46 protein-coding genes, 5 tRNA genes and 2 pseudogenes (1 of these 53 running past the window's edge) are annotated in these 57,671 nt (G+C 47.4%); 9 read left to right on the top strand and 44 right to left on the bottom strand.

Annotated features, from left to right (window positions below; translation table 11 throughout):
* The 7 genes from ACFQ2I_RS21135 to ACFQ2I_RS21105 all read right to left on the bottom strand — a co-directional run.
* A protein-coding gene (locus tag ACFQ2I_RS21135) for a hypothetical protein (RefSeq protein ID WP_377567805.1) crosses the window boundary here: on the bottom strand, positions 1-1,197 show its 5' portion. It extends 147 nt beyond the left edge of the window; 1,197 of the gene's 1,344 nt are visible here — the first part of the coding sequence; it begins with the start codon at positions 1,195-1,197; its stop codon lies off the left edge, out of view.
* Positions 1,198-1,295: 98 nt separating this feature from the next.
* Positions 1,296-1,378 (bottom strand) — tRNA-Leu (locus tag ACFQ2I_RS21130).
* A 59-nt stretch (positions 1,379-1,437) separates the two neighbouring features.
* Positions 1,438-1,513 (bottom strand) — tRNA-Lys (locus ACFQ2I_RS21125).
* A gap of 50 nt (positions 1,514-1,563) precedes the next feature.
* Positions 1,564-1,638 (bottom strand) — tRNA-Glu (locus tag ACFQ2I_RS21120).
* Positions 1,639-1,834: 196 nt separating this feature from the next.
* Positions 1,835-1,925 (bottom strand) — tRNA-Ser (locus ACFQ2I_RS21115).
* Positions 1,926-1,931: 6 nt separating this feature from the next.
* Positions 1,932-2,007, bottom strand: a tRNA-Asn gene (locus tag ACFQ2I_RS21110).
* 28 nt (positions 2,008-2,035) lie between these two features.
* On the bottom strand, positions 2,036-2,515 hold the full coding sequence (locus ACFQ2I_RS21105; protein ID WP_377567803.1) for a SprT family protein: 480 nt from the start codon (positions 2,513-2,515) through the stop codon (positions 2,036-2,038).
* A 108-nt stretch (positions 2,516-2,623) separates the two neighbouring features.
* Between ACFQ2I_RS21105 and ACFQ2I_RS21100 the strand changes: the two genes are divergently transcribed.
* Positions 2,624-2,992, top strand: a complete 369-nt coding sequence (locus tag ACFQ2I_RS21100; RefSeq protein WP_377567801.1) for a hydrolase/acyltransferase — start codon at positions 2,624-2,626, stop codon at positions 2,990-2,992.
* 164 nt (positions 2,993-3,156) lie between these two features.
* Complete coding sequence (cmpA, locus tag ACFQ2I_RS21095) at positions 3,157-3,297, top strand: cortex morphogenetic protein CmpA (protein ID WP_262677051.1); 141 nt, start codon at positions 3,157-3,159, stop codon at positions 3,295-3,297.
* A 372-nt stretch (positions 3,298-3,669) separates the two neighbouring features.
* On the opposite strand, the gene ACFQ2I_RS21090 is transcribed toward cmpA, so the two are convergent.
* The 5 genes from ACFQ2I_RS21090 to ACFQ2I_RS21070 form a co-directional block, all read right to left on the bottom strand.
* Positions 3,670-4,332: a nitroreductase family protein gene (locus ACFQ2I_RS21090; protein ID WP_377567799.1), complete on the bottom strand. Its 663-nt coding sequence runs from the start codon at positions 4,330-4,332 to the stop codon at positions 3,670-3,672.
* Positions 4,333-4,530: 198 nt separating this feature from the next.
* Positions 4,531-6,675, bottom strand: coding sequence for a Tex family protein (locus ACFQ2I_RS21085; RefSeq protein ID WP_377567809.1), 2,145 nt, complete (start codon positions 6,673-6,675; stop codon positions 4,531-4,533).
* A 163-nt stretch (positions 6,676-6,838) separates the two neighbouring features.
* Positions 6,839-7,486 (bottom strand): MBL fold metallo-hydrolase, encoded by a 648-nt coding sequence (locus ACFQ2I_RS21080; protein WP_377567797.1) that lies wholly within the window; start codon positions 7,484-7,486, stop codon positions 6,839-6,841.
* A 3-nt stretch (positions 7,487-7,489) separates the two neighbouring features.
* The gene (locus tag ACFQ2I_RS21075; protein WP_377567795.1) at positions 7,490-8,056 is read right to left on the bottom strand and encodes a thioredoxin family protein; all 567 of its coding nucleotides are present in this window, start codon (positions 8,054-8,056) and stop codon (positions 7,490-7,492) included.
* Between the two features lie 41 nt (positions 8,057-8,097).
* Positions 8,098-8,706, bottom strand: a complete 609-nt coding sequence (locus ACFQ2I_RS21070) for a DedA family protein (RefSeq protein WP_377567793.1) — start codon at positions 8,704-8,706, stop codon at positions 8,098-8,100.
* 166 nt (positions 8,707-8,872) lie between these two features.
* Between ACFQ2I_RS21070 and ACFQ2I_RS21065 the strand changes: the two genes are divergently transcribed.
* Positions 8,873-9,184 carry a dehydrogenase gene (locus tag ACFQ2I_RS21065; RefSeq protein WP_377567791.1) on the top strand — a complete coding sequence of 104 codons (312 nt, stop codon included), beginning with the start codon at positions 8,873-8,875 and terminating at the stop codon, positions 9,182-9,184.
* Between the two features lie 87 nt (positions 9,185-9,271).
* Here the strand turns inward: ACFQ2I_RS21065 and ACFQ2I_RS21060 are convergent, their stop codons facing one another.
* The 19 genes and pseudogenes from ACFQ2I_RS21060 to ACFQ2I_RS20970 form a co-directional block, all read right to left on the bottom strand.
* Positions 9,272-9,457, bottom strand: a complete 186-nt coding sequence (locus ACFQ2I_RS21060) for an H-type small acid-soluble spore protein (RefSeq protein WP_377567789.1) — start codon at positions 9,455-9,457, stop codon at positions 9,272-9,274.
* Positions 9,458-9,471: 14 nt separating this feature from the next.
* Positions 9,472-9,657 (bottom strand): hypothetical protein, encoded by a 186-nt coding sequence (locus tag ACFQ2I_RS21055; RefSeq protein ID WP_377567814.1) that lies wholly within the window; start codon positions 9,655-9,657, stop codon positions 9,472-9,474.
* Between the two features lie 76 nt (positions 9,658-9,733).
* Entirely contained in the window at positions 9,734-11,170 is a 1,437-nt protein-coding gene (gene cls, locus ACFQ2I_RS21050; protein WP_377567787.1) for a cardiolipin synthase, read from the bottom strand.
* Positions 11,171-11,310: 140 nt separating this feature from the next.
* Positions 11,311-12,312, bottom strand: a complete 1,002-nt coding sequence (locus ACFQ2I_RS21045) for a glycosyltransferase family 2 protein (RefSeq protein ID WP_377567785.1) — start codon at positions 12,310-12,312, stop codon at positions 11,311-11,313.
* On the bottom strand, positions 12,302-13,708 hold the full coding sequence (locus tag ACFQ2I_RS21040; protein WP_377567783.1) for an undecaprenyl-phosphate glucose phosphotransferase: 1,407 nt from the start codon (positions 13,706-13,708) through the stop codon (positions 12,302-12,304). The genes ACFQ2I_RS21045 and ACFQ2I_RS21040 overlap by 11 nt, the downstream gene beginning before the upstream one ends.
* 90 nt (positions 13,709-13,798) lie before the next feature.
* On the bottom strand, positions 13,799-14,734 hold the full coding sequence (locus tag ACFQ2I_RS21035; protein ID WP_377567781.1) for a glycosyltransferase family 2 protein: 936 nt from the start codon (positions 14,732-14,734) through the stop codon (positions 13,799-13,801).
* A gap of 13 nt (positions 14,735-14,747) precedes the next feature.
* The gene (rfbD, locus tag ACFQ2I_RS21030) at positions 14,748-15,605 is read right to left on the bottom strand and encodes a dTDP-4-dehydrorhamnose reductase (protein ID WP_377567779.1); all 858 of its coding nucleotides are present in this window, start codon (positions 15,603-15,605) and stop codon (positions 14,748-14,750) included.
* Between the two features lie 61 nt (positions 15,606-15,666).
* Entirely contained in the window at positions 15,667-16,653 is a 987-nt protein-coding gene (gene rfbB, locus ACFQ2I_RS21025; RefSeq protein WP_377567777.1) for a dTDP-glucose 4,6-dehydratase, read from the bottom strand.
* A gap of 2 nt (positions 16,654-16,655) precedes the next feature.
* The gene (gene rfbC, locus ACFQ2I_RS21020; RefSeq protein ID WP_377567775.1) at positions 16,656-17,219 is read right to left on the bottom strand and encodes a dTDP-4-dehydrorhamnose 3,5-epimerase; all 564 of its coding nucleotides are present in this window, start codon (positions 17,217-17,219) and stop codon (positions 16,656-16,658) included.
* Positions 17,220-17,234: 15 nt separating this feature from the next.
* Complete coding sequence (locus ACFQ2I_RS21015) at positions 17,235-17,978, bottom strand: sugar phosphate nucleotidyltransferase (RefSeq protein WP_377567773.1); 744 nt, start codon at positions 17,976-17,978, stop codon at positions 17,235-17,237.
* A gap of 15 nt (positions 17,979-17,993) precedes the next feature.
* Positions 17,994-18,701: pseudogene (locus ACFQ2I_RS21010) on the bottom strand (DUF6270 domain-containing protein).
* A gap of 25 nt (positions 18,702-18,726) precedes the next feature.
* Complete coding sequence (locus ACFQ2I_RS21005; RefSeq protein WP_377567771.1) at positions 18,727-21,168, bottom strand: heparinase II/III domain-containing protein; 2,442 nt, start codon at positions 21,166-21,168, stop codon at positions 18,727-18,729.
* A 93-nt stretch (positions 21,169-21,261) separates the two neighbouring features.
* Positions 21,262-24,573 carry a glycosyltransferase family protein gene (locus ACFQ2I_RS21000; RefSeq protein WP_377567769.1) on the bottom strand — a complete coding sequence of 1,104 codons (3,312 nt, stop codon included), beginning with the start codon at positions 24,571-24,573 and terminating at the stop codon, positions 21,262-21,264.
* Positions 24,574-24,597: 24 nt separating this feature from the next.
* A complete protein-coding gene (locus ACFQ2I_RS20995) occupies positions 24,598-25,800 on the bottom strand; it encodes an FkbM family methyltransferase (protein ID WP_377567767.1) in 1,203 nt (400 codons plus the stop codon).
* Between the two features lie 47 nt (positions 25,801-25,847).
* Complete coding sequence (locus ACFQ2I_RS20990) at positions 25,848-27,137, bottom strand: nucleotide sugar dehydrogenase (protein WP_377567765.1); 1,290 nt, start codon at positions 27,135-27,137, stop codon at positions 25,848-25,850.
* Positions 27,138-27,151: 14 nt separating this feature from the next.
* Positions 27,152-27,886 carry an ABC transporter ATP-binding protein gene (locus ACFQ2I_RS20985; RefSeq protein ID WP_377567763.1) on the bottom strand — a complete coding sequence of 245 codons (735 nt, stop codon included), beginning with the start codon at positions 27,884-27,886 and terminating at the stop codon, positions 27,152-27,154.
* Positions 27,887-27,904: 18 nt separating this feature from the next.
* Positions 27,905-28,681 carry an ABC transporter permease gene (locus ACFQ2I_RS20980; RefSeq protein ID WP_377567761.1) on the bottom strand — a complete coding sequence of 259 codons (777 nt, stop codon included), beginning with the start codon at positions 28,679-28,681 and terminating at the stop codon, positions 27,905-27,907.
* A 13-nt stretch (positions 28,682-28,694) separates the two neighbouring features.
* Positions 28,695-29,810, bottom strand: coding sequence for a glycosyltransferase (locus ACFQ2I_RS20975; RefSeq protein WP_377567759.1), 1,116 nt, complete (start codon positions 29,808-29,810; stop codon positions 28,695-28,697).
* Positions 29,779-30,903: a glycosyltransferase gene (locus ACFQ2I_RS20970; protein WP_377567807.1), complete on the bottom strand. Its 1,125-nt coding sequence runs from the start codon at positions 30,901-30,903 to the stop codon at positions 29,779-29,781. Before ACFQ2I_RS20970 ends, ACFQ2I_RS20975 begins: the two co-directional genes overlap by 32 nt.
* 401 nt (positions 30,904-31,304) lie before the next feature.
* Here ACFQ2I_RS20970 and ACFQ2I_RS20965 point away from each other — a divergent pair, with 401 nt between their 5' ends.
* From ACFQ2I_RS20965 to ACFQ2I_RS20955, 3 genes are all read left to right on the top strand, one after another.
* The gene (locus ACFQ2I_RS20965; RefSeq protein ID WP_377567757.1) at positions 31,305-33,560 is read left to right on the top strand and encodes an O-antigen ligase family protein; all 2,256 of its coding nucleotides are present in this window, start codon (positions 31,305-31,307) and stop codon (positions 33,558-33,560) included.
* An 88-nt stretch (positions 33,561-33,648) separates the two neighbouring features.
* On the top strand, positions 33,649-34,698 hold the full coding sequence (locus ACFQ2I_RS20960; protein WP_377567755.1) for a peptidoglycan DD-metalloendopeptidase family protein: 1,050 nt from the start codon (positions 33,649-33,651) through the stop codon (positions 34,696-34,698).
* 66 nt (positions 34,699-34,764) lie between these two features.
* Complete coding sequence (locus tag ACFQ2I_RS20955) at positions 34,765-35,220, top strand: bactofilin family protein (protein ID WP_377567753.1); 456 nt, start codon at positions 34,765-34,767, stop codon at positions 35,218-35,220.
* A gap of 76 nt (positions 35,221-35,296) precedes the next feature.
* Here the strand turns inward: ACFQ2I_RS20955 and ACFQ2I_RS20950 are convergent, their stop codons facing one another.
* The 4 genes from ACFQ2I_RS20950 to gltB form a co-directional block, all read right to left on the bottom strand.
* Entirely contained in the window at positions 35,297-36,100 is an 804-nt protein-coding gene (locus tag ACFQ2I_RS20950) for an ABC transporter permease (RefSeq protein ID WP_377567751.1), read from the bottom strand.
* Positions 36,084-37,004 (bottom strand): ABC transporter ATP-binding protein, encoded by a 921-nt coding sequence (locus ACFQ2I_RS20945; protein ID WP_377567749.1) that lies wholly within the window; start codon positions 37,002-37,004, stop codon positions 36,084-36,086. Before ACFQ2I_RS20945 ends, ACFQ2I_RS20950 begins: the two co-directional genes overlap by 17 nt.
* A gap of 88 nt (positions 37,005-37,092) precedes the next feature.
* Positions 37,093-37,917 (bottom strand): sugar phosphate nucleotidyltransferase, encoded by an 825-nt coding sequence (locus tag ACFQ2I_RS20940; RefSeq protein ID WP_377567747.1) that lies wholly within the window; start codon positions 37,915-37,917, stop codon positions 37,093-37,095.
* Positions 37,918-38,622: 705 nt separating this feature from the next.
* A complete protein-coding gene (gene gltB / locus ACFQ2I_RS20935) occupies positions 38,623-43,227 on the bottom strand; it encodes a glutamate synthase large subunit (protein ID WP_377567745.1) in 4,605 nt (1,534 codons plus the stop codon).
* A 317-nt stretch (positions 43,228-43,544) separates the two neighbouring features.
* Here gltB and ACFQ2I_RS20930 point away from each other — a divergent pair, with 317 nt between their 5' ends.
* The gene (locus tag ACFQ2I_RS20930; RefSeq protein WP_377567743.1) at positions 43,545-44,870 is read left to right on the top strand and encodes a stalk domain-containing protein; all 1,326 of its coding nucleotides are present in this window, start codon (positions 43,545-43,547) and stop codon (positions 44,868-44,870) included.
* 12 nt (positions 44,871-44,882) lie between these two features.
* Here the strand turns inward: ACFQ2I_RS20930 and kapB are convergent, their stop codons facing one another.
* Entirely contained in the window at positions 44,883-45,272 is a 390-nt protein-coding gene (gene kapB / locus ACFQ2I_RS20925) for a sporulation phosphorelay system protein KapB (protein ID WP_377567741.1), read from the bottom strand.
* A 179-nt stretch (positions 45,273-45,451) separates the two neighbouring features.
* Here kapB and ACFQ2I_RS20920 point away from each other — a divergent pair, with 179 nt between their 5' ends.
* Complete coding sequence (locus ACFQ2I_RS20920) at positions 45,452-46,567, top strand: MGDG synthase family glycosyltransferase (RefSeq protein WP_377567739.1); 1,116 nt, start codon at positions 45,452-45,454, stop codon at positions 46,565-46,567.
* An 88-nt stretch (positions 46,568-46,655) separates the two neighbouring features.
* A complete protein-coding gene (locus ACFQ2I_RS20915; protein WP_377567737.1) occupies positions 46,656-48,071 on the top strand; it encodes an NAD-dependent malic enzyme in 1,416 nt (471 codons plus the stop codon).
* A gap of 641 nt (positions 48,072-48,712) precedes the next feature.
* Here ACFQ2I_RS20915 and ACFQ2I_RS20910 read toward each other — a convergent pair.
* The 8 genes and pseudogenes from ACFQ2I_RS20910 to ACFQ2I_RS23880 form a co-directional block, all read right to left on the bottom strand.
* Positions 48,713-50,029 carry an MFS transporter gene (locus ACFQ2I_RS20910; RefSeq protein ID WP_377567735.1) on the bottom strand — a complete coding sequence of 439 codons (1,317 nt, stop codon included), beginning with the start codon at positions 50,027-50,029 and terminating at the stop codon, positions 48,713-48,715.
* A 531-nt stretch (positions 50,030-50,560) separates the two neighbouring features.
* Positions 50,561-51,664, bottom strand: a complete 1,104-nt coding sequence (locus ACFQ2I_RS20905; RefSeq protein WP_377567733.1) for a Gfo/Idh/MocA family protein — start codon at positions 51,662-51,664, stop codon at positions 50,561-50,563.
* 16 nt (positions 51,665-51,680) lie between these two features.
* A complete protein-coding gene (locus ACFQ2I_RS20900) occupies positions 51,681-52,607 on the bottom strand; it encodes a helix-turn-helix domain-containing protein (RefSeq protein ID WP_377567731.1) in 927 nt (308 codons plus the stop codon).
* A 32-nt stretch (positions 52,608-52,639) separates the two neighbouring features.
* Positions 52,640-53,491, bottom strand: a complete 852-nt coding sequence (locus ACFQ2I_RS20895) for a sugar phosphate isomerase/epimerase family protein (RefSeq protein WP_377567729.1) — start codon at positions 53,489-53,491, stop codon at positions 52,640-52,642.
* Positions 53,488-54,687: an N-acetylglucosamine-6-phosphate deacetylase gene (locus ACFQ2I_RS20890; protein ID WP_377567727.1), complete on the bottom strand. Its 1,200-nt coding sequence runs from the start codon at positions 54,685-54,687 to the stop codon at positions 53,488-53,490. Before ACFQ2I_RS20890 ends, ACFQ2I_RS20895 begins: the two co-directional genes overlap by 4 nt.
* Positions 54,677-56,437 (bottom strand): Gfo/Idh/MocA family protein, encoded by a 1,761-nt coding sequence (locus ACFQ2I_RS20885; protein WP_377567725.1) that lies wholly within the window; start codon positions 56,435-56,437, stop codon positions 54,677-54,679. The genes ACFQ2I_RS20890 and ACFQ2I_RS20885 overlap by 11 nt, the downstream gene beginning before the upstream one ends.
* Positions 56,438-56,439: 2 nt before the next feature.
* On the bottom strand, positions 56,440-57,261 hold the full coding sequence (locus tag ACFQ2I_RS20880) for a sugar phosphate isomerase/epimerase family protein (RefSeq protein WP_377567723.1): 822 nt from the start codon (positions 57,259-57,261) through the stop codon (positions 56,440-56,442).
* A 144-nt stretch (positions 57,262-57,405) separates the two neighbouring features.
* A pseudogene (locus ACFQ2I_RS23880) lies at positions 57,406-57,498 on the bottom strand (hypothetical protein); the annotation flags it as partial.
* Positions 57,499-57,671: the final 173 nt, after the last annotated feature.

The raw sequence follows: 57,671 nt of genomic DNA, 5'->3' as shown, positions 1-57,671 counted from the left end.
CGCTATATTTGAACCACCGATGTCTTTGATCGTGACTGAAGAACTGTAAAATGAGAATGTCCTTATATCAGTCCCTTTCATGAAATCGCATATCTTTTCCAGCGTATCAAGTAGATCGCCCGTCAGTGGATTGTATAACTTTCCGTCTCCGCTACGCGGGAACACTCCAGCTTCTATTGCTGCCGGATTATATGACTGCCAGTTGATTCCGCTAGAAGAAAAATCGAATCCGCTTGACTCATCATCCATTTCCTTAAATATCATAAGGCCTGTTGCGGTTGATTCACTCATCATACGACCCTGATAGACAATCATAGAGTATAAATCACCGTTCGGGGCAATGTGAGCGCCCTCGGACTCTATTCGATCGCATGGATACCCCGCGTCTTCTATCGCACTAAGCATAAGCTTCGGGTTAATCAATCCCGAGTCTCTAAGTGTACCATCAGAATTAAGTATCATAATGCCATTGTATGACAACGGGATTGGTGTTGTCCCTTTCTCGTAATAGCCTCCTGTCTTTTGCACAATATAACCATCAGCTAGGGCTAACCCTTGCCTTTTGGGGACGTAGTCAGAGTAATCACCTTCGAAAAGACCACCAATGGAGGGATCAATCGTTAATGTCCCAATCCTGGAAAAGGTATCATCGAAAAGTGTGAAATTACTTCGCCTTATAGTAGCTCCTAGCGGGGCTCCAGTCTGCTCAACTAGCCACTTACCATTACGGTAACTGAAGTTAAGATTAAGCCCAACTTCTGCGATCGATGTCGCAGAAAGTGTAGTTAGGTTCGAAGGTAGCGTGTTGATTAGATATTTCCCGAGTGACGTTCCCGATGATTTAACATATAGATATCTGTCAGCACCCTCCATCTTAACGACAATGCCCTCGCCTCCTGCGTCTCCCGCATGGAAACAACTAATGTAGTCTCCAGAATTAAGGTCAAACACTACAATCCAGCGTTTGGTCCAAACAGAATCAGGGGAGTATACGATAAAAATCTGATAGTTATCCCAATCAATCGTGAATGACTGTGGATAGATGTACGTAACGCCCTCGTTGCTGACAATTGTATCGTAGTCAGGGAATCGAAGAGGTAATATCTTAAATACACTTTTCTTGAATAACTTATTCTTGATATCCCGCTTGTTTATCTCTGCTTTGTTAGCCGCAATCTCTTCCGTAGTTTCCGCCAACTGTTCAATAATTATTTAATGCACTAGTAACCAAATTCACGCTTAGTAACTTTGAACAAAACAAAAAAGCCCTTGCTTCGCAAGGACTTTTCCATGTATGCGGTAGAGAGGACTCGAACCTCCACGGGCATACGCCCACTACCCCCTCAAGATAGCGTGTCTGCCATTCCACCACTACCGCACGTTAAGGGTTATTGCCATCCTTCATTCATTCCGGCTCTCTTCACGAAAGAAGAAAACTGGTGAGCCATGAAGGACTCGAACCTTCGACACCCTGATTAAAAGTCAGGTGCTCTACCAACTGAGCTAATGGCTCTCATGATGATTGAAACGAACTCACAAGAGCTGCTTCACTTTAAGAATGGTTGGTGACCCGTAGGGGATTCGAACCCCTGTTACCTCCGTGAAAGGGAGGTGTCTTAACCCCTTGACCAACGGGCCGTATGTTACCTTTACACATCATTCGCTCTTGAGCGACAAGAATTATTATAACAACCTGTCCTCAATTTTGCAATCTTTTTTTGTCTTATTTCTCTTCCATCACCTGGCATTATGTCCACTCAATAAGCTTGAACGAAATAAAAAAGACCGTTGAACGGTCTTGCCGTCAATCCTGATGTCTTGTAAAGAAATAATGTGGCGGAGAAGGAGGGATTCGAACCCTCGCACCACTTACGCAGTCTAACCCCTTAGCAGAGGGTCCCCTTGAGCCACTTGGGTACTTCTCCAGAGAATGGCTCCCCGAACAGGACTCGAACCTGTGACAACACGGTTAACAGCCGTGTGCTCTACCAACTGAGCTATCAGGGAACAATCAAAGCGAACAATTAATAATTTATCACGCCTTCCCCTTATTGTCAAGCATAAGTAGCATTAATTTCCCACGGCATTTGCCGCACGCATAGCGTGCAGGATTCATTCTTCGCTTGCGCAAATACTCCATGCCGCAGCTTTCGCACTTTAACTTGTATTTATAAGCACTAACCTTGCTCTGAGACCTCTCGGGGAGGGTCTGACAATATCGGGATCCGCCTACATGCGCCAACAATTGCTTGAAGTCTTGATCGCGATGCCTGTATCCTCTGTTCAATATATGGAGATGATAATGACACAACTCGTGCTTGATGATTTTCTCCGTCTCCTCCGCCCCGAAGGCTTGCAACTGATGCGGACTGATCTCAATATGATGCGAGCCCGTAAAATAACGTCCCCCGGTCGCCTTTAGACGTGCATTAAATGTTGCCTTATGGAGAAACGGCCGACCGAAGCAAGCTATCGACACCCGCTCCACCCATTGTTGCAGTTGTTCATTATCCATTGTTATACTCCCCCAAACTACTTGAATTGTAACGCTGCTATAGGCTACACTGTCAAGTAGGAATTAGGATGCGAAAGCAATTCATGTAAAGGGGAGAGCTATACGATTATGGCAACGATGCGCTACGTACTTATGAGACAACAAAACGAGGTCAGCTTCGTGGAGATGCCGCAGTCACACGCCTACCAGCTTAGTGCGCTGAACTTGCGTCTTCATAAAGAAATCGATAAATTGACTGCGGAAGGTGTACCCGCTTTACCTTTTGCCATCGCGGAATGCGACAACGTCGATCTGCATGACAAGAACATTAATATCCACCACGGACTAATCTATATGAATGAACTGGAGCAGAGCTTCGCTTCCATCCAGGAGAAGTCCTACCCTCTTATCTCCTTGCTTACCGAGATCCGCGCTCTCCAAGCGCAGTTGGAGCAATGGTACGAGGAGATGGAGGAAGAGGAGCAGGCAGGGCTTTAAGTTTGATGCGAAGATTATAGAAATGTCGGCTTCGTGAAGTGAACAATAAGCTATGTTTGAGATGGAGTTATTCACCGTTATTTGCAACAGACATGCACAGAAGCCCTCCCTTGCCCATATGGTAATAGAACAACAGGTTAAGGCGCGGGAGGTGGACGATGCGCATGCCACAATGGCTTTGCAATCAACTGATGCGGGCATTCCTGCAGAAGGATCGGCGGCAGATCAAGCTGCTGAACGATTGCTGGTATTTCTACCGGACGAAGCAGACTCCAAAGAAACAGAGTGAAACGTTCATACCATGAGCAATGCTTGTATCGATGCTTGTGGAAGATGTGTGTGAGCATGAATTGAAGCAGCTCCATAACGAAAATTCAAATCCATTAAAAAAGTCGGGCTCCTTCATACAAGAAGGAGCCCGACTTATGTCTATATTAGTTGAACCATTGAATGAACCATGATAACAACGCAGACAACAGAGGGCTAAACGTGACCGGTAACTGGAAAAGCTACAGTTCATTGCGCTAGATTCGCTTGTTTTTCCAGATCTAACTGGAAAAGCTACAGTTGTTTTAGCCATTTCGGCTAGAAAACTCAGAAAAAGCGAAATCTACCTGTACTTTTTCCAGTTAATCGTTCCCCTGACGTATCATGCGAAGATGAGTGATAATGCCCGCTCACATTCCGTTAAAGAACGTAATGTCCTCTACCGCCAGACGTGTCGTAGGATGTCCCGGAGCGGCAGCTTTACCGATCGGCAGCATCAATGTCGGTAAGTAGCGATCCGGGATGCTGAACATGGCTCTCACAGCGTCACGGTCATAGCCGCCCATCGGCACGGAGTCGTAGCCTTTGGCACGGGCTGCAAGCATAAGCTGCATAGCGACCAATCCTGTGTCGAAGACGACAATTTCCTTCAGACGTTCAACCGGAAGACCTTTGTACAGATTTGTGGAGTTAGTAATCATCGTGTTCTTTATTTCTTCTGTCATATAGCCTGCTGCAGCCGCCGAGCTGTAAATATCCTCGGCTCTCTCATACATCTCCAAGTCGGCCATCACAATGACGATGGCGGAAGCTTCGACAACTTGCTGCTGATTCCACGCGATCGGAAGCAGCTTCTGCTTCAGCTCAGCATCCGTCACGACAAGAAAACGCCAAGGCTGCATGTTGGATGAAGACGGCGCCTTCGTCGCCGTTGCCAACAGCTCGCGAATCTCCTCTTCCGGAATCACATAGCTGCTATCATATTTACGAACGGAACGACGGCCTTCCAGCACATCGATAAACGCCGCCTCTTGTTCATTTATTTGTTGTTTCGAATCTACTAATGTTGTCAATTTTGAATCCTCCTCGAAGCTATTATTGTTTGGCATGCTAACTGTAACTTTCACCTTTACAGTATAATCACCCTTCAGAGGAATGTCAATTAACTAACTAAATGATATTAAGTAACAAATTTTTGAAATGAACAATATCGCGCTGAGTTTCTTCAACAGGACGAGGTGAAGGCTACACTTGCCCCGACTATAGACAATTTAGCCCTGAGACTTCTTCATCGTCAAGCTGACGCGGCCTTTCTTCACATCTGCGCTGAGCACCCATACCGTCACATTGTCGCCGACGGACACGACGTCCATAGGATGCTTGACGTATCGGTCGCTGAGCTGGGAGATATGGACGAGCCCGTCATTTTTAATGCCGATGTCGACGAATGCACCGAAGTCAATAACATTGCGCACCGTGCCCTGCAGCTCCATTCCAGGCGTAAGATCCTCAATATTCAACACATCGGTATGGAATATCGGCGGAGGCAGCTCCTCACGCGGATCGCGTCCCGGCTTCAGCAAGCTGTCGATAATGTCCCGCAGCGTAGGCACACCCACGCCGAGGTCGGCTGCCTTTGTCTCCACTTCGATTGCCGTCAGCTGCTCCCGCACACTGTCCGACCGCAGATCGGTCAGCTTCAGTCCTAGCTGCTTGAACAGCTCGTCGACGACTGTGTACGATTCCGGGTGAATCGGCGTATGATCCAGCGGGTTAGCCGCTTCCGGAATGCGCAGGAAGCCGATGCACTGCTCATAGGACTTCGCTCCGAGCCGCGGCACCTTCTGCAGCTGTGCCCGCTTCTGGAAGCGGCCGTTCTCCTCGCGGTACTTCACGATATTCTTCGCCACGGTAGCGTTGACCCCTGCGACGTATGCGAGCAGCGATGCAGACGCCGTGTTCACATCGACCCCGACATGGTTAACAGCAGACTCCACGACGCCGCCGAGGCTCTCATCCAGCCGCTTCTGGCTGACGTCATGCTGGTATTGGCCGACACCGATCGCCTTCGGCTCGATCTTGACGAGCTCGGCCAGCGGGTCCTGCAGACGGCGAGCGATAGAGACCGCGCTGCGCTCCGCCACGTCCAGCTTCGGGAATTCCTCCGCTGCCAGCTTAGAGGCGGAATATACACTCGCCCCCGCTTCATTGACGATAATATATTGCAATTCGGAGGAACCCCGCTTGCCGATCAGGCCGGCGATGAACTGCTCTGTCTCACGCGATGCCGTGCCGTTGCCAATGACAATCAGCTCCACCTTATACTTGTCGATAAAGCCGCCTACCAGCTTCTCCGCTTCGGCGACCCGATTGTTAGGAGGCGTCGGATAACATACCGCCACTTCCATCAGCTTTCCCGTATCGTCCACGACGGCCAGCTTGCAGCCGGTACGATAAGCGGGATCGACGCCAAGCACAACTTTGCCTCGCACCGGAGGCTGAAGCAGCAGGTTGCGAAGATTCTCAGAGAAGATCGTAATGGCATGCTCCTCCGCCTTCTCTGTCAGCTCCGCTCGCACCTCACGTTCGATCGAAGGAGCGATTAGACGCTTGTAGGCATCTTCGATGACCGCCTCCAGCGTCTGACGCACCTCTGCCGCCGTTCCGTTCCTGAGCAGCTTGCGCTTTATATGCTCGTGGATGCGATCCACAGGCGTATCGAACGATACGCGCAGCACCTCTTCGCGCTCGCCGCGGTTAATAGCCAGCACACGATGCGGAGGCAGCTTCCGCACTGACTCCTGATAGCTGTAATACATCTCATATACAGATTCTTCATCGGCATTCCTCGCTTCCGTACGAAGCGAAGACTGATCGAAGGTGAACTTCCGCACCCAGGAACGAATCGATGCATCGTCGGCGAAGTTCTCCGCCAGAATATCCATTGCTCCTTGCAGCGCATCTTCAGCAGTAGCCACCCCTTTCTCTTCATTCACATAGGCAGCGGCTTCTGCTAACGGATCGCCTTGGCGAGGCTGCGACCACAGCCACTGAGCGAGCGGCTCAAGTCCCTTCTCCTTCGCCACGCTGGCGCGCGTCTTCCGCTTCTGACGGTACGGACGATACAGGTCCTCGACCTCCTGCAGCTTGACGGAACGTTCTATACCGGTGCGCAGTTCGTCCGTTAACTTGCCTTGCTCATGGATCAGGCGGATAACCTCGCGCTTGCGCTCTTCCAGATTGCGCATATATTGCAGCTTCTCCTCAATAAGCCGGAGCTGATTCTCATCCAGCTCTCCCGTCATCTCCTTGCGGTATCGGGCAATGAACGGGATGGTATTCCCTTCGTCCATCAGAGAGACAGCCGCTTTCACTTTGCTAATGGGAATCGTACTCTCAGCGGCTATGCCGCTCATGATTCTGGCAAGCTCAGCCGCTCTCTCTTCATCAGACAACTGCACCTTACCGTTCGTCTCCTGCTCTATCGTATGCGTCAATGGAATTACACCGTCCTCTTTTAGAATAGTCAGTGAAGATTAGAGAAGCATTCCCTTCCTGCTTGGTCGGGAATGCTTCCAGTTATGCCGTATAGGGATTATTCGCCATCTCGTAGCCGATCGTCGTCCGCCCCCCATGGCCGGGATAGACAATCGTGTCGGCAGGAAGCTTGTACAGCTTCAGATTAATGGAATCGTAGAGATCGCGCTCCTTGCCTCCCGGAAGATCCGTCCGGCCGACCGACTGCCTGAACAGCACATCGCCGGAGAAGAGATGCTGCCCGCACAGAAAGCTTACACTGCCGGGAGAATGCCCCGGCGTATGCATGACCTGGAACGAATGACCGATGAAGTCCAAGGTCTGTCCCTCGTCAAGCGCATATTCCGCAGCATCTGTCGATAGCGGAGGCGTCACATCCTGCCAGCGCATAGACCCGTTCTTACGTGGATCGGTAAGCCAGTCCGCTTCCAGATCGTGAATATAGACAGGCGCGTCGGACAGCTTGCGAACATCGTCGACTCCGCCCATATGATCGAAGTGGGCGTGCGTCAGCAAGATCGCCTCCAGCTTGACGCTCTTCAGCCGTTCCGCCAGTCTTCCGGCATACATGCCGGGATCAATAATAATGCCTCGCTCCTGCTCCCCGTCTGTCACGGTAAGCAGATAGCAGTTCGTCTGCAGCGGTCCCAAGGAGTAGGCTTCTATGTTGAATGTCGCTTCCATCATCATCGCTCAGAAGCTCTCCAGCAGCTCGCGCAGCTCCTGCACGACATCCGCTTGATAGCCGGGGCCATCGCCATAACGACGCATGATCTCCTGTCGTGTCTCCGCCAGCTTCTCCTGATAGTCAGCCGCCTCTCGATCGGGATTCGCCGTCTTGAACGCAATCATGGCTTCTTGCACATGCTTCGGACGCGGCCCCCATTGACCCAGCACCGCGCCGCCGGTATCCGCGAATATGACGATCGGAATGCCGCGGCCGCCCATAGTTAGGAACTGATCCATCGTATCCAGATGATCTTCCATAATAAGCACCTCCGTAGGGATACCGGATACCTCCAGCGCTCCGAATACGGCCGGCACATTGCGCACCACGTCGCCACACCACTCCGCCATCAGTATGAGGCAGCGAAGGTCGTCCCGATTGTTGAGCGACTCGAAGAATTCCCGATCATCTGAGCTAGGCCAGTTGAATTGCTCCATCCAATCTACGAATTGCTCTTTGTTTTTCGTCATGCCATCGAGAAATTGCTGCGGGCTTATCCCTTTGCCAAGCTTGTCAGCAATGCTTTTGCTCATCGATATCCCTCTTTCCATTACTATGTATGTGATTCATTATACTAGAATTTCCTGGCCCTGCGAATATACATATAGATAACGACGATAGCGACAAGGGCAATAATACCGTATACAATATTGGAATATACATCCATGAACGCCACAATATCATTCCAGTTATCTCCTACCATGGTACCCAACATGACCAGAATCGTATTCCATATGAGCGTTCCGATCGTTGTGAAGAACAGGAACGGAGCCAGACGCATGCCGGACATGCCGGCGGGAAGCGAGATCAGACTTCGGATTAGCGGAACCATTCTGCACAGGAATACCGCCCAATAGCCATACTTGTCGAACCAGGCATCCGCCCTTCGAATGTCCTCCTTCTTCACCCGCAGAATACCGCCCCAACGGTCGATAATCCGCTCCAGACGCTCCACATCTAGCCAGCGACCGATGAAATACAAGATGATGGCGCCGACAAGCGAGCCCACCGTCGCCACGATGATGACACCGAACGGCGTTAGCGACGTGTTGATCGTCATGAAGCCCCCGAATGTCAGAATGACTTCCGAAGGAATCGGCGGAAAAAGATTTTCCAGCGCAATCATAAGCAAAATGCCAAAATACCCGTACTGCTCCATAATATCGGTAATCCAATTCTCCATTCCTTACCTCCGCTACCATAATACCAGCCTTTTCCCCCCTGCTATTCTACCATATCATGAGCAGCCTCTTCCACAATTGTCGTTGGCCGTCATCGTCGCCTCCAACAATGTGACCATTCCAGACCTCTATGCATATGGATGAGAAATAGGGAGGGGCGACTAAGCCATGAATTCAAATGGACAAAAACATCAGCAGCAGTTGCCTACTGCGCGCAAAGTGCGCAGAGCATGCCAAAACGAACTGTACCGGACGGCCAAGCGTCTGAATCACTGGGTACCCAGAAACAAGATGGAAGCGGCAGCAGAGCTCTATTTCAAAAAAGTGCTGGCCAATATGGCCTGGATTGTAGAGCAACAAAACAACCGGAAAAAGCAGGCGGATTGGTGGGAGGAGCATGTTGCTCCGGAAATCGCCGAGCTGTGGGACATCGAACCGGCCCGATTATGTAAAGCGTTCCGGGATGCATATGGCGCGTAAATGGCGAGGCATGCAGCATAATCAAGCATGAAAAATCCGGGAGGCATCAGCCCATTTCATCACTGTGCAGCCCGGATTTTCCGCAACCTATTCCTTTGCTTCCTTCAAATGCTCAACCGAAACGGTTTTTGTATTGACGGGATTGTTGCCCACTGTCACTGTCGCCATGCCGTTTGCTTCATCCACATTTTCAATCCAGACGGAGTCGCCCTCCAGATGAACGGGAATCGTTCCTTCGAACTGATAGATCTCTTTCGCACGCTGCACATCCATATTACCGCTCCCTTCTATTCATCATCCATCGTATCCGTCGTCGTCTCTTCAATGAGACCGTTATGCATCGTGACATTGCCGCCGCCCAGCCCTTCATTGATCATACGGTCCACATCCATAAAATAATCGTCGCGCCCTTCTACATAAGGCTCCTTCGCTTCCTTCTTAGGGTCAGCGGACATGGCTTCCTGCTCTCTCATGGTATCCCTCCTGGCTAATATCGATTGTATTGCCTTGACCACAATATGCCCTCAGTCCGCTGGATTCATGCATCCGTTACAGCAGAGGGGACACGATGTGCATAACGGCTTCCGCGAGCTTCTGCTTCCTGGAACGTGCAGAGAAAGCATCGGCATCCACCTTTGCGGAATTTTGCAGATCCTGCATGAAATCGTTCTCCAGTCGAGAAATGAGCGCTTTGTCGAACAGCAAGGCCAGCAGCTCATAATTGCTGTAAAAGCTTCGCATATCCAGATTAGCCGTTCCAACAGAAGCCAACATCTCATCGACAATCATGACCTTGCTATGAATGAAGCCTTTGCCATAGCGATACACCTTCACGCCCGCTTCCAGCATATCTGTAATATGGGACAACGTAGCCAGCAGGACGAGCCTGGAATCGCTTCTGCCGGGAATGATGAGACGCACATCGACGCCAGTTCGCGCTGCGATGCGAAGCGCTGCGGCAATGGCAGGGTCCGGGATGAAGTACGGTGTTGCCGCGTAAATTCTCGTAGTTGCGGCTGATATAGCGGCAACGAGCACTTCCACAATTTTCTGATCTTCCATCCCCGGTGTGCCAGGCACGATGATAACCTCTCCGCCTGCCTTGTCCGGACGCGATTGATCTGGCCAATACGATGCGAGGTCCTGCCATGATTCCCCGGTGGCCATGCGCCAATCGCTCATGAACAGACGCTGCAAGTCATAGACGGCTTCTCCTGTCAGTTGCAGATGCGTATCCCGCCAGAAGCCAAGCTTCGGGTCCAGGCCGATATATTCGTCCCCGATGTTAATGCCGCCTAGGAAGCCCGTTACGCCGTCCACGACAACAATTTTGCGGTGGTTGCGATAATTAAGCCTGCCACGAAGCAAGCCTTTTGCAGGTGAAAAGCAGCTTGTGCTGGCTCCGGCACGCTGCAGCTCCTCTATAAATGACTGTTCCAGATGCATGCTGCCAATACCGTCATAAAGCACGCGCACCTTCACGCCTTCACGCGCCTTGTCGGTCAACGTCTGTAAGAATCGCTTGCCCACACTGTCATGACGAATCGTGTAATAATCCAGATGGATATGATGCTCAGCTCGCTTCATTGCCGTCTCGATCGCATCGAACGTTGCTTCGCCATCAGTCAATACCCTGCCTCTGTTGCCGACTCGCAACGGGAATGGCGACAGCTTCTCCAACACATGAAGCAGACGTTGTCGATAGGCTTCCTCCTCACAGGATATTGCTATTTTGTCGCCAGAGTCTTGGGTCTGACGACCCTCTCCTAAGTGCTCACAGCACTCCAGTTGCCACCTGTCGCGCGCTCTCTTCTTGACATATGGGCTGCCCAACAGCATGTATGCGGCAAAGCCGACAAAGGGGCATAGAAGCACAATGAACAGCCATGCGGTCATATGAGCCTGCCTGCGGTATTCCAGCAGCAGGATGACGACAATCTGCAATATATAAGCCGAGAACAATAGCGTAAGCCAGGCAGCCATCATGCCAACACCTCACCTCTTCGCTTTACCGCCATTAACCACAGCTTAGTTTAAGCGGATGGGGTAGTGCCTATTCCCGAATGGAATAACGAAAAACACACCTCAATTAAAGGTGTGCTGTAATCGTTATATAACGTTATTGATTACATGGCGCTGTCTGCCTTCACATCGGATCGTTCCTCGATATGATGCCAGATCAACTTGTGCATGCTGATACGCCGAGTAAGGAATCTTGGTAGCTTACGATGATGCAAGCCCAGCTTGTAGCCGATCAGCTTCGCTGCCGATTCCGCGATTAACCTTGGCAGAGCATAGAGCTTGCCGCTCTCCGAAAGCCCCTTCAACTGATAGCGCACCAGAGAGGATCCTGCACCGCCAACAGAGCTGTACGACGTAATCCATGCATTCAGCCGCATCGACGCGCCGTTATCAAAGTAGCGGTTGAACTGCTGTCTCACGGAATAATTGTGCGAATGGACCACATTCGCATCGCCGCAATAAGCGATGGCATAGCCGGTAAGTATGCATCTGGCCGCCATGAACATATCTTCATTGAAGAGTACCGGCTCCTGAAAGCCACCCATCATCTGAAAGATATCACGTCGTATGGCTGAGCACACATTCGAACAAAAAAAGGTGCGAAGTCCATATTCATCAAGCTGATCCAATGACTTCACCGATGATTGAGACGGGTAGTTATGCTCACGTGCCAGCCGCTCCAGAAGATGGGCATCGTCTCTGGGAAGCTGCCTGGCATAACTCATAACGGTACGGCCAGGGGGCGGCAGCTCATCCGGGGAGGTGGCCAGCAAGGGCTGAATGAGCCGTCCGATCAGTTCGTCATCATGGGGCATCGCATCCTGCGTCATGAACATGAGAATGTCGCCGGTTGCGCACGCTGCCGCCCGGTTGCGCGCTCCTCCATGATCGAACTCCGTACGCTTGATCGTCAACACCTGAGCGCCTGCCTTCTTCGCTCTTATCGGCGTGCCGTCCTCCGACTCGGAATCGATGACGATAATTTCCTTCGGTCTTACCGTCCCCCGCCAAAGCCTCTCCAACAGCTCTGTCAGCTCATCGCCTGCATTCAACGTAGGGATTATGATGGATACGGTACCTGATGGCGATACAGAATTAATAAGCATTTTTGTTCATCAGGCCCTTCACGATAGTCTTCACAATAATTTTCAAGTCGAAGATGAACGTCCAGTTCTCTATGTAGAAAATATCGTGCATAATCCGTTCTTTAATGGATGTATCCCCGCGAAGCCCGTTCGCTTGCGCCCAGCCTGTAATGCCGGGACGAATCTGATGCTTGATCATGTACTTCGGGATGTCTTCTTTAAATTGATGAACGAAATAAGGTCTCTCCGGCCTTGGCCCCACGACGCTCATCTGACCGAACAGCACATTGAAAAACTGTGGAAGCTCATCCAGACTCGTTCGTCTGAGGAACGAACCGAAGACGGTACGTCTGGGATCGTTCTCCACCGTCCACTGCGTATCGGACACCCGCGAGGCCGAGACGTGCATGGAGCGAAATTTGTACATATAGAACGACTTGCGGTCAAGCCCCATCCGTTCCTGCTTGAACAAGACAGGACCAGGAGAAGTGAGCTTGATACCTAGCACAATGAATAGCATCACGGGCGACGTAAGAATAATAGCAAGTAGAGAGAATAGCAGATCAAATGAACGCTTCAATAGTCTGTTGCCTAGTTCATCTAGCGGTACGTCACGCACGTTAATAAGCGGAATGCCTGCGAAATTGTCGAAGTATGGCCTGGCGGGAAGCAGATCGAAGTAATCCGGAATGATAAGTGTCTTTACGCCTGACCGCTCGCAAATATCGATAATCTGCGCGTACTTCCCGTGCGCGTCCAAAGGCAGCGCCATAATGACTTCATCGATGGGTCCCTTGTCCAGCATCATCTGCAGATCGTCAATCGTGCCGATGATCGGCTTCATATGACTGTAATCCGGAGCATGCTCGCGCTGATAATCGTCAAGAAAGCCCGCCACTTCATAGCCCAGATCAGGGTGCTGCTGCAGATTCTGATAGAAGCCGCGACCTAGCGAGCCTGCTCCTATAATCAGCACGAACCGCTTGTTGAAGCCCTTCCGCCGGAAGTGCGACAGAATCAGCTTCACGCCATAGCGATAAGCGGAGACAGCGACGATGTTCATGCAGAAGAAGATAAGCAGGAATTGTCTGGACACGTCCGACTCGTTCGTGAAATAGAGCAAGCTTAGCAAGCCAAGAAAGCTGACTGTTTGAATCTGAATAATCTTCAGCACGTCATAGGAAAAATTTTTGCGACGCTTCGGCGAATAAAACTGCACATAAAAACCGACCAGCACAGCGGAGAAGGAATACACCGTCCCCCAAACCAGGTAGGTCGAGAAAGGGATCGACTTCACATGCGTCAGCCAGTCGCTTTCAAACTTGATCCAGTACGCCGTCAGAAAAACGAGAAGCGTACATAGCAGATCAGCCAGCATATATAATTGTGTCAAAAAGCGCTGATTTTGTCGCAGCATAAGCTGTACCCACCCGCATTCTATCATAGTTCGATAACTCTACAACTACCATCATTGTACCAAATGAGAGATTGGAAGAAAACCAATCTATTAGGAAAGCTGTCGCGATAGCCGATTGATCATTCTTCGCTTACGTAGCATACTCGGTATTGTCTTCATGAATGTAGGCACACACTTCAGGAGCGCGGGCTCTCGAAGCAAAATGTAGCCCAGCTTCACTCCTTCCAGTGCCAGAACGACAGGAACGACAAGCAGCAGATGCCAGCCGATAGACTCGTTCTTCAGCAGCGTATAGAAGCGATTCATATAGGAGTGCTGTCTGATGAATAGTGGAATCGAGCTTCTGCCGCCCTTCTTCCAGCCACGAGCATGTAGTGCCTTGGCCGCAGGGATATAATACGACTTCCACCCCAGCCGCTGTGCCCGCCAAGCGACATCCACATCCTCTTTGTAAGCAAAGAATTGCTCGTCAAAAAATTCACCATCGAGAGAGATCGCTTCAATCATACGACGCGAATAGAGGGACGCCGCTCCAGATACGCCGAAAACCTCTGCGTCATCATTCCAATTGATTGCTGCTTCTCCCGCCCCCCGATCTTTCGCGTTGCGAGATAGCCCTATAGCAAGGCCAGTGCTGTCAATCAGATCCGGACGATCAGCCCGTACGAGCTGACCAGTCGCGCTGCCGGTCTCCGGATGCTGTTCCATCCAATCGACCAGCTTCTCCACATAGTTCGGCTCCAGGCGTACATCGGGATTCAGGACAAGCGCATAGTCGCTATTCGTCGCCCCGATTGCTTGGTTTTGCCCCCCTGCGAATCCATTGTTCACTTCATTTTGTATGAGCTTGATAGGCATATCGGTTCTATTCTCGCTTATCGCCTCTAGCGTATGATCGACGGAAGCGTTATCGACGATGACGATAGATACCGGGATGCTCTGCCGGGAGACCGCCTCGAGGCACGCTCCGATATCATTCGCGCTATTATAAGTAACGATGCATACACTAACTGTTGGAGCAGACATGGACACCCCTCACTTATCCTTCCGTAAAATAGTGCTGCAGCGCCTCTCTCCAAGGACGAAGAGGCTGAAATCCCCGCTCTGCCAATTCATGCCCATCCAGTACCGAATAGGCTGGTCTGGGCGCTGGCCGCGGAAATTCCTCCGTCGTGCATGGCAGCAGCTCCACCTTCGGCGCATCGGGACACAATTCGAATATAGCCTTCGCAAACACGTACCATGAGCAGTTGCCCTCATTCGTTGCCTGGTAGACGCCATAAGCTTCGCTGCGAGCCAATTCGACAAGAAAGCGAGCTAAATCGTGCGTATAGGTCGGACTACCAATCTGATCGTTCACGACCTTCAAGACATCCCGCTTCTCCGCCAGCTTCAGCATCGTAGTTACAAAGTTATTCCCATGCTTGCCGAACACCCAAGACGTTCGTACAATAAAATGCTGCGGCAACGTTGCTTGAACCGCACGCTCTCCCGCAAGCTTGGACTTGCCGTAAACCGACCTGGGATGAGTCGAGGAATAAGCCGAGTAGGGGGTTGAAGCCGTTCCGTCGAAGACGTAATCCGTGCTGATGTATATAAGCTTGGCCCCTGCTTGTCGCGCTGCCTCCGCCACATTCCGCGTACCTTCGGCGTTAATGCGATATGCTTCCGCTTCATCAGCTTCGGCTTGATCCACGGCTGTATAAGCTGCGCAATGGATAATGGCATCGGGCTGCAACTGCTGGAACACGCTCATGCACTGTTGCGCATCCGTAATATCCAGCTCTTGCCGAGTGAGCGGAATCATCGTCACGCCAGGGCTCGCAAGCAGTACCAGTTCCTTTCCCAGCATTCCTCCGGCTCCTGTTATGGCGATTTTATAGGTTGACTTTTTCAAGTTTGCAGGCCTCCCTTCTGCACATGTCTTGTATGCTTGAAGTGTAACAGCGTGTCGTCTGCTACTGCTTCGTCTGATATGCGCCAGTCAGGCAATCGTTCGTCCATTGCTCATTCCGAATATACCAGTCAATCGTTGCCTTTATTCCGCTCTCATAATTGTGCCTCGGCTCCCAGCCAAGCTCCCTGCGAATCTTGTCCGCATCAATAGCATAACGGCGGTCATGTCCCAGCCGATCTTCTACGAAAGCGATGAGCGATTCCGGCTTGCCCAGCGTCTCCAGTATAGTCCGCACCACCTGCAAATTATTCCGTTCATTGCGGCCGCCAATATTATACACTTCACCGCTTACGCCTTTATGCAAAACCAAATCAATCGCGCTGCAATGATCCTCCACATAGAGCCAATCACGTACGTGAAGTCCATTACCATATACAGGCAGCGACAGATTCTTCAGCGCTCGATGAATCATGAGTGGGATCAGCTTCTCCGGAAATTGATAGGGACCGTAATTGTTGGAGCAGCGTGTAATGTTCACATTCAGCCCGAACGTTTCATGATACGAACGCACCAACAGATCTGCTCCCGCCTTACTTGCGGAATAAGGACTATTGGGCGCAAGCGGCGTGTCCTCCGTGAACAAGCCCGTATCTCCAAGAGTGCCATACACTTCGTCAGTCGAGACTTGGACGAACTTGCTGACGCTATATTGCTTGGACAAGTCAAGCAGCGTCTGCGTGCCGAGCACGTTGCTCTTCACGAATATATCCGGCTCCTTAATACTCCGATCCACGTGCGATTCCGCCGCAAAGTTAATTACTGCATCGAGCCCCTCTCGAAAGAGGGGCTCCAGCTTCAAGCGATCGTTAATATCCGCATGCACGAACGTGTACCGCTTGCTCTGTTCAATCGCGCTTAAGTTATCGGGATTGCCGGCGTACGTAAGCGCATCGACATTGATCAATAGATAGGAAGGATAATGCTTCAGCATGTAGTGTATGAAATTGCTACCTATAAACCCGGCACCGCCAGTTATTAATAGCCTCACTGTCACTCTCCCTCTCCGTAATCAAAGTTCAATTCCGCTTCTGCCAAGGTCGGATGATGCTTATCCTTCTCTGACAAGATGGGCGAACTAGTCGGCCATGGAATACTGAGCGCAGGATCATCCCAACGAATTCCACGATCATGCTGGGGAGAATAAGGCGCATCCACCTTATATTGTACCTGCGTATTCGGCACTAGTGTGCAGAAGCCATGCGCGAAGCCTGCTGGAACATATAATTGCAGCTTATTATCCGCCGACAGCACGAAGCTCGCCCATTGCCCGTAGGTTGGCGAGCCTCTTCGCATATCCAATACGACATCCATGATTTCCCCGGCAGTTACCCTCACAAGCTTGCACTGCGCCTTGGGATGCAACTGATAATGAAGCCCTCTAAGCACATGGACGTCCTTAGACAGAGAATGATTATCTTGCATGAAGCTTGTGTTCACCCCATGTTCGGCGAACTGCTCGAAGTTATAGCTTTCCATAAAGAAACCGCGATGATCGGAGTAGACTTTAGGTTCAATGAGCATTACTCCTGGTAAGCTTGTCTCCTGCAGCTTCATTCACTCACCGCCATCCTACAATTTCATCGTACCAAATTTGGCACTGTAGACAATATCCTTCGCGAGCTCATTGGCTTTGCTGTAGGAAGCGTGGGTTCCTGCATCACTCCACCACTGTGTCAACACATCATATGACAACTCGCCTCTTGCAATATACGCATTGTTCACATCCGTAATCTCCAGTTCGCCTCTTGCCGAAGGCTGAAGACTTCGAATAATATCGAATACCTTGTGATCGTACATATACACGCCAGTTACAGCATAGCTGCTTTTAGGTGAACTTGGCTTTTCCTCAATTGACAATATCCGATTCTCAGACAGCTCGGGTACGCCGAACCGATGGGGATCGGGTACCTTCTGAATAAGGATCTTCGCGCCACACTCTTGCTGAGAATAATTGTGAACAAATGGCGCAATTGAATCTTGAAACACATTGTCTCCGAGAATAACGACCATGCGGTCATCTTGGACAAAGTGTTCGGCCAGCCCCAGCGCTTGCGCGATTCCTCCGGCATCATCCTGTACCTTGTAGGTGAAGGAGAGACCGAAGTCCGTACCGCTGCCGAGAAGGCTGACCACATCGCCCATATGCTCCTTGCCCGTCACAATGAGGATGTCCCGTATACCGGCTTCCTCCAGCTTGGCAATAGCATGGAAGATCATGGGATACCGCCCCACCGGCAGCAGATGTTTATTCGTCACCTTCGTGAGCGGGTATAAGCGTGAACCCGTCCCTCCTGCAAGGATGATTCCTTTCATGGGGGCCTCCTTTTCCTATTGATCTAAGGCTTCTAATTGTTCATATATATTATGATAATAATCATCATTAAAGTGATATGGACTAAGTCCCCACACATGTTTTGCATCACTGCAAGTTTCAGCATGAATTATTCTCACATTGGAAACTCTACTTTTAAAGATATTATAGTATCTTTTTAACATCTGATTCATATATGCTATTTCATTTATTTTACTGTCTGGAAACCGTTCAAGCACATCTTCATCCCAATAATTTTCAGACCAATATGCCTCATGCAATATTATTTTATTTTCTGGAACTATACTCAATAATTTATCAAGAAATTCGTGACAGCAATTTTCCCACAACTTGTGAGTAGACTCCATCCTTCATTTTATATGATCTGCTTTAGAAAAATAATAATCTATTATTTTAGAATTAATCAGTTCAACAGATCGAGTAATATAACTGTTATCAATACAATATAGATCAAAACGTTCATCAATCAGATCAATAATTAAGTAATCAAAACTGTTGACTATTACATTATCAAAAAAACTATTATTGAAGTCTGCTAAAATCATGTTCTTTTGGAATTTCGACTCTAACTCCAACATGCTTTCATCAATTAAAATAGGTTCTGACATCAAGCTGATAAACGAGCTTCTCGCAAAATAGTTAACATTAACTTTGACTTGTGATACTCGAAATATATCTCTAGAAACACAGCTCCCAAGAATCATTATATTATTCATCGTATCCCCTACATTATTTTATAGTTATTTGATCAAAGTTACCGTATTCAACCTCGCCGAAATATATATCATTAATTCGGTAAATACAAGTATATGTACCAGGCTCAGTAAACGTGTATTCAATAGAATTTGAATTATTGGAAATGAAATCATAACTAGCTCCATTTCGGTAAATATACCATTTTGATGAATACTGATTCATGTTGCCAAGCTCAACTGTAAATTTATATTTATTCTCCACAGTTACTGCTACCGTCTTATTAAGTATTTCAGGTTCTTGTGGCGCTACTTTTTCAAAGATAAAAGTAGTCTCTATATATTTCAGAAAACCAACAAGTTTTCTTTTTGTTTCCATAGCATTATTTCTTGTATAAGAAATAACTGCGTATGATTTTTCTTTGTCGAGTTCAAATGTAATTTCGTTAATATTTGAGTATGATGTAGATGCAAGTTCTTTCTTACCGGTATCCTTATTTAACAAGTAAAAACTATACGCAAGCTCTTCAGATTTTGATCCTGCGTTATTCCTCAAAGTAACTATATTTCCATCTATCTTCACATCAATCTCTGGTTCTGGTACTCTCTCTCTGCTATCCACACTTATCTCAAACTTATCAAAGTGTATACCTTGATTTGTTAGTATCGGTTTATTATTTATGAAATGACCTAAATCATCATTTTTAATAATTCTAACAGAGGTAATAAACTTTTCTGAGGAACCACTCTTGCTAAACTGTATTGTTGTGCTTTCAATCACAGAATTAAGACCAGCTGATACTAGACTTATTCGATCAGGATCATCAAATCCATGGTAACTATAAACATTGTCAACCTCCACCAGTTGCTGGATTAATACAGAATATTCATTATTAATCAATGATAATACTGTATCTGCTTTGTTCAATTGCTGAATTTCTACTTCATTAGATAAATGAAATGTTTGGGTATATGTGTTAATATTATTTGATTGTATATCATCTATTATTATGAAGTGATTTCCATTGATATAAGCTATACTTCTATCAATGGATACATTAGGATATATATTATTATATCCTGTAACCCTCTGATAACCTGGTAATCTACTGAAACTGTGAATGCCTGTCTTTCGAGAATTAAACATACTTATTGTATACGAATGGTTTGCTACGTTAACTATATTATGAGCAGTTGCGTTGTTCATAAAATCATGAATATTATTCCCTACCATATAATTATACATTCCTGGATCAATAAATATATCATGACCTTTAGAATATAAGGATAATGACAAATCGTCTGGATGTTTATGTGTACTCGATTGGAAACCCGATTTAAACATGAGCCATGTAGATTGATCAAAGTTCACGTTATTCCAATGCTCTCTAAAAATGACATACCCATCTCTTAGAAAAATCTTAGTTAAATCCTTTGGCATTTCTCCACTTTTCCCTTGAGTTTGTACATATTCTAAATTCTTGTTACCATAATTGTTCTTAATCTTGCCCTCGTTCTTTAATAAACCTAATGTATCACCAGTTAATGGAACTGTTAAATTTGGTTTATGTGCATATATTAGAAATTCTATTGCACCATTTAAATAGTTTGTTGCTTCAGTTACATAATCGTCTTGGACATTTTTTAAAAAACTTATCATATTTGAAAGATACGACATTATCCCCATATGATATCCAAATGAATTTTCAATATGAACATACTTATTTGGAAAAGCATACTTTAATTGTGAGTCTATCCTATCAATTGCATGATTAATATACTCTTTATTATTAAGGTAGTAACCAGCTTTAATTAATGCTCCATCTTCGAATATACCATGATTATGTTTGCTAACATAGTTCTTGTCATTCTTTAACCATTCAGCATGTTTTTCAATCAGATCATCTAAATTCGTGTTTTGTGGATTAGTTTGTCTTAATACTACTGCAAAATATAAGATATTTTCCGTTCGTTCCGATACAGAATGATCATACCATGTATAACGATTTTTATTAGTAGTTGTCTGGTCATAATCAACCCATGATTCCACCATTAAGTTGGCCGTTTGCAGATATTTATCGTTATTTGTAATCTCGTACGCTTTTACCAGATAATACACTGGCCTGAGAGTATGAAGATACAATGAGTAAGTATTAGGTGATTGCGTCACTGTCATATTCCAATCAATAGTTGAAATATCATATCTCACCTCATTTTTTATCTTTTCATTCACAATGAGTTGATTATTTATTAACATTTCTGCATATTCAACTACATCGTCTGCATCTAATCGTTTTTCTAAATATAAAGGTTCAAAAAAAAACGCATTAATTATTTCGTCGTTTGAATTTTTTGTCAATTGCTCACTAAACGTAACTTTAGAAATATTATTATTGATATCATCACAAGATGCTATAAACAAGGTTGGTAAGATTAGTAGAATTACGCTCTTTATTCCTATACAAAAAAATGACTTCATTTTAGTGATCTCTCCAAATCGATTTTAGTTTATCAGACAATAAAAGAAGTAATCCTTTATTGTCCAATATCTAAACGAGAAGTATTGAACTATTTACTTATATTTGTGACCATCTATAAGTTGAATCTCCTTAGTTATAGTTTCTTGTTTACCGCTTTGTCTGCGCACTCTACTAGCAGCATTCGATGATAATTCTAAAAACAAGTTGGGATTTTCGTACAGTTTTTTAATCCCTTCAGCTAGGCCTTTATAGTCTTCTCCATCAACTAGTATTCCACAGCTATCATCAACAAATTCTGGAATCGCTGAAACAGCATTTGTCAAAGGAACTAAGCCTGAAGCCATAGCTTCATCCCTAGAAACTCCTTGAGAATCCCATCTTGTAGGATTTAAAAAAACTCCATATTCTTCAAATAATAATGGCATATCTGATTGACGTATAAAAGATTCATCTAATTGAACATTTCTGTACTTCATTAACGGTTTAACTGTCTTATTAAATAATTCCCCACGCCCAATTATTCTAAATTCTATATCATTAAAAAATGCTTCTTTTGATAATTCTTGAATAGCTTTAACTGTAAGATCATTTGCGTATTTAGCGCTAGTAAATGGCCTTATTGATATGATTTTTTTTCTTTTTTCAATTGATTTGGCGCTATAATTAAATAAATCAGAATTTATATAATTATGTATAACACTATATTTCTCACTTGGCAATTTCATTCCCAAATCTTGAAATACCTCATTTGCAAAATAGTCAGAAACAAAAACAAAATGGAAATTAACATCTTCATTGATTGTATTAGTAAATATATTCTTCCAGAAATCAAGTCTCTCTACTGACACTGCTTTTGCTGCTTCTAACTCACTTTTATTACTATAGTTAAATTGTCGCCGCCACCAAGGCTGAATTTCTGCACCGTGTACCCAAACAATAATCTTTTTATTCTTTCTGAATGGCTTTAAAGTATCCCACATTTTTTTTGTGAGAAAATGTATCAGTAATGTATTATAATTCCCAAAGTTCAATGTTTGTACAAGATCTTCATGATCACCACACTTTATATCAATGGATTCAAATTCGGAAAAACCGCTATTCAATCTCTCATTGAGTTTAAACATATCTACAAGTTTTCCATTTTCCTTGTATGCTCTCATTCTACTGTGAATAAAAGCATACCGGTAAAGATCTTGATAGCTCGGATAATGATCCGTCAATAGCAAAGTATCTGATTTACTGACAACACATTTTTGCTCATGATGTATTTCCCCCATGATTATCTTTTTAATTATACATGTTCCTTGTCCGGAAATACGTAAACCCAACTTAATACTATGAGTGTTAGTTGCTATTTCAACACTTACCTTCTTATTTATTGGTTTAACATAGGTACACGTTTTATTCCCCTTTTGATCTAATCCAATAATTGTGATTTCCAATGAGAACCTCGATAAATATTCTGCTTCAATGTAAATATCCAATTTATTAGTTAACAGGCCAATTTCACCAGTACTAATGATTTTATTTAGATATAAATAAAAATGATCTCTTGGCAGTGCTGACTCTAAATATACACCTCGATCATGTGATTTAACACGTATCAGTTCCGTACTCGACAGATAGCTTTCTAATTCACCTGACGTAATAACATAGTTTCTTGTTTCATTCTCAAAAGGTGTAATCTCAGTGGCCATATTCAAAAGATAAGGCAAATTAATTCCAGTATCAAATAAGATTAAATCATCCACAACTTCACAATGATTATCAGTAAAATTCATACAGTAATTAAATTCATCAATTGATAATGCCGTGCTTTCTATGATGCTATGCTCGATATCATTCCAGTAAGCCAATATCGTTTTTGAAGAAAATTTACTAGTAGAGAAATATGATTTTCTTATACAAGCCTCTGACGTTTCTCTATAATTTACACCGATATTATAATTAAATTGATCTGAGTCATGATTATAATAGGTATGTTTGGTAAATATATTTTGCTTAGAGTAAAGCTCAGTCAATGTAAAGTCTAATATATAGTTCTCACCGTAATAATCTTGAGGTGAGAAAAACACAATTGCATCATGCTCATCTTTTATTTTTTGAACTACTTCAGTTGTAATATGTTTAAAGAAATTATGATTATGATTATGATTATTGAATGTATTCTTAGGAGCAAACAGATACAGAGTTTTATTCTCATAGGTTTGTCTATTAAATTGGTACATAATATAGTTAAGCTGATTTACATTATGAACTGTCGTAAGAACTGCTACACTTTTACTTAATTGAACATCCTCTTTTTGAAAGACTTGTTCAATAATATAATTAAGTCTATGACTATATGTATGCTCATTCAGAGTTTTTCGAAGTCCTGCAAGTCGATATTTCTTATAATAACTTTCATCAATAAACTTATTTATTTCCTTTGTTAATTGTTGCTTATCATCAGTGCAAACTACAAGGTCACCAAAAATATTTCGGATTGCCCTTGAGTAGTTACTCACAGTAACAGTGTTAGATGCCAATAATTCAAATACTCTACGAGCACACATAGATTGAGACTGTTTAACAGAATTCATATTTACATTAAACCGGTAGCCTTTATAAGCCTTATCTATCTCTTGAGGTTTTAAATTCCCTTCTATATACTTATTGTATTTCTTTGGAAAAGCATACTGAGGGTCATTATTATAGAAATTCCGATCAAAGATATCCAGTTGGCTTTTTTCTGAAATAACATCCAAAAAAGCATCAAGGTCCCTAATTCTCTCGGGATATCGTTTATAATAGGCTCCAGCAAAACAAAAGGCATCTTTCCTTTCGAATGCTTCAATTGGATTGTGATATTTTGTTTGTGCTGCAAATGGTAGTAAATAAACCTGTTGATGTTCAACATAAGTTTTATACTTTGAGATACAATCAATATCAGTAGTAAATACAAAATCAGCATATTTTGCTGTGGCAATGAAAGTATCAAAATGAACAGGATCTTCTTTATTCCAAAACACAACTGGAATTTGATGGATTTTGCAGTAATTAACAGCTTCAATTAATTCCTCACCAAGATGAGCTACTTTCCCATTCCAAAGACCTTGAATTCCTTTCCATGCAGATTCAATAAAGAATAAGTCCGGTTCAAATTGCTCTAATTGTGACTTCCAATTACTTGGCGTTATTTGCAAGAGATTACACTCTGGTTCAAATGAATGAAACGTAAATTCGTCCATAATGCATGCTACTTTTATTGATTTATTTGTACTAAACTTACTAGGAAATTTTCGATCATTTTTGATTAATTCAAAATCTGCATGACTACTCACATCACCTAATATTTCTTTCTTTAATTGATCTCTAAACGCTTTAATTTGATAGAGCCTATTATCAATCGCACGAATATCCAAAAGTGTCACCTCAGTTAAAATTAGCTAGAAGTCCTTTGTAATTCTCCCTCTTAAATACCAGTATTTCGCTGTTAATCTTCCTAATTTTGAGTTTCTTAGCAACTCGAAGTTTCTTGTCATTTTATATAGTTTTGCAGATAAACTGTTCTGGGCAAGTATACTTGCTTTTAGTTTTGTTAATGCTTCTTCTTCAGAATTTAGACATGATACAAGTTCTTGATTTTTCTTCTCAATAGTTTCTTTCATATGTTGCATTTTTTGCGAGTATTCTTTCAGTCTTTGTTCATATTCAATTATCTCCTTCTCTAGATTATCTATTATAAGAGACTTACGATTACTCAACTCTTCTAATCCTTGAGTAACTTCTGTTTCTTCATTTGATTTCTTCAATATTTCATCCAATTTTTCGTGAATTGAATCTAATGATTCCAAATTAATAGAATTTTTTTGATTGATTTCAATAAGCTTCGTATTTTGAGTCGATATTATTTTATTTAATTTCCAATTTTTTTGAATAAGTGAACTATACTCTTCATTAATATTGCGCTTAAATAAATTATCCATTTCAATTTCAGCAGGACTTTCCACACTCATTTTCATATAGATAAAGTTATAATTAGTCCGATCAATTAATTTATATTTAAATTGATTCAAGTACTCGTCAATATCAAAGAAATTCTCTTTAATTTCAATCCAAAGGACTGGATGTTCATTTAATAGTATTTGTTTCATGCCTTTTAGTACACTCAACTCAAATCCTTCTACATCAATTTTAATAAAATCCGGTCGTGCAAACCCAGAATTATCTAAAGATATCATTTGTATGAGCCCAGAGTCATCAATAAAAACCTTACAAGCCCCCATATTTGAGCTGTCTAGGATAGAATTCACTTTACCATCCTTTTCACCTACTGCAGCATGTATAGCAATCGCATTTTTACAATCATTAGTCAATAAGTTTGCTTTCAAAAGTTCAAAGTTTTGCTCTATTGGTTCTATAGAAATAATATGCTTGGGATTTGTGTATTTCGAAAAATATAAAGAGTGATTCCCTATATTCGCTCCAATATCGTAAATAACAGCATTGTCTGGAATATACTCACAAAACCTCTCTAAATCTGAAATTTCATAGTATTTTTTTGTATTGCTAAGAATAGTAGTGACATATTCTTTATCATGGCCATACAAAGAAGTACCATCTAGTAATTCAACCTTCAAACTGCACATCCCCAATCCCCCTAACTCCATTTTTACTGTACTTGAATAGTAACTATTTAACTACTTGAGATATGTTCGTATCTTCTAGTTATATTTCGGTCGTTAATATTCCCAAAATTATACACTTCAATTCCAACACTCTCTTTTAACCTAATAATATTCTTTGTGTCGAATATTTGAGGAGTTCTCATTCTATTGACTATTACAAATTCATCCAGTTCTTTGAATTCATTATGATCAGTTAACACTAATATAAGATCCGCCCCAGTAATAGCATCTTCAAAAGATAAAAAACTTTCTAATCGAATATGGGGGTCGTGAATTGCTATTTCGCATTCCCATTGTTCTAATATTTGAGCGACTTTCAATGCAGGTGATTCTCTCATATCATCCACATTCCCTTTATACGCCATTCCTAGAATAGCTATTTTAGGGTTTTCTATACTTTCTAACAGTTTCTTAACTACATCTACAACAAATGTCGGCATACCACTATTTGTTTCCCTTGCCAATTGAATGATCTTTGAATTGTCTGGCGACTTTGCGGATATAAAATATGGATCAACAGCGAGACAATGCCCCCCTACTCCTGGGCCGGGACTGTGGATATTCACTCGCGGATGTTTATTGGCCATATCAATGACATCTAACACATTTATTTTCAGGTCATAACATACTTTAGTTAATTCATTCGCAAGTGCAATATTAACATCTCGAAATGTATTCTCCATACATTTAGACATTTCAGCAGTTTTCGCTTCAGTTTTAATAATTTCACCTTTAACAAACTGAGCATATACTTTAGCTGCAGCCTCTGTACAATTGGATGTTAGTCCGCCTACTATACGGTTATTATAAACTAGTTCTGTAAGAATTTGCCCTGGTAAAACTCGCTCAGGGCAATGTGCTAAAAATATGTCCTCTCCTATTTTGTATCCTGCAGCTTGAAATAGTGGTCCGATGTAATCATCCATTGATCTTGGAGCTATTGTTGATTCAATAATCACAGTATTGCCGCTACGAAGATGAGGAATAATTGCACGACATGCATCTAACACATAAGTCAAATCACAACTCATATATAGATCATCCAGGTTCGGAGTTGGTACTGTAATCATAAATACATCCGCTTTATCAGGTTCTGATATGGCTTTAAACTTTTTCTTTTTAACAGATTCCTTTAGTAGATCCTCGAGTCCAGGCTCTTCAATATGTAGTTTCCCATTATTGAGCATTTCAATAATTTCAGGCTTTACATCAACACCAATAACGTTATTCCCATAACTTGCGAACATTACTGCAGTAGGAAGGCCAATATAACCCAATCCCATTACACATATCTTCATACTATTATTTCCTTTCAATTTGAATTTTTATAGTCTGCTATTAATTCACCAGGATTACCAATACTTTTCACTTCTCCGTGTTCTAACCATAATGCCCTATCACATATATTCTCTACTTGCCCTAGCGAATGTGAAACAAACAAAACTGTTGTACCTCCACTCATCATTTGACGTATTTTTTCTTCCGACTTTGCCTTAAACTTTATATCTCCTACAGCTAAAACCTCATCCACAATTAATATATCAGGTTGCACGATAGTTGCGATTGAAAACCCCAATCTGGCTTTCATACCAGAAGAGTAATTTTTCAGAGGTGTATGAATAAACTTACCAAGCTCTGAATACTCAATAATTTCATCAATTTTATGAGCAATAAATTTCTTTGTATATCCAAATAACAATCCATTTAAATAAATATTTTCTATTCCAGTAAGTTCTCCATTGAAACCCGCTCCCAATTCCAATAATGGAGCGATACTTCCGTGTTTCTCGACTCTACCTATAGTTGGCTTTATAACTCCTGCAATTATTTTCAACAATGTACTTTTTCCAGCACCATTTAGTCCAATGATCCCAAAAACTTCTCCTCTATTCACAGTAAACGAAACATCTTTTAACGCATAGAACTCTTCATACTTCAACTCATTTTTCAATTTCTTTATCAGCAGATATTTAAATGAGTCGATCTTTTCAGTTGCTAATCGATACTTCATTGATACATTAGAAACATTCACAGCAATATTAGCCATATTAATAATTCCTTTTCTTTATAAATGATAAATAAACTTATCTTGAGATTTGTAAAAAACCAACAATCCAATCACACTGTATATAACTGCATAGCTTAACGCCAACAGATTCAATTGCATATTAGGAATACTGCTATACATCACAATTCCCCTAAACATTTCTACTATTGGGTATAATGGGTTCATCAATATAATAGGCATATACTGCTCCGGTATAATGCTGACAGGATAAAATATTGGGGTCATATACATTACCACCAACATAATAATTGAATAGAAGTGCTTTACATCTTTAAAGAATACATTGATTGATGCTAATATCAGCCCTAATCCGCCACATATTAATAATAGATATACTAAAGGAACAAAAAACAATAAATTCACCCATGTAAAAGACATACCTGTTGCAATCATCATCCCAAGTAATGGAACAAGAGATAAGATCAATGATACAAATGATGAGACTAGTCGAGATAACGGAAAATAGTATTTGGGTACATATACCTTTCTAATTAATGCCCCATTCGAAAGTATTGAGTCCATAGCAAAGTTCGTAGACTCAGAAAAAAACTGGTACAAAATTCTTCCTATCAGCACGTATACAGGGAAATTGGGGATATCATTTTTAAAGAAAGTCATAAAAACAATACTTAACACCAACATCATTAATAATGGATTAAGCATACTCCATAAAACACCTAATATTGAGTTGCGATATTTTAGCTTTATGTCTTTCCGAACAAGTTCAATAAATAAATCCCTGTACTTGTACATATTTAATAAATATACACGCATAATAACAAGCCCCTTATTGCTCAATATGCCAATCATTTTTTAAGAGAGGTAGTAAGTTCATTAAAGCAGTATCCCAGTTATATAAACTACGAAAAATATGAGCATTGGGAAGACTTGTACTGTTGTACAATTTAATCATTCCCTCTGCAATGGAATGATAACTATTTGGATTAACATAGTATGCCGAATCACCAAAATATTCTCTAACTGGTGGTACATCCGATACTACAACATTGCATGAGAGTGCCACAGCCTCTAATGAAGCTAAACCAGGGGTTTCAATATAACTAGGCTGGATATGTCCTTTGCTATGTTTAATAATCTCGTATACAATATGTTGATCACAATAATTTAAAAAAATTACATTATCTTTTGCGATTTTTTTTACGTACTTACCATAAAGCGAATCATTTGCAGCTACTTTACCAACAATGACTAATGGTATTCCGATGGAATTTGCAGCTTTTACAAGATTGATCTGATTTTTTCTTGGCCCAATAGTTCCAACACAACAAATATAAGACTCCGGTAATAGATAGTTGTTAAGCAATGTTCGATCTTTACACATTGATAGCTCTTCTAATTTAATTCCGTTATGGACAACTACTGCTTTTTGCTCAATTGGTATCCAACTGAATTTTTCTATTAAGTGTTGTAATTCTGCCTTTGAATTAGGACAAATATATGCTGCGTTCATAAATATATATTTAATCATTTCGTTCAAAGAAGAAGGGAAATCTGAAACACTCTTATACTTCTGTTTTAGCAATTTCGACCTTAACATATCCTTCATTTTTTGGGGTAGAAATTTTTTAATGAAGTTTCTCACACTAAAAACATCCTTCATTTTCAACTGATCCATGTCCCAGTAAACAGGGAAAAATATATATGGGACATCCCAATTTACTGCTCTTTGAGCTTGTATAAAAGCTTGATCTGGCAGTTGGAGGTTGAAAATAATTATGAAAGACATTCCAGTTAAGTCAGCATCTATGTCTGAGGTGACAATTACCTCAAACTGATTTTTTTTAAGAAAATTTGAGATTTGATGAATTTGCACTGTATCTCCACCGGGATTAGTTTGAGCATCATCTCTTTCAAAAATCAGTATTTTTGGGAGCTGAGCCATTGACCATCCCTCCATCAGTCATATGTTTTAAAATAAGATCTACTTTACTAATCCAAGAATGATTAATAGCCTCAAGTTTCAACGAATTCACATATTTTTCATCATTTTTTAAAGTTATTGCATTATGTATTTGTTTCAACATTTCCTCTTGCGTATCATAAGTGAGTACTCCGTGTAACCCAATCACCTCTGGCAATGATGAGCTAATCGTTATTTTCCCTCCAGCCATATATTCAAATATTTTCACCGGTGAAGTATTTCGCGTAATTTCATTTATCTTAAATGGAAGCAGGGCGATGTCAAACTGACCTAACAGCTCCGGGATTTCTGAATAAGTTACTCGTGGCAGAAATTGAATATTGGAAATTTTAGACAACTCTCGCACTTGTATTATACAAGCCGGATATACTTCTCCCACAATAATAAAATTCCAGTTTGGCCGAAGGATTGCGACCTGCTTGATTAATTCATAATCAAACCATTCAGCTATTGCTCCATAATACCCTAGTGTTATTGAATCAGAATCACTTGCTTTGTGTAAAACAGTTTTAAAATCCTCTACATTTACACCGTTTTGAATGAGTAGACAATCATCTCTCCACTTACTAACTTCTTTTTTTATAGAATTCGCAGTGGCGATTACAACATCTGCATTTTCTAAAGCCTTTGAATGATGACTCATTATCTCAGGGTATTCATCAAATGTTGTTAAATGGTCTATACAATCATAAACTAAAGATGTATTATGATGTTTCTGAAATTGTTCAATCACTGAATTCTGATGAGGCCAGTATTGCCAAATAATGGTGTAAATATTCCTGAGATTTTCTGTTAGCACCTTGCCACCCAGGCCATCATTATAAAGAAAAATGGATTCTTCAATTCTATTTAATCCACGAACGTACCAATCAGGCGCGTAAGTAAAAGAGGTGTCAACCATATAAATCACTTTAAACCCTTTTTTCGCAAAGGCTCTAGCAAGTTGTTGGGGCCTCTGAAATAAATATCCCCAAGGGCAACTTGGAGATGGAAAAAGGATTATTTTGTCCTTACTATTAAAATTCTCATTCAATTGATTACTAATTTGTTCCACAGTCAAAAAACCCAATATTCTCCTTTTTAACCCACCCTTCAGATAACGATTTAGTATTTTTCTTATCAATATCTGTGGTGTTTTAAATAGAGAAATTTGCTTAGAGAGCTTCGCAAAATTTGCCATTATCGTCTCAATTCCAATCTTCATTTCTAATTTTGATCATTTGAGTGCTCTGTTCCTTATTTGATTCTTCACAATACGTAGTCTATCAGACAAATTCATATATGAACACCTAATACATTAATTTATAAAATTGAGTTGTCGATAAAAAGTGTTCTCGATACTATATCCTACATTCTCCCCCCACCCATATAGTAATCCCTCACCACATTTGATAAAATAATAGAATATCTTTTCCAGTTAACACATAGAATAAACAAAGATAGGAGTACATACGAATGGGCGCACGACAGAAAGCGACAAAACGGGATTACCCGGGAAATACGGGAAGAGGAGAGGTGTCGCCTCTATGGTGGCTTGGCGCTATCGGCCTTGCCCTGTTTTTTATTTTTTTCCCTTATGACAGAGGTTTGTTCAACGGATACGAGTCCAGCTTCGAACCTCCAATCTACAAGTCGGCAATTTATATCTTTATTCTATCATTTCTTCCCCTCATATACCTAATCCGGAATTGGAAAATTTCCAACCATACGGGTATAATGTCGATTGCTGTCATGCTGATTCCGCTTGTTTACTGGATTTCCTCCATGCAGGCAGTATCAGATTACTATGCAGACTTTATGGTCATGGTCTACGGCATGTTCGCACTCTTTTTCATAAACGGCTTATATACCGCAGGAGCGGTACAGACTCGCTACATAATCGAGGGCGGCATCATGATCGCCGGCGGTATCATTGTATTGTTCGGGTTATTCAACTTATTCGGACAGACTTATTATATGGACGCTCTATGGCGCGCGCATGACGGCTACCGCCTAACATCAGTATTCCAGTACTCCAATACTTATGCCGGCTTCCTGATTGCTCTATTCCTTGCTTGCTTGTACTATGCATCGCACAGCGGCAACCGTTATATCCGGCTAATGAACGCCGCTTTCCTTGTACCCATATGGATATCGTTCATGCTGACGTTCTCACGCGGTGCATTCGTCATCATCCCTATTGTTGTCTTGCTTACTATACCGTTACTGAAGCTGACGAAGCAGATTACCTACTTGCTCTATATGGTCTTCTCCGTAGCGGTGTCCATGATCATTCTGGGCAAGATTACGACAATCATGAATGACATCGCGGCCATTGTTCAACCGACGGGATCGAAGACGCCGTCCACGATATCGCTGTTCAACTCGCTTCCCGCCACTGGGTGGGGCTTGCTATTGGCCGCTTCCTTAGTGTCGGCAGCATTCGTCTGGCTATATCACGCCAAGCTGGAGACATGGGTGGAGAGCAAGCTTGCGCGAATTGCCGATCGGAAGTGGTCGTTCCTTCTTATCCCTGCGCTTATTGTAGTGATTACGATCGCAAGCGCCGCATTACTGCTGTCCAGTCCGGCCGTCAGAGGATTGCTTCCGCAGCAGCTGGCTGACCGATTCGAGAATATTAACTTCAACCAGCACAGCGTACTTGAGAGGCTTACGTTCTATAAAGACGGCTTGAAAGCAGCCAGCGATTATCCTGTCATCGGTGCAGGCGGCGGGGCGTGGCAAGCGATGTACGAGCAATACCAGAACAATCCTTACGAGAGTAGACAAGCCCATAGCTTCTACGTTCAAGTGCTTGTGGAGGTCGGCTGGCTCGGTCTGGCAATCTTGATTGGCTTCATTGCCTATGCTTACTTCTTGTACATCCGGTCGCATATTCGGCATCCCGAGCTTCGCGGCAGTCACCTGGTATTCTTTATTCTGTCGCTGTCATTGCTGGCGCACAGCGCAATGGATTTTGATATGAGTTATGTCTATATCGGGGCGTTGGTGTTCCTGTCGCTTGGATGCATGCTGGCGCCATTCCGGAACAAGCTTGAGATTGCATCTCTATCCAATGTTCAGTTCAACGATTGGCGGAAAAGCGTCTATCCAGCACTGCTAGCTGTTATCTGCTTCACTCTGCTTATTGTGACGTCAATCCATTACTCGGCAGCAAGCCGTTACAACGAAACGATAACAATGGCCGTGGAACAGAAGGCTTCCTACGCTCAGCTTATGGAGATGCTGGATAAGTCTATCGATCAAGCGCCGGATCAAGCGACGTATTCCGTCACTAAGGTAAGCTGGATACTGCAAGTATACGAGCAGAGCAAAGACCCCGAACTGCTGAAGCAAGCACAGCAGACGCTGGACTCCGCGCGCAAGCATGACGAATATAATCGTGGGCTTCTATCACTGCAGATCAGATTGCATCAATTGAACGGTAAGCTGGAAGACACGCTACCCGTCTTGGATGAAGCGCTACTGAAGTTCCCATGGATGATCGAGATGTACGAGCACGCGATGCTCGCCTATGGAGATGTGCGTAGGATTGCACTTCAGAGCAAGGACGAGGAGAAGGCTTCGCAATACGAGCAACGCATTCGCGATTTAGAGGCTGAGGTGAATCGAAGAATGACCATGCTGGAGACGCTGCCGGAGGAGCAGAAGCAAGGACGCAGCTTCTATTTCACCACTCCAATGAAGGAAGTGCTGGCATCGCTGAAATAAGTTTCAAGGTATGTTTTCCCCTGCAGAGGAATAAATAGTCATAGGACGTTCTGTACGACTATACTGCACGTGGGAAGGAGCAAGCTACTTGAGACGAGCGCGCAATTCAACATGGTCCTTCGTCGTCATGCGCGGCGCTGACAAGGCTGTCAAGCAGTTCGCGGTATCCAGAAGATCGGTGATCGCAGTCCCTGTGGCCGCCGTTCTGGCGGTATCCGGCTGTGTAATCAGTCTCCAGATGAAAGCCGCTTACGAACTGCGTAGTCTGGAGACTCGACTGGAGGCCCAATCCGCGCAATATGCCAAGGCGATGGAAGGAAGAGACAGCACGATCAAGGAGAAGGATCATGCAATCGCAGCTCTGCAGCAAGAGCTTGAGGAACTGATGCGTCAAGCTCAGACTCTGAAGAAGAAGATGGATGAGCTGACTGAGCTGGAGTTGAAGCTGAAGACTTTCATCGAAAAGTATGGGAGCAGCGTCAATATCCAGCAAGGGTATTCGATAGCCGAGCCGGAGGTTCGACTTCAAACAACCGCTGCGCCTCGCGTCCAAACTTTATCCGCTACGCGGTCTGATGGTGCCGCGGCTCTCCCCTATACTCGCGATGCTGTGCAGATGGCCTCCTATGCCCAGGACACCTCTCTTGATCTGGTGGAGCTTAGCCGAATGGTCGATGCGATGGAGCAATCGATGGTACAGACGCTACGCCAGGCACAGCATAAGAGGGAGACGGTCGATGCTATCCCCTCGAAGTGGCCTACTGCATCCAAGCAGCTAACTTCCGGCTTCGGCTACCGCAAGGACCCCATCACGGGTAGCATCAAGTTCCATGCAGGCATCGATATTCAAGGCAAGAGCGGAGACACCGTATTCAGCGCTGCGGATGGTGTCGTCTCGGACACCGGCTATGACAGATGGCTCGGCTATTATATCATTATTGACCATCTCAACGAGCTGCAGAGCGCGTATATGCACCTGAAGCAGATCGATGCCCGCGTCGGCGAAGAAGTCGTGAAAGGAGAACGGATCGGATTGCTTGGCTCCAGCGGCAGAAGCACAGGCCCTCATCTGCATTTCCAAATCATGCAGACAAACGAACCTGTCAACCCTCTCAAGTATACCGCTCACCGGAGTTAATCATCATAGGGAGCAAGTCTGTCGTTTCAAATCGAGATCACGATATGAAATGGAGGATTAGACCTTATGTTCAAAGAAAATCGGCGAAACACTTCTACTGACACGCTAATAGGAGCAGGTACTGTGGCGGAAGGCAAGATGACAAGTGAAGCCAATCTGCGGATTGAAGGGGAATTCCATGGTGAAATCGCGTGCAAAGGTGCTGTCATCATTGGCGAGCAAGGAGTAGCGCACTCCAATATCTCCGCTCAAGACGTGACGTTGGCCGGCAAGGTGTACGGAGACATAGCGACGACGGGAAGGCTAATTATTACATCATCCGGCCAGCTAACGGGCAATATGATGACGAATCACCTAATTATTCAAGAAGGCGGCATGATTAACGGCAGCTGCCTTATGGAACAACCGGCCAACGAAGCGAAGCCGTCTTCACCTCATGAGAAGGAATCAGCTACCGCTGCCGGCAAGCAAGACAGCAAGAACGCCAATGAAGAACGCAGCCGTTCCAAGCAAGCCGTCTAACGGTATCCTTTATGGAGAACGCCGTGCCTGAACACTCCGATCAGGAGCATAGGGCACGGCGTTTTTTGGCGCTTATTCAAGCCGCCACGTCTCGCTTATTGAACACATACCAGGTTAACGCCATGAATAGCGCATAGTAACCGGCCAGCACCGCTAAGGAGAAGCCTAGCGACATACCTTCCCGAATCGGAATGTCATTCAAGTATTGCGTCAAATTCAAATGTACGAACAAAATGTAATCGACCCACTTATACTGCAGCGCAGCAAGCAGCATCACGACGTTGTTCACGACCAGCAGCAGGAACAGAGCAAATCCGATGGCCAGGCCGCTGCTGCGGAACACGGTAGAAAGCATGAAAGCGAGCGTAACCGTCATAACCGTCGTAATCAGAGTCAGGCCGTAATATTGCAGCATGTAGCCCACTGTTGACACGCCTTCCTTCATCGGAAACGTCGGTTCGGCTTGTACAGAATTGAATAGGTCGAAGATGAGCCAATTAACGACAATGGTGCTTGTGAAAAGCAGCAAGGCAAGACACAAGGCGAAGGCGACTACGGCGATATATTTGGCCAGCAATATTTTGGAACGGGACCATGGTCTGATCAACAGCAGCTTGATCGTACCTGATGTAAATTCTTCAGCTACTGCTCCTGCCGCGACAACAACCGTGAAGATGGTAATGAGGAAGAACAATATCGACGATTCCAGGAATACGACATCCCACATGGATACGTCCCTGCCTCCGAAGGCGGCCCACATAATGGAGATCATCAGTACTAATCCGACCAGGATAGCTCCCATTATATAAGTGCGGGCTCTTCTGTAAATCTTCATATTCTCATTGCGCAGCAATCCAGCGAAATTACCCAATGCTCTCACCTCCTGTCACCTCCAGGAATTGATCCTCCAGCGACTTGCTGTCTCTTCGTATGCCGTATACTTTAATTCCGGCAGCTACGAGTAAGGCGTTCAGTTCCGCCGCTCGCTCTCTATCGGCATCCAGGGCAATATGTCCGTTGCCAGCAGCTTCGGCCGGTTGACCATTCGTCACCAGTATGTCCATCGCCTTGTCGGCTTGATCGACTTCATACAGCATCCTTGATGCGCTGGCGCTTTCCCTCTGCTCGCCAATGATTCTCTCATCGATTAGCTTGCCGTTCTGGATGATGGCCACACGATCGCACATCAGCTCCATCTCTGACAGCAGATGACTGGATACGAAGACTGCAATATTCTCATCCTTGGCTAGCTTACGAAGGTAATCTCTAAGCTCCCGTATTCCCGCTGGGTCCAGCCCATTCGTCGGCTCGTCCAATATGAGCAGCTTCGGCCGGTGAAGAATGGCTTGTGCCAGTCCTAGTCGCTGCCGCATGCCGAGCGAATAGGTTCTTACTTTGTCATGGATGCGATTGCCCATACCGACGACTTCTATCGCTTCTTGAATGCGCTGCTCTGTCACCCCCGGCATCATTCGCCCGTAATGCAGCAGGTTCTGATAACCTGTCAAATACTTGTACATTTCCGGATTTTCGACGATAGCTCCAACGTAGCTGATTGCTTTCTCGTACTCTTTCTCAATATTGTAACCATTGATGGTTATCTCACCTTCGCTAAGCGACATGAGACCGACCATCATGCGGATCGTCGTTGTCTTGCCCGAGCCGTTCGGCCCCAGGAAGCCGAATACTTCACCCGGTCTCAAGTCCAATGACAGTCGATCGATAATGGTGCGCTTGCCGATCCGCTTCGTCACTTCGCGCATCGATACGATGATAGGTTCCATTCCGCGTCATGCCTCCTTCTATCCATTATTCCTTCCGGCTGCTTCAACCCCATCATTATATACGATAGCGGAAATGAATGGTAGCGAATCAGAGCGTGGCACGCATCGATAGCGACGTCCATGCGCCCAGTCTCATGCATATGCCGTCATAGACGACCACTGACTTGCTAATCATAGGCTGATAGGTGAGCTTGTCCTCCATACTCAGGTCGGTCAAGCGCTGATACTGCTTATACAACTGCTCATAATGCACAGGCAATCCTAACTCGGTCAGGCGATGAAGCATGAATTCCAACCGGAAGGCATACACTCCGCTGCTCCATAATGCGCCTTGATTCACCAGCGCTTCCGCTTCTTCCAGAGAAGGCCTTCCATGAAATTCAGCCACCTCGTAATCATAATGGGTCTGCGCATCTTCATAATAGCTGGATTCCGGTATAATGTAGCTATATTGCTCGCAGGCGAAGCTCGCTCTTGTGCCTACCATCATCATCGCCGCCCCACTGTCACGCAGCAGCTTGGGAAGGCTACGAATGCAATGGTAAAAATCTCCGCCTGCGTACAAGTCCATAGGGAGGATAATAATGGTTTCGGATAAAGGAAGAGATGCGGAATAAAGATAGGCTGCGGCCAATCCCGCTGAGGCAAAAGTGTTCTTCTGCCTGGGAGAGTGAATAATCGGCGTCTCAGGTCCCAATTGTTCTCTTATTATTGCGGCATGCTCACTGCATGCCGTCAAGCTACTGTGTTCTATAAGATCCGCTCCAGCAAGTCCGCTCCATAACCGCTGCAGTAGCGACTCCGGCTTGCCGTCCTTGCCTTTCAACACCTTCGCATACTGATGATGCCTATTTTTTCCCGTTAACGGCCACACTCTGTCGCCCGATCCGCCTGTCAATAAAATGATTTTCACCTCATCATCCTCCTCAAGGCTTCTCCTACTTTCGTACATTATACCTGAGCCCTCGGAAGAATCATGTCGGATGCTGACAGGGACAGCCTGCTTTATGTTACGGGTTTTGTCGAAGTTACATACACTGGAGGCGCGCCTGTATGCGATTCTGCTAGTTTAGTGTTGGCTACATACACTGAGGGCACGCTCGCACGGGATTTCGCCACTCTAGTGTTGGCTACATACACTGAGGGCACGCTCGCACGGGATTCCGTCAATTTAGTGTTGGCCACATACATTGGGGGCACGCTCGCACGGGATTCCGTCAATTTAGTGTTGGCTACATACACTGAGGGCACGCTCGCACGGGATTCCGTCACTTTAGTGTCGGCCACATACACTGAGGGCACGCTCGCACGGGATTCCGTCACTTTAGTGTTGGCCACATACACTCTAGACGTGCTCGCACGAGATTCCGTCAATTTAGTGTTGGCTACATACACTGAGGGCACGCTCGCACGGGATTCCGTCACTTTAGTGTTGGCCACATACATTCTACCTCCAACCGAGGTCACATCGCCTGCAGCTCACCATTCGCTCACTTTACCCAAAATTTGTCGAGGTGAAAGACAACTCTAACCCAAAAATTCATAAAAATTCTTTATTTACAAAAACCCGCAAGAGGAGCATGACGCCCCACTTGCGGGTTCTTCCATAAATAACAGCTTACTTGCCGCCTGCGCGAGCCAGCTCACGCTTGTTCGCCTCGAATGCAGCCAGCAAGGCATCTCCGCCTTGCAGTCCCTTATCCTCGGCGCGCTGAATCTGTTCCAGCATCCGCTTGTAGTCCTTCGGTATGATCTTGATGAACTTCGCAAGCGAAGCATCCCAGTCCGCCAAGATGCGCGAACCGACAGCACTGTCCGTATATTGGACATGTCTCTCAATCATGATGCGAAGCTCGGCTATGTCGCCTTCCGTCTCCATCCGCTCCAGTAGAACCATCTCCAGGTTGCAGTGGTGATGGAAGTCGCCCGTCTGATCATAGACATAAGCCACGCCGCCGGACATCCCTGCACCGAAGTTGCGTCCCGTCTCTCCTAGCACGACAACGCGTCCACCCGTCATATACTCGCAGCCATGATCGCCTACCCCTTCCACGACCGCACTTACGCCGCTATTCCGGACAGCGAACCGTTCGCCGGCAATACCGCTAATGTATGCTTCGCCGCTAGTCGCGCCATACAAGGCCGTATTGCCCGTCACGACATTCTCCTCCGCCTTGAACGTTGCCTTCGGTGACGGCGCGACGATCAGCTTGCCGCCGGATAGCCCCTTGCCGAAGTAGTCGTTCGTGTCGCCTTCGACCGATAGCGTGATTCCCTTCGGAACGAACGCTCCGAAGCTTTGACCGGCTGTGCCGATGAAGCGATACCAGATGGTATCTTCAGGCAAGCCCTTCGCGCCGTAGCGGGAAGTCACTTCGTAGCCCAGTATCGTGCCGACAACTCGGTTCGTATTGAGAATCGGGAACGTGCCACGCACACTCTCACCGCGCGCTAGAGCAGGCTCCGCCAGAGGCACAAGCTCCTTCATATCCAGCGACAGCTCCAGGCCATGGTTCTGCTTCTGTACACCATATCGGGATGAACCTTCCGGCACTTCAGCTTCATACAGAATGCCTGACAGCTCAAGACCTTTCGCCTTGTAATGCTCCATCAGCTTCTTCGTATTCAGACGGTCCACACGGCCGACCATCTCGTCGATCGTACGGAAGCCCAATTCCGACATAATCTCCCGCAATTCTTCGGCGATGAAGCGCAAGTAGTTCACGACATGAGACGGATCTCCCATGAACTTGTTGCGAAGCTCCGGATTCTGCGTAGCCACCCCGACCGGACAAGTATCCAGCTGGCAGACACGCATCATGACACAGCCCAGTACGATAAGAGGCGCAGTAGAGAATCCGTATTCTTCAGCGCCCAGTAAAGCTGCAATCGCAACATCCCGGCCATTCATCATCTTGCCGTCCGTCTCGATGACAACGCGGTCGCGAAGATTGTTCAGCATAAGTGTCTGATGCGTCTCCGCCAGACCAAGCTCCCAAGGCAATCCCGCATGGCGGATGGAACCCATAGGAGATGCTCCGGTACCGCCGTCATAGCCGCTTACCATGATGACATCGGCACGGCCTTTGGCCACACCTGCCGCAATCGTGCCGACGCCGACCTCGGATACCAGCTTCACGTTAATGCGGGCGCGAGGATTGGCATTCTTCAGATCGTGAATCAGCTCGGCCAGATCTTCGATAGAGTAGATGTCATGGTGCGGGGGCGGCGAGATCAAGCCGACACCCGGCGTGGAGCCGCGCACTTCCGCTACCCATGGATAGACTTTCAGGCCAGGAAGTTGACCCCCTTCGCCAGGCTTCGCCCCTTGCGCCATCTTAATCTGGATCTCATCCGCATTGACCAGATAATTGCTCGTTACGCCGAAGCGTCCCGATGCCACCTGCTTGATTGCGCTGCGGCGCAAGTCGCCGTTCGCATCAGGCGTGAAGCGGTTCGGATCTTCTCCGCCTTCGCCCGTATTGGACTTGCCGCCCAGTCGGTTCATCGCAATCGCCAGACTCTCATGCGCTTCCTTGCTGATGGAGCCGAATGACATCGCGCCTGTCTTGAACCGTTTCACGATGGACTCAACCGATTCCACTTCATCCAGCGGCACGGATTGGCCGTCCTTCTTGAATTCTAACAACGACCGCAGCGTGAGATGCTTCTTGTTCTCTCCTTGGACAAGGCCGGAGAATTTCTTGTACAGCTTGTAATCGTTCGCGCGAGAAGCCATCTGCAGCGTATGAATTGTCTGCGGTGTGAACAGGTGATCTTCGCCGTCCTTGCGCCATTGGTAATCGCCGCCGGAGTCCAGCTCCTTCTCGGAGCCCTCCTGTTCTGCGAATGCGCGATTATGATGCTTCAGCGTCTCCTCAGCGATTACATCCAGTCCGATGCCGCCGATTCGTGAAGGCGTCCACGTGAAGTACTCGTTCACAACCTCTTCACGAAGGCCGAGCGCTTCGAAGATTTGAGCGCCGCGATAGGATTGGATCGTGGAGATGCCCATTTTGGACAATACTTTGACGACGCCCTTCGTGGCCGCTTTCATATAATTTTTCACCGCTTTGTCATGGGACACGCCTCTTAGTATGCCTTGACGAATCATGTCGTCCAGCGACTCGAATGCAAGATAAGGGTTAACCGCACTTACGCCGTAGCCGAGCAGCAGCGCGTAATGGTGCACTTCGCGAGGCTCGCCGGATTCCAGTAGAATGGATACTTTCGTCCGCGTTCCCTGGCGGATCAAGTGGTGATGCAAGCCAGCCACGGCAAGCAGCGCCGGGATAGCCGCATTCTCCTTGTCGACGCCGCGGTCGGACAGAATGAGTATATTGTGGCCCTTCTCAATCACGCGATCTGCCGCTTCGCACATCAGCTTCATGGCTGCGCGAAGTCCTTCTTCTCCTCCGTCGGCGGGGAAGAAGATCGGAAGCGTAATCGACTTGAAGCCGGGACGGCGTATATGCCGCAGCTTGGCGAACTCTTCATTGGATAGAATCGGCGTGTCCAGCTTAATATGACGACAGCTCTCCGGCTCCGGATTGAGCAAGTTGCGCTCCGGTCCGATCGTCGTTGCCGTAGAGGTCACAAGCTCTTCGCGAATCGCATCGATCGGCGGATTCGTCACCTGCGCGAACAGCTGCTTGAAGTAGTTGTACAGCCGCTGCGGACGCTCAGACAAGACAGCGAGAGGCGCGTCATAGCCCATGGAAGCGATCGGCTCCATGCCGCTGCCCGCCATCGGTTCCAGCACCTTGCGGATATCCTCGAACGTGTAGCCGAACGCTTGCTGGCGCTGCTGTACAGTAGCATGGCTCGGTTCAGGCGTCTCAGGCGCATCCGGCAAATCATCCAGATTGATCAGGTGTTCATTAAGCCAGTCTCTGTAAGGATGTTCAGATGCGATAGCCGCTTTCACTTCCTCATCGGAGATGATGCGACCTTGTTCCGTATCCACTAACAGCATACGTCCCGGACGCAGACGATCCTTGTACTTGATGTCTTCCGCAGGAATCTCGACCGCTCCCGCTTCAGAACCAAGAATAATATGGTCATCATTCGTAACATAATAACGCGCCGGACGCAGACCGTTGCGGTCGAGCATCGCGCCAATCTGAGTGCCGTCCGTAAAGCCCATTGCCGCAGGTCCGTCCCACGGCTCCATCAGAGTGCTGTGGTATTCGTAGAACGCTTTGCGCTCATCGCTCATACTCTCATGATTGGCCCATGGCTCTGGCACCATCATCATGGCGGCATGTGGCAAGGAACGGCCGGCAAGATACATAAATTCAAGTGTGTTGTCGAACATGGCGGTATCGGAACCGTCCGGATTAATGATCGGCTTGATCTTCTCCAGATCCTCCCCGAACAATTCGGAAGCGAATAGCGTCTGGCGGGCATGCATCCAGTTCACGTTGCCGCGAAGCGTGTTGATCTCGCCATTATGAATGAGGTAATGAAACGGATGAGCGCGTTCCCAGCTCGGGAACGTATTAGTGCTGAAGCGGGAATGCACGAGGGCTAGCGCCGACACGACGGTCTCATCGTTCAGCTCTGTGTAGAAGGAACGAACCTGTTCGGTCGTCAGCATTCCTTTGTATACGATTTTTTTGGAGGACAGGCTGGTGAAGTAGAACATGTTGCCGCCATCTTTGCCTGCATATCGAATGGCTAGCTCCGCGCGCTTGCGGATGACGTACAGCTTACGCTCGAATGCGAGCGTATCCTTAAGGTCGGCGTTCCTGCCGATAAATATTTGACGCACATAGGGCTTGACTTCCAGCGCGGACTGACCGAGCTTCTCGTCATTGGTCGGCACAGTACGCCAGCCGATAACGGATTGCCCCTCCTTCGCGACTATTCCCTCCAGCTCCTGCTCAATAGCCGCGCGGGCGCCTTCATCATGCGGCATGAAGATCATTCCGACCGCATACTGTCCTTCAGCAGGCAGCCGGATGTCCGTCTTGCCCATCTCCGTCGCGAAGAACCGATGCGGGATTTGAAGCATAATCCCTGCTCCGTCCCCGGTGTTAGGCTCGCTGCCTTGTCCGCCGCGATGTTCCATGTTTTCAAGCAGATCAAGTGCCTGGGTAATGATTTTATGCGACTTTACCCCTTTAATGCTAGCGATGAATCCCATGCCGCAAGCGTCCTTCTCGAATTGTGGATCATAAAGGCCCTGCTTCGGCGGTAGTCCCAAAATGTTCTCTCTCATTGCATGCAACCTCTCTATTAGAAGATTTTTGGGTTTCTGATCACTTATTTGGCTTCATTTTTGGCATAAAGTGTCATAGAATGGTAGTTAACGAGGCTCATCGGCCGGATACTTGCCATCCCAATTGCCATCTACCGTTGCTAAGCGATTGTTTTATGATTTTATCACTAAGGAGTAATTTGAATCAATTCAATATTTTTATAATTGTGATAAGGAATGTTTGGCAGCTTGCTTCACATCGGCTGGCAGCACGATGGTATAGTATGCGCGGAACCCAGATGAATCTTCATAGATCATAACAGAAGGATGTGTCATCATTGATTAGAAAATGTAAGCATTTCGCTCTTGTCGCAACCGTCATCCTGGCAACGAGCGTTCACACAAGCGGCATAGCTGCGGCAACGGCTTTACCCGGAACGGAACAAATGGACAAGCTTCGTGAACAGTACCGGATCGTCGCACTAGGGGATTCTCTTGCAGCCGGGTACGAGTTCGGTTTCGACTTGGAATCCGTGCCCTACGGGTTCGTCGAGCATGTCTACGAACAAGCTTTGTTCCAGGGAGAACGGGCCTTCTACAGCAACTACGGCGTGCTGGGGCTACGCACTGAGGGGCTTGAGAACTGGCTTGCTCTAGCTGAATCGGGAGATGCCGCCCAAGCCGAGCTTATTCAAGCCGAGCTGCCGGATCCCAGAGCCGAAGTCATCTTCGATCAGACGCCTCAGCTTCGCGAAGACATTGAGGATGCCGATCTGATCCTTTTATCCATCGGAAGCAATGACTTCTCTTCCTTAATGAAAGATCTGGGCGAGGAAGCGGTGTTCGAAGATTTGGCGACAAGTGAAAAAGACGAGCTCAAAGCCGGGCTCCAAAGCTCATTGGATACATATGAAGCGAGTTTGTCAGAATCGTTGCGAACGCTTGTCGGCCTGAATGACGAGGTGAAGATCGTCGTGTCCAATCAATATTTACCCATTCCGTTCATAAGCGCTAGGGGCAAACGCAATTATTTGATCGATGAATCCACTGCCCAGTTCCTGGTCGAAGGTCAGGCGAAGATTCATGAACGGCTCAACCTTGTGGCGGAGGAACTGCGTGCGGAGGGATATGACATCGAAGTCGTAGATGCCGCCAATGTAATCGAGAGAAGCATATTGGGCTTCACCACCGTGAAGGAAGGAGATATTCATCCTACTCGGGAAGGCTACGAAGCATTGGGGAAAGCATTCTCTCAACTGCTATGGGGAGAATATCACGAAGTGAAGGACAGAGCTGAAGGGGTGCCGATCTCTGTCGTCGTCAACGGGGAGGAAGTGCTGACCGATTACGCACCCGTCATTATTAAAGGCAGAACGTTCCTTGCGATTCGAGATATTACAGATGCCATGGGCGCCGATTTGAAGTGGGACGCGGAGACCGATACGGCGATTATCTCACTGGCCGATCGTCAAGTTGAGTTGACCATCGGAGCAGATACGATCGTCGTGAATGGCGAGACATTGCCGCTCGGCGCCGAACCCGCTTTCCTGAAGCAGTTCCCTGGAGAGAAGAAAACGTATGTTCCGCTGGCGGCATTGTCTGGCGGCCTGGGCTTTCAAGTGGTATACCGGGCGGAGATGAAAGCCGCATTCATCAACGAGTAGTCTAATCCAGCGTTACTTATATTCCTGCTGCAGCTGCTTCAGCAGCTCTATCGATTGGGCGGTCCAGCGATTCATGCGGTCCAGCGCCTCGATGTCTGCCGCCACGGCTGACTGTAGAGACTTCCGATAATCAGGCACATCAGCGTGATAGGGTTGAATATCCCGTTTTAATACGGTTGTTTTTTCCGTATAGCTGAGCGCGCGCCGCTCATGGAACATTGCCGCATCCGGATTGTAAGGCTGGTGAAGATCGCCTTGCTCCGGATGCTTTAATACCGCCAGCACCTTTATCACTGCCCGAGGTCCGTTCAGTTCAACGATTTCTCCCACATAACGGCCGGAACGCACCTCAGCCTGCACGATATCGCCCATACTCCATTCTTTTTTTTCATTACCGGTCATAATGGCATGGCCTCCTCTTCTCTTCGCATAGATTCTATGGATTGCTGTCGCCTGTTCAGCTTGACAATTCTTTCTTTACTGTAAAACATGTCTTATTTATTCGCAAGCTAGACGTATTGGCTTGTATTCACCTGACATGAGAAGTAATATGGAAATGAGAATAGTGAGTAGGTGAAATTATGCGTAGAAAAAGAGTGCTGCTGCTGTCAGAAGGCTTCGGCTCCGGACATATGCAGGCAGCGAATGCGCTCAGTGCCGGATTAAAGCAACTATGCCCCGACATTTCCGCCAAAGTGATCGAGTTGGGCAAGTTCCTCAATCCCGTGATCGGCCCGCTAATTGTATCCGCCTATAGGAAAACAGTAAGCAAGCAACCCAAGATGGTAGGCATGTTGTACCGGAGCAACTACAAAAAACCGACAAACCGATTTACCCAGCTTGCTCTCCATCGAATGTTCTATATGCAAACATCGCAGGTAATTGCCCAGTTGAAACCGGATCTGATCGTATGCACGCATCCCGTTCCCAACTCCGTGGTAGCAAGGCTGAAGCGTCTCGGCTTGCATATGCCCTTATATACGCTTATTACCGATTATGATGCGCATGGCTCATGGGTCAACCAGGAAGTGAATCATTATTTGGTGTCATCCCCCATCGTAAAGCAGCGTCTCGTTGACAAAGGGGTTCACCCGAACAATGTAGAGGTAACGGGGATTCCCGTTCATCCTGATTTTTGGGAGAATTGCGACAAAGCGGAAGTACGGCGACAATTCGATCTGAAGGATATGCCGACTGTACTCATTATGGGCGGGGGCTGGGGCATTCTATACGAAGACAGTGAGCTTTCTTATATGACGAAGTGGCGAGAGACAACGCAATTGATCTTCTGTGTAGGCTCCAATGAGAAAATGAAGCAAAAGCTGCTCGGTGACGCCATGTTCCAGCATCCCAACATTCGCATCATGGGGTTCACTCGCGAAGTATACAAGCTGATGGATGCGGCCGATCTGCTGGTAACGAAGCCGGGCGGCATGACATGTACGGAAGGGATGAGCAAAGGACTGCCTATGCTGTTCTATGAGCCTATTCCTGGACAAGAAGAAGAAAACTGCGAGTATTTCATCAATAGCGGTTTTGGCGAAATGCTGGATTCCAACGACACCGTGGACAGATGGTTCAAGCTAATACACGATCCGGAGGCCTCTGGGAAGTTCCGCCGGAATCTGCTGTCCATTCGCGATAAACAATACGATCCGAAGCGATGTCCTGAAGCCGTTCTGCGCCTTATGCGGTAACGGCTTCTTCTAAAAATATTGTCGTCATAGCATAATGAGCTAGTCCATCATGCCATATTATACATATATGCGAGAGGAGCTGTGAACGATGGAGATGAAAATGGCAGACGGTAAAACGATCATACTTCGCTTGGAAATCGATACGCAATTCGCACAATTCGGCCTTGCAGCAACTGCGATTGAGAACGCGAAAGGTGATATTGTCGCTATCGACGTTATTCAAACGGATCGCAACAAAAGCATCCGTGACCTCACCGTTAAAATTACGGGGCCGGATGTGGAAGAGCGTCTTACAGCCGCATTGGAAGCGGTACCTGGCATTCGTCTTCTACACACTTCCGATCGGACATTCCTGCTTCATCTAGGTGGAAAAATTACGATTCAACCGAAAACCCCGATTCAAAACCGTGATGATCTGTCCAGAGTCTACACTCCTGATGTCGCTAGAGTATGCCAAGCTATACATAAGGATCCTTCGAAAGCCCATACACTTACCATTAAAAGGAACACGGTAGCGGTTGTATCCGATGGCAGTGCAGTCCTTGGACTAGGCAATATCGGACCTCATGCCGCCATGCCGGTTATGGAAGGTAAAGCGATGCTGTTCAAGCAATTCGCCGATGTCGACGCATTCCCCATCTGCCTGGATACGCAAAATACAGAAGAGGTAATTGCCGCAGTCAAGCATTTGGCTCCCGCCTTCGGCGGGATTAATCTGGAGGATATCGCTGCTCCGCGCTGCTTCGAGATTGAGAGCAGACTCCGAAAAGAACTGGATATCCCTGTCTTCCACGACGATCAGCACGGTACGGCTGTCGTACTCTATGCCGGACTGTTGAACGCCTTGAAATTGACTGGACGCACATTAAGCGAAGCCAGAATCGTCGTCTGCGGAATTGGCGCAGCCGGCACAGCCTGTACGAAGATGCTTCTGGCAGGTGGGGCAAAGTACGTGGTAGGCGTAGATCGTCCAGGCATTCTATGCTGTGATGATCAGTATGACAACAGTATGTGGCAATGGTACGGCGAGAATACGAACCCCACCGGACTTCGCGGCGGATTGAAGGAAGCTCTGGAAGGTGCTGACGTTTTTATTGGGGTCTCGGCTGGCGGACTATTGACCCGGGAGCATGTCATGAGCATGACCAAGGATCCCATCGTATTCGCAATGGCGAATCCCGAACCGGAAATACGACCTGAGCTGATCGAGGATATTGTCGGCGTATTCGCAACCGGAAGATCGGATTATCCGAACCAAATTAACAATGTGCTGTGTTTCCCGGGTATATTCCGGGGTGCGCTGGACAGCCGCGCTCCTGTCATCAATGAAGCGATGAAGCTTGCAGCAGCCGAAGCTATCGCCTCAGTCATCGGAGAAGACGAATTAAACCGAATGTACATTATACCGAGCGTGTTCAACACAAAGGTAGTGGAAGAGGTACGGCGCCGGGTCATACTAGCGGCCCAGCAAAGCGGTGTCTCCAGACGCCAGCTTCGCGAGTAAGTGCTGCTTCACGAAGTAAAGGCAGCCCAAACGGCTGCCTTTACAGTTACATCTACTCACATGCCTCATATCCGCGCTCCAGTGTATGCCACATTCACTATTTCGGCTCGCTTGCTCCATTTTCGCGCTCCAATGTATGTCACATTCACTATTTCAGCTCGCACGACCCATTTCCGCGCTCCAGTGTATGCTGCATTCACTATTTCAGCTCGCATGCCTCATATCCGCGCTCCAATGTATGTCACATTCACTATTTTGGCTCACACGCCTCATATCCGCGCTCCAATGTATGTCACATTCACTATTTCGGCTCGCACGCCTCATATCCACGCTCCAATGTATGTCACATTCACTATTTCAGCTCGCATGCCTCATATCCGCGCTCCTATGTATGCCGCCTACACTAGATCCGCTCGCATGCCCCATTTCCACGCTCCAATGTATGTCACATTCACTATTTCATCTCACACGCCTCATATCCACGCTCCAGTGTATGCCACATTCACTATTTCATCTCACACGCCTCAAATCCGCGCTCCTATGTATGCCGCCTACACTAGATCCGCTCGCATGCCCCAGCTCAACGCGCAACGTGCGTGGCACAATTCGCAACGCACGCTACCAGCCCCATCTTCCACACGCTAGCCCGCCACGTGCACCTTGCTTGTCCGCTTCGCCGTCGTATGGCGCATTCGCCATACGGCAAGCCCGGCCATCATCATAATGACGCCAGTCGTCACAAATATCCAATGAATATTCAGTGCCATTCCCAATACGCCCCCAATGAGCGGACCCAACATACCACCGAACTGATTGGCACTGGCGGTCAGCCCGAACGTTCTGCCTCTGAACTGTTCATCCGTGCTTTGCACCATTAGCGTATTGACGATCGGCCCGATGCCCGCCATGAACAGCCCGAATACGAATTGAACAATAGCGAATAACCAGAGCTGCTCTACGAAATACTGCATGCAGATGACTGTCCCCGCACACATGAAGCATAATACCAAAATGCGATAGTAGCCCTTTCTTTCCCCGAGCCTTCCCCACAGGGGCGATGCCAATATACCTGCAATGCCAATTAACGACAGCACCAGGCCTGCCGACAGCACAACGCCTTCACTGCCTGCTCCACTGCCCGACATATCGGCGATATGCAATGCCATTAGAGGCTGAATCATATTGATCGATAACTGAAATACGACGAGCAGAAGCAGCATATTGACCAACGAGCGGTTACGAAACGCCATTCGGAACGTAATCGGTTCAGCTTTGGCAGGTGCAGCTGCCCCTTGATTGTCGCCCTCTTGCTGGGTCTGTTTGCCATGCTCTTTCCCATGATCTTTCCGCCCCTCTTTCTTGCCCTGCTTCTCGCCCGAAGCAGCCTGTCCAGCAGCGCTCTCTCTTACCCATACGATAACGGCAATCGTAGCGCCCAAAATAATGGCAGCAGCAGCTATGAAGGAATTGCGCAAGCCGAACAGTTCCGCCAGCACCCCGCCGAACAGCGGTCCGAGAATGCCTCCAGTCATCGCTCCAGCCTGCATCATACCAAGGCTCCATCCCAACTGTTGCTTCGGTGCGATCGATGCAACGATCGACATCGAAGCCGGCACGAAGCCACCGACGAACCCATGCAGCATCCTTGCGCCGACCAGTTGCTCCGGCGTCTGTACGAACGCGATCAGCGCGTAGATAACGGCCAAGCTGAGCCCGGCACGGATGACCATCATCCGCTTGCCATATTTGTCAGCGAGCATACCCCACAGCGGGGCCATTACCGCGCCAACGAGGAAAGCGGAGGAATGAACAATCCCGGCCCACAGATTAACCGAACTCTCTTGCACGCCCAGATCGAATAAGAATAGCGGCAGGAACGGCACCGACATCGTATAGCTTGCACTGCAAAACAACACGCCAATCCACAGTATCCACATCGTTCGCTTCCACTTTTCCACGCTGTACGCCCCCTATGTAAATATCTTAATGAGAAAACCTCTATCGAAGACTTTGAAAGATGGGCGACCTAAAGTTTGCAAAGCAAACTCGCTTCGGAAGGATGAGGTAGGTTTTATCGCCAAAAAGTATTCTAATTCCCGCTAGACCGGAAACTTACTTATACATTTTATTGCGGTAAGAAAAACGCCTAACGACGTCCTTTAGACCTATTTCCAAATTGCAACCGAGGTTACATCGACTGCAGCTCACCATTCGCCCGTTTCTATGTATGCAAAAAAAATGCACCTCGCGAAACGTAGTTTCGGAGGTTTTCCATTCCCTCCATTTTACCACATTTCGCAATGGCGCATTTTCCAGTTCCGATTCAAATAAGTCGATATGTCTCTAATTAATCCCCTATCCAACGAATTCAGGTCGCTAACCCGCTATTGTCGGTGAATTGCTTGACGTGAATAGCGCTGACTACGCCAATCGTTCATACACTCGATCGAGTTGATAATGATTCCACCCTGCTGCAACCTGCCTGAAGTCTACTTCGCAGCTGCTCCTGCATTCTCCGTCTGATAAATATGCGGGTTCTGACGGCGGCATTCCTCCATTACCCACATCTGCTGACGAATTTGCTGAGGTGTAATTTCCAGCAGAGCACCTTCCGTAATCGTATGATACAGCATCATGTAGACGCGCTCGGTCAACGTATCCCCGGGGGACTTGTCAGTAGGCTTGATGAAATCCCAGCTGTCCGAATGCCACGCCAGCGATTCGCTGCAATAGGCCGGATTGCCGTTCGCATCGAACAGCGGCTCCTTGATCAGCTTCTGCTCCGGCGCTTCCTCAGGCTTGAAGTATCGCCATTCCAGACGGTTCGCATTCCCGTGCAAGCCGCCGTTCGTTCCTTGAATGTTGAACTGCTCATGCGGATAAGCCGAGCAGGAGGAAATCTCCACATCAAGCGTAGGCGAGCCTGCCTTCCTCATAATGAGCTTTACATAATCCTCGGCGTCGCCGAACGTATTGGCCCTGTCCATTATGCAGAGTACGTCCGGATTCTCGTCGGTACCCAGCAGCTGCAGCGCCTGATCGAGACAATGCGGTCCCGTATTCATCAGACTGCCTCCGTTGTTCTCTTGCAGCGTCTGCCAGTCCCAGCGGCGGGCGAAGCCGTTCAGGGAGATATCCGCTTGCACGATTCGGCCAAGTACACCTGACTTGATAACTTCCTGTATTTGGACGAAAGCCGGCTGATAACGCTGCTGCTGGAAAATGGCGATGACCTTGCCCGCGCGCTCCGAAGCCTCGATCAACTGATCGACTTCCGCGACCGATCCCGCCAGCGGCTTCTCGCACAGCACATGAATGCCTCTGTTCAGCAGCTCCAGCGAGATGGAGAAGTGGAGGTGGCTGGGTGATGCGTTAACCACGAGATCAAGCTCCTCGCTTGCCACCATCTCCTCCCAGGTGGCGTAAGCGTTGCAGCCGAAGTCCTGCACAGCTCGCTGCTGGCGCTCCGGCATGGAATCGGCTACTGCGGCGATTCTGTAATATGATCCGATCTGGGCAAGCAGATTGGCATGAATATTGCGGCCGCTGCGTCCTTGGCCGATAATCCCGACTTTCAACACCTGATCACTCATTCGAAAGACCTCGCTCTCAATTATTATGGTCATCCTTGGCGAACATCTTCTTATATTCTGTAGGCGTAACCCCGCAGCGCTTCTTGAAGGTGCGGATGAAGTGGCTCAAATGATGAAAACCCACCTGGAACCCGATAGCTGTAATCGTATGCGTACCACGAAGTATCAGCTCCTTGGCCCGTTCAATCCTCACTTCGTTGATAAAGTCGATGAAAGTCTGACCCGTCTCCTTCTTGAACTGATGACTGAAGTACGCCGGCGCCATATTAGCGATGAACGCTCCATGCTCCAACGGAATATCTCCGCTGTAATTGTCGTAAATATACCGCTTCACTTCCTCGATCGGCGTCCGCTCAGCAATCGTAGGCTGCCTGGCCGGCTTCCGCTGCCCTCTCCGGTATTCGCGGTCAATGAGGAGTAGCAACTTCGCCAGACTGAGCAGAATGGCGTGCTCGTAGCCGACCTCGCGGTGTTCGAATTCATCCTGAATATCCTGCAGAAGCTGCTCGACGAACGATTGCTTTCGGTTGCCGATATGCAGCCAGCTTGGGACGCCGCTGCCGGAGAGTGAATAGTTCTCCCGGGAAGGCTCCAGCAACAGAGGCAGAGAACCGGAGAACGGTTGAAGCAGCTCGCCCACAATCGACGGGACAAAGTCAAGCAGCACCACTTCATACTCTTGCTCCGCGATCGCATTGAGGCTATGCGGGGCGTCCGGCGCTATGACGAATATATCCCCTTTGCTCACCGTCAGCGATTTGCCAGGCACCTGATGATTGCAGACGCCCTTCAGCACATAGGCAATTTGCGTATAATCGTGCGTATGCATCGGCTGCTTCAGCTCGCTGCTGGAGTAACGTATGATTTTGAAAGGAAATTCCCTGTTCAATTGCTGCTTGCTCTCGAAGCAGGGAATGTCCCGCTTCTCCTCCCTTATCTCCATCCGCCCACCTGCTTCCCCCTCATGCCCGCTCCTTATACGGAGGCAATCAGCTTCTTCACAAATTGCAAATCATACTCCAGCCGCTCATACGCCGGGAACGGCGCGTGGCATTCCAGCGTCACCCAACCGTTGTAGCCCGTCTCCTTCATTGCGGCGAACAGCGGTCCATGGTCGGCTCCGCCTTCTCCCATCCGGCTCTGCAGGAACTTCTCCTCGCCGTGCTTCGTCACATTGAGGAACGTTCCAGGCGCTCCGACTTCGTTCACCCGAAGCTCATCCTTCACATGGACGTGAAGCATCCGGCTGCCGAGACCGATCACGGAATCTCTGCCGTAATCCGTATCCGTAATGTACATATTGCCCGCATCGTGAATCATGCCGATATTATCGCTCGGTATGAGCGACAGCAGACGTAGACTTTCCTCCACCGTCTCCACGATGGAGCCGTTATGGATTTCCATGACGATATCGATGTCGTATCCCTTCGCCGCCTGGGCGCAGCGCTCCATCCAGTAAGCCGCCTTCTCATAGTGGTAAGCTTGCGACATGAAGCCGTTCGGTCCGCCCGGCGAGACGCGAATCATCGTAGACTTCAGCTCAGCCGCGATGTCCAGCAACCGCTGCAGATCCTGGAACGACTGCTCACAGCCTTTGTCGCTGTCTGTAGAGAATCCGCCGATATAAGAAGCAAGAACAGGAATGTCCAGTCCCAGGTCCTCCGACAACGAGGCCATTTCTTTCACTCTCGCCTTGCTCGTCGTCGGTGACAGATGAGGTTCCCTTACCGCAATTTCGATACCATCCAGTCCTAGCTGCTTCGTGAGCTTCATCGCTTCTTGAATACTATGCTCGATTAACACACCGCTAAATGCCGCGAATTTCATGTCAACGCCTCCCTATTCATCACTTTTATACCGGATTTATAAGTGCCTACAAGCTGTATGCCGTTCTCCTTGTGCCGCAGAAGCGCCAGATCCGCAGGCGCTCCTGGACTCAGTCCTTCTGCACTTGGCAGCCCCATGAAGGCCGACGGCCTGATCGAGGCCATCTCCCATGCGTCTCGCCAATCCGCAAGACCGGTCTTCGCCAGATGACGAATGCCGAACAGAAGCATTTGCGCCGATCCGGCCAATATTTTGTCGTTGCCGGCCAGATGAAGCTTGCCCTCGGGCGTCAGTATGACCGAGCCTCCCACATGCGTATCGTACTCTCCAGGCGGCAATCCGCTGAGCGCTACCGCATCGCTGACCAATATCGCTTGCTCGCCCTTCACCTTCATGACGACCTTGAGCACTTGCTCCGGCAGGTGAAAGCCGTCACCTATGATGCAGCTCCACAGCTGATCCTGCGCCAACTGCTCCCATATATAGTTCGGATGTCGCTGCAGCATGGGGTGCGAGCCGTTGCCCAGATGGGTGGACATCCGGGCGCCGGCTGCGACGGCTTGCGCAATCTGCTCCGGCGTCGCAGCCGTATGACCGATCGAGACGACTACACCGCTGTCCACGCAGCGGGAGATGAAGGCGGCGCTGCCTTCCCACTCCGGCGACAACGTAAGAATTCGGATACGGCCCTCCGCCGCTTCCTGCCATCTCTGGAATAGCTCCCAGTCGGGCGGCCCGACGTAAGCCCGGCCATGCGCCCCTCTCGCTCCGTCTTCCGGCGTAATGAACGGTCCTTCCAGATGGATGCCGGCGACGCCTGCTTCGACGGCTGCATCTCGCCTGCAAGCGTCCGCTATAGAGCGCATCGCTTCTTCGATTGCTTCCGCTGAATTAGTTATAACGGTAGGATAAGAGGAAGTAACCCCCTCTTGCCACAGCTTGCGGATGAAGTCAGAGGCAAGCTCTTCCCGGTAAGGCAGCGTATTGAAATCCAGGCCGCAATAACCGTTAATCTGCAGATCGACCAGTCCCGGTGCGACAATGGGCAGCGAAGCCGCCTCTTCCCCGCTTATCCCTTCCAGCTTCCCGATACTGCCTATGAGTCCGTTCTCCAATGTGACCGTTACCGCTTCGCCCGTTCGATAATGAACGGCGCGCAGCACTTCCCTTCCTTGCCCTTGACCGTTACCCGCCATAGGAATCACGATCCACGTAAAGTGTACAGTTGCTATGCTGCCTTAATATGGTAGAAGGACACTCCGTCGAGACCGGCCCGTTCAGCGTGCGCTGCACCGCTTGCCGCTTTGTCGGCCCCGGTACGACACAGAACAGCTGCGACGCGCCAAGCAGCGTCGGTATCGTCAGCGTGATGGCATGTGTCGGTACGTCTACGAACGCCGAGAAGCAGCCGTCATTCACTTGCTGCTGCCTGCACGCCTCGTCCAGCTCCACCACTTTCACCGCCTGCGGATCGCGGAAGTCGGCTACTGGCGGATCGTTGAAGGCCAGGTGACCGTTCTCGCCGATGCCGAGGCAGACAATATCAATCGGCGCCTCGTTCAGCAGCTCGCTATACCGCTTGCATTCCGCATCGCTGTCGTTCGAGCTGTCTATCAGATGCACAGTGCCCGGCTTCACCTGATCGAATAAGCCGGAGCGAAGGAAGTTGCTGAATCTCTGCGGCGCGTCCTGCGGAAGCCCGTTATACTCATCCATATGGAAAGCGGTAATGCGCGACCAGTCAATCTCCTTATCGCTCCGCAAGGATGCCAGCAGCTCGTTCTGGGAAGGAGCTGCGGCGAATATCATGCGGATACTCTCCTTCTCCTGCAGCAAGCGCTTGATCGCGGACGCCACATCGGCTCCGGCAGCTGCTCCCATCTCCTGACGGTTGTCGTACACATTCACCTTCAACGCGTCTACGAGGCGTGGCAATGTCAGCTGTGTGTTCTTGGCGGCGCTCTCATAGATCGATTCCACCAGTTGGACAGCACGCATGCCTTCCTCTCCTGAGACGAGCGGCTTCGCCCCTGTCTCGATGGAAGAGATAATATCGAGGAACTGGCTCTGATGGAAGTCAGCCGCTATGCTGCGTGGATCGTTCACACCGCCATAACGGGCTTGCTGATTCCACTTCGGCTCAGCGACGCCGGGAACCGACCAGTGAACGATGGAATTCCCCTCCAGCTTGATCGTTCCCTTCTCCCCGTACAGATTGATGCAAGCTGGAAATCCGGGCTGAATGCTGGTGGAAGCCATAATTGTGCCATAGGCTCCATTATGGAACTGGACAATGGCTAGTCCCAAGTCTTCCGCTTCGATATGATGCGTCTGGGTTGCCGTCTTGCCGAATACGGTACGCACCTCTCCGCCCATCCACAGCATCAGGTCGATACTGTGAATGCCTTGATTCATCAGCGCGCCGCCGTCCTCTGCAATCGTGCCTCTCCAGTCCGCCGTATCGTAATAATCCTGCGTCCGGTAGAACGGCAAGGACACCTCTACGAGCAGCAGTCGGCCGATCGCTCCGTCGTCCAGCACTCGCTTCACGGCTTGATGCTGCACTTCGAACCTTCTCTGCGAGATAACGGAGAGGGTGACGCCTCGATTGTATGCGGCAGCGATCAGTCCCGCCGCCTCCTTCACGTTCATCGCGAGCGGCTTCTCCACGACGAGATGCTTGCCCGCTGCAATAACCTCCATGCCGATAGCGGCATGGCTTCCGCTGGATGTCGTCACGCACACGATATCGACGTCAGGGCTTCCGATCAGTTCCCTGTAATCCGTCGTCCAGGCACAGCCCTCACGTTCCGCAACCGCTTTCACTTTCGCTTCATTGCGGCTCGATACATAAGATAATGCCGCGTCGTCAATTTCTCTTATCGCTTCGAAGTGAAAGTCCGCGACAGAGCCGCAGCCAATAATGCCGAATTTCCATTTGCTCACTTTCACTCCACCTCACTTAGCAGGGCTTTAAGCGCAACCAGCGACATTGTCGTTCCCGTCATAGCCGTACCGCCTGCAGGAATGAAATGCGTCTCTATAGTGAACAGCCCATCGTAACCGTCGCGCAACAACGCTCTGAGTTGATCGATGACAGGCACGTTGCCTGATCCCATCGGCACACAGCGCGGCTTGCCGTCCTCTCCGATATAGGCATCCTTCAGATGAACATGAGCCAGCTTATCCTTCATCACTTCATAACCTGACGGATAAGCTTCCCTACCGCCATAAGCTTCGTTGCCGGGGTCCCATAATCCTCTTAATGCCGGTGAATTGACAGCGGCCACGATCGCCGCGACTTCCTCGGCGAAGCCGCCATTGCATGCAGGCTCGTTCTCCAGCAGCAGTTGCATACCCTCGGCTTGCGCCGCTTCGGCTGCCCGCTTCAGATGCGCGGCAATCTCTGCCTGGTAGCTCGCCGGCTCTAACTCGCGCCAGAACGAGAATATGCGGATGCGTGTCGTTCCCAGCAGCTTCGCAATCTCCATGACACGCGTCAGCTTGGCGAAGTGCTGCTCCACCGTCTCCTCCGCTTGGCCGAATGTATCTCCCGAGGCTACCTGCCTGCCGGGATCAAGCGCACATTTGAACAATGGAGAAGCAATAGCGGATATGTATAAGCCCCGCTCCTCTACCTGACGACGCACCTCCTTAGCCCTCTCGTCTGTAAGAGCTGCGGCGTTAACGCCGTCAATGACCCGTACCTCAACATGCTTCAGCCCTTGCTCAGCCGTCCAATCCAGCGCTTGTTCGAAATGTTCCGACACTTCGTCCGTTAGTACGCCTAACCGTTCCAGAATAGAAATGTTGATCCCTCCAGCCTCATTGTTTATACCTTCTAACCTGTTTTTTATTATAGCAATTGCGTATGGGGCAAAGTTGACGTTTTTTTCGGAGATTGATTACATTTTTTACGATGAGAAATTGTATGATTCCAATGAGAAAACTCCAGTGCCACATACACTGCAAGCGCGATTGCAGGCAGCTTCGCCACTGTAGTGTTGGTCGCATCAGTAGCGTTGCATAAAAACTGACACAAGTATTAATCTGAATAGTCAGAAAACAATTTCATGTGGACAAAGGCCAAAAACGTTAGGGGTCTTCATGTCAGATAGCCAGTGTCCATTTGGTAATATTTGGTGTCAAAGAGCTGCATTACTGCAATTAATTCGTGACT

It is taken from the genome of Paenibacillus chungangensis (genome assembly GCF_042675905.1).
Lineage (GTDB): Bacteria > Bacillota > Bacilli > Paenibacillales > Paenibacillaceae > Pristimantibacillus > Pristimantibacillus chungangensis.
This window is presented reverse-complemented; position numbering and strand designations above follow the sequence as displayed.

What these genes read in the sequence shown, in the direction of transcription:
- ACFQ2I_RS21105 (WP_377567803.1), bottom strand. Translation starts at nt 2,515, where the DNA reads ATGGATAATGAACAACTGCAACAATGGGTGGAGCGGGTGTCGATAGCT.
- ACFQ2I_RS21100 (WP_377567801.1), top strand. Translation starts at nt 2,624, where the DNA reads ATGGCAACGATGCGCTACGTACTTATGAGACAACAAAACGAGGTCAGC.
- cmpA (WP_262677051.1), top strand. Translation starts at nt 3,157, where the DNA reads ATGCCACAATGGCTTTGCAATCAACTGATGCGGGCATTCCTGCAGAAG.
- ACFQ2I_RS21085 (WP_377567809.1), bottom strand. Translation starts at nt 6,675, where the DNA reads ATGAGCGGCATAGCCGCTGAGAGTACGATTCCCATTAGCAAAGTGAAA.
- ACFQ2I_RS21080 (WP_377567797.1), bottom strand. Translation starts at nt 7,486, where the DNA reads ATGATGATGGAAGCGACATTCAACATAGAAGCCTACTCCTTGGGACCG.
- ACFQ2I_RS21075 (WP_377567795.1), bottom strand. Translation starts at nt 8,056, where the DNA reads ATGAGCAAAAGCATTGCTGACAAGCTTGGCAAAGGGATAAGCCCGCAG.
- ACFQ2I_RS21070 (WP_377567793.1), bottom strand. Translation starts at nt 8,706, where the DNA reads ATGGAGAATTGGATTACCGATATTATGGAGCAGTACGGGTATTTTGGC.
- ACFQ2I_RS21065 (WP_377567791.1), top strand. Translation starts at nt 8,873, where the DNA reads ATGAATTCAAATGGACAAAAACATCAGCAGCAGTTGCCTACTGCGCGC.
- ACFQ2I_RS21060 (WP_377567789.1), bottom strand. Translation starts at nt 9,457, where the DNA reads ATGGATGTGCAGCGTGCGAAAGAGATCTATCAGTTCGAAGGAACGATT.
- ACFQ2I_RS21055 (WP_377567814.1), bottom strand. Translation starts at nt 9,657, where the DNA reads ATGAGAGAGCAGGAAGCCATGTCCGCTGACCCTAAGAAGGAAGCGAAG.
- cls (WP_377567787.1), bottom strand. Translation starts at nt 11,170, where the DNA reads ATGATGGCTGCCTGGCTTACGCTATTGTTCTCGGCTTATATATTGCAG.
- ACFQ2I_RS21045 (WP_377567785.1), bottom strand. Translation starts at nt 12,312, where the DNA reads ATGCTTATTAATTCTGTATCGCCATCAGGTACCGTATCCATCATAATC.
- ACFQ2I_RS21040 (WP_377567783.1), bottom strand. Translation starts at nt 13,708, where the DNA reads ATGCTGCGACAAAATCAGCGCTTTTTGACACAATTATATATGCTGGCT.
- ACFQ2I_RS21035 (WP_377567781.1), bottom strand. Translation starts at nt 14,734, where the DNA reads ATGTCTGCTCCAACAGTTAGTGTATGCATCGTTACTTATAATAGCGCG.
- rfbC (WP_377567775.1), bottom strand. Translation starts at nt 17,219, where the DNA reads ATGAAGCTGCAGGAGACAAGCTTACCAGGAGTAATGCTCATTGAACCT.
- ACFQ2I_RS21015 (WP_377567773.1), bottom strand. Translation starts at nt 17,978, where the DNA reads ATGAAAGGAATCATCCTTGCAGGAGGGACGGGTTCACGCTTATACCCG.
- ACFQ2I_RS21005 (WP_377567771.1), bottom strand. Translation starts at nt 21,168, where the DNA reads ATGAAGTCATTTTTTTGTATAGGAATAAAGAGCGTAATTCTACTAATC.
- ACFQ2I_RS20995 (WP_377567767.1), bottom strand. Translation starts at nt 25,800, where the DNA reads ATGTGCAGTTTGAAGGTTGAATTACTAGATGGTACTTCTTTGTATGGC.
- ACFQ2I_RS20990 (WP_377567765.1), bottom strand. Translation starts at nt 27,137, where the DNA reads ATGAAGATATGTGTAATGGGATTGGGTTATATTGGCCTTCCTACTGCA.
- ACFQ2I_RS20985 (WP_377567763.1), bottom strand. Translation starts at nt 27,886, where the DNA reads ATGGCTAATATTGCTGTGAATGTTTCTAATGTATCAATGAAGTATCGA.
- ACFQ2I_RS20980 (WP_377567761.1), bottom strand. Translation starts at nt 28,681, where the DNA reads ATGCGTGTATATTTATTAAATATGTACAAGTACAGGGATTTATTTATT.
- ACFQ2I_RS20975 (WP_377567759.1), bottom strand. Translation starts at nt 29,810, where the DNA reads ATGGCTCAGCTCCCAAAAATACTGATTTTTGAAAGAGATGATGCTCAA.
- ACFQ2I_RS20965 (WP_377567757.1), top strand. Translation starts at nt 31,305, where the DNA reads ATGGGCGCACGACAGAAAGCGACAAAACGGGATTACCCGGGAAATACG.
- ACFQ2I_RS20955 (WP_377567753.1), top strand. Translation starts at nt 34,765, where the DNA reads ATGTTCAAAGAAAATCGGCGAAACACTTCTACTGACACGCTAATAGGA.
- ACFQ2I_RS20945 (WP_377567749.1), bottom strand. Translation starts at nt 37,004, where the DNA reads ATGGAACCTATCATCGTATCGATGCGCGAAGTGACGAAGCGGATCGGC.
- gltB (WP_377567745.1), bottom strand. Translation starts at nt 43,227, where the DNA reads ATGAGAGAGAACATTTTGGGACTACCGCCGAAGCAGGGCCTTTATGAT.
- kapB (WP_377567741.1), bottom strand. Translation starts at nt 45,272, where the DNA reads ATGACCGGTAATGAAAAAAAAGAATGGAGTATGGGCGATATCGTGCAG.
- ACFQ2I_RS20920 (WP_377567739.1), top strand. Translation starts at nt 45,452, where the DNA reads ATGCGTAGAAAAAGAGTGCTGCTGCTGTCAGAAGGCTTCGGCTCCGGA.
- ACFQ2I_RS20915 (WP_377567737.1), top strand. Translation starts at nt 46,656, where the DNA reads ATGGAGATGAAAATGGCAGACGGTAAAACGATCATACTTCGCTTGGAA.
- ACFQ2I_RS20905 (WP_377567733.1), bottom strand. Translation starts at nt 51,664, where the DNA reads ATGAGTGATCAGGTGTTGAAAGTCGGGATTATCGGCCAAGGACGCAGC.
- ACFQ2I_RS20900 (WP_377567731.1), bottom strand. Translation starts at nt 52,607, where the DNA reads ATGGAGATAAGGGAGGAGAAGCGGGACATTCCCTGCTTCGAGAGCAAG.
- ACFQ2I_RS20895 (WP_377567729.1), bottom strand. Translation starts at nt 53,491, where the DNA reads ATGAAATTCGCGGCATTTAGCGGTGTGTTAATCGAGCATAGTATTCAA.
- ACFQ2I_RS20890 (WP_377567727.1), bottom strand. Translation starts at nt 54,687, where the DNA reads ATGGCGGGTAACGGTCAAGGGCAAGGAAGGGAAGTGCTGCGCGCCGTT.